This window comes from Streptomyces sp. NRRL F-5122, from assembly GCF_001507435.1.
GTDB classification, from domain to species: domain Bacteria; phylum Actinomycetota; class Actinomycetes; order Streptomycetales; family Streptomycetaceae; genus Streptomyces; species Streptomyces lannensis.
Genome location: NZ_LMWH01000229.1, coordinates 55,122 through 105,272 on the forward strand (window position 1 = coordinate 55,122; position 50,151 = coordinate 105,272).

41 protein-coding genes and 1 pseudogene (1 of these 42 cut by a window edge) are annotated in these 50,151 nt (G+C 70.3%); 23 read left to right on the plus strand and 19 right to left on the minus strand.

The window, feature by feature from the left end; translation table 11 throughout:
- Positions 1–1,628, plus strand: the 3' portion of a protein-coding gene (locus ADL25_RS23150) for a complex I subunit 5 family protein (protein WP_059129717.1). Its footprint begins 133 nt before the window's first position; 1,628 of the gene's 1,761 nt are visible here — the last part of the coding sequence; its start codon lies beyond the left edge, outside the window; its stop codon occupies positions 1,626–1,628.
- Positions 1,629–1,646: 18 nt separating this feature from the next.
- Here the strand turns inward: ADL25_RS23150 and ADL25_RS23155 are convergent, their stop codons facing one another.
- Positions 1,647–2,327 carry a DUF4230 domain-containing protein gene (locus ADL25_RS23155; RefSeq protein ID WP_059129718.1) on the minus strand — a complete coding sequence of 227 codons (681 nt, stop codon included), beginning with the start codon at positions 2,325–2,327 and terminating at the stop codon, positions 1,647–1,649.
- A 318-nt stretch (positions 2,328–2,645) separates the two neighbouring features.
- On the opposite strand from ADL25_RS23155, the gene ADL25_RS23160 reads away from it, so the two are divergent.
- A complete protein-coding gene (locus ADL25_RS23160) occupies positions 2,646–3,599 on the plus strand; it encodes a ribose-phosphate diphosphokinase (RefSeq protein ID WP_059129758.1) in 954 nt (317 codons plus the stop codon).
- Positions 3,600–3,928: 329 nt separating this feature from the next.
- Positions 3,929–6,007 carry a DUF1996 domain-containing protein gene (locus ADL25_RS23165; RefSeq protein ID WP_059129719.1) on the plus strand — a complete coding sequence of 693 codons (2,079 nt, stop codon included), beginning with the start codon at positions 3,929–3,931 and terminating at the stop codon, positions 6,005–6,007.
- Positions 6,008–6,121: 114 nt separating this feature from the next.
- Here ADL25_RS23165 and ADL25_RS23170 read toward each other — a convergent pair whose 3' ends face one another.
- Together ADL25_RS23170 and ADL25_RS23175 are read right to left on the minus strand one after the other, a co-directional pair.
- Complete coding sequence (locus ADL25_RS23170; protein ID WP_234381005.1) at positions 6,122–6,508, minus strand: STAS domain-containing protein; 387 nt, start codon at positions 6,506–6,508, stop codon at positions 6,122–6,124.
- Between the two features lie 193 nt (positions 6,509–6,701).
- Positions 6,702–7,652 carry an NADP-dependent oxidoreductase gene (locus ADL25_RS23175; RefSeq protein ID WP_059129721.1) on the minus strand — a complete coding sequence of 317 codons (951 nt, stop codon included), beginning with the start codon at positions 7,650–7,652 and terminating at the stop codon, positions 6,702–6,704.
- 71 nt (positions 7,653–7,723) lie between these two features.
- Between ADL25_RS23175 and ADL25_RS23180 the strand changes: the two genes are divergently transcribed.
- Positions 7,724–8,671 carry a GlxA family transcriptional regulator gene (locus tag ADL25_RS23180; protein ID WP_059129722.1) on the plus strand — a complete coding sequence of 316 codons (948 nt, stop codon included), beginning with the start codon at positions 7,724–7,726 and terminating at the stop codon, positions 8,669–8,671.
- A gap of 10 nt (positions 8,672–8,681) precedes the next feature.
- On the opposite strand, the gene ADL25_RS23185 is transcribed toward ADL25_RS23180, so the two are convergent.
- Together ADL25_RS23185 and ADL25_RS23190 are read right to left on the minus strand one after the other, a co-directional pair.
- Complete coding sequence (locus tag ADL25_RS23185) at positions 8,682–9,245, minus strand: TetR/AcrR family transcriptional regulator (RefSeq protein WP_059129723.1); 564 nt, start codon at positions 9,243–9,245, stop codon at positions 8,682–8,684.
- Positions 9,242–9,604, minus strand: coding sequence for a DUF1304 domain-containing protein (locus tag ADL25_RS23190; RefSeq protein WP_059129724.1), 363 nt, complete (start codon positions 9,602–9,604; stop codon positions 9,242–9,244). The genes ADL25_RS23185 and ADL25_RS23190 overlap by 4 nt, the downstream gene beginning before the upstream one ends.
- A gap of 171 nt (positions 9,605–9,775) precedes the next feature.
- On the opposite strand from ADL25_RS23190, the gene ADL25_RS23195 reads away from it, so the two are divergent.
- Positions 9,776–10,237, plus strand: coding sequence for a pyridoxamine 5'-phosphate oxidase family protein (locus ADL25_RS23195; protein WP_059129725.1), 462 nt, complete (start codon positions 9,776–9,778; stop codon positions 10,235–10,237).
- Between the two features lie 75 nt (positions 10,238–10,312).
- Positions 10,313–10,705 carry a VOC family protein gene (locus ADL25_RS23200; RefSeq protein WP_059129726.1) on the plus strand — a complete coding sequence of 131 codons (393 nt, stop codon included), beginning with the start codon at positions 10,313–10,315 and terminating at the stop codon, positions 10,703–10,705.
- Positions 10,706–10,907: 202 nt separating this feature from the next.
- Here the strand turns inward: ADL25_RS23200 and ADL25_RS23205 are convergent, their stop codons facing one another.
- Positions 10,908–11,216, minus strand: a complete 309-nt coding sequence (locus tag ADL25_RS23205) for a DUF4235 domain-containing protein (protein ID WP_059129727.1) — start codon at positions 11,214–11,216, stop codon at positions 10,908–10,910.
- A gap of 167 nt (positions 11,217–11,383) precedes the next feature.
- Between ADL25_RS23205 and ADL25_RS23210 the strand changes: the two genes are divergently transcribed.
- Positions 11,384–12,460 carry a cation diffusion facilitator family transporter gene (locus ADL25_RS23210; RefSeq protein ID WP_079050531.1) on the plus strand — a complete coding sequence of 359 codons (1,077 nt, stop codon included), beginning with the start codon at positions 11,384–11,386 and terminating at the stop codon, positions 12,458–12,460.
- Positions 12,461–12,570: 110 nt separating this feature from the next.
- On the opposite strand, the gene ADL25_RS23215 is transcribed toward ADL25_RS23210, so the two are convergent.
- Positions 12,571–13,146, minus strand: a complete 576-nt coding sequence (locus tag ADL25_RS23215; protein ID WP_059129729.1) for a TetR/AcrR family transcriptional regulator — start codon at positions 13,144–13,146, stop codon at positions 12,571–12,573.
- 123 nt (positions 13,147–13,269) lie between these two features.
- Between ADL25_RS23215 and ADL25_RS23220 the strand changes: the two genes are divergently transcribed.
- Both ADL25_RS23220 and ADL25_RS23225 read left to right on the plus strand, forming a co-directional pair.
- Entirely contained in the window at positions 13,270–14,319 is a 1,050-nt protein-coding gene (locus ADL25_RS23220) for an NAD-dependent epimerase/dehydratase family protein (protein WP_059129730.1), read from the plus strand.
- 48 nt (positions 14,320–14,367) lie between these two features.
- Positions 14,368–16,707 (plus strand): SpoIIE family protein phosphatase, encoded by a 2,340-nt coding sequence (locus tag ADL25_RS23225; protein WP_059129731.1) that lies wholly within the window; start codon positions 14,368–14,370, stop codon positions 16,705–16,707.
- 63 nt (positions 16,708–16,770) lie between these two features.
- On the opposite strand, the gene ADL25_RS23230 is transcribed toward ADL25_RS23225, so the two are convergent.
- A complete protein-coding gene (locus ADL25_RS23230; RefSeq protein ID WP_059129759.1) occupies positions 16,771–17,217 on the minus strand; it encodes a nitroreductase family deazaflavin-dependent oxidoreductase in 447 nt (148 codons plus the stop codon).
- A gap of 191 nt (positions 17,218–17,408) precedes the next feature.
- Complete coding sequence (locus ADL25_RS23235) at positions 17,409–18,041, minus strand: LysE family transporter (protein ID WP_059129732.1); 633 nt, start codon at positions 18,039–18,041, stop codon at positions 17,409–17,411.
- 332 nt (positions 18,042–18,373) lie between these two features.
- Between ADL25_RS23235 and ADL25_RS23240 the strand changes: the two genes are divergently transcribed.
- From ADL25_RS23240 to ADL25_RS49080, 3 genes are all read left to right on the plus strand, one after another.
- Positions 18,374–19,582: a cytochrome P450 gene (locus ADL25_RS23240; RefSeq protein ID WP_107116679.1), complete on the plus strand. Its 1,209-nt coding sequence runs from the start codon at positions 18,374–18,376 to the stop codon at positions 19,580–19,582.
- Between the two features lie 13 nt (positions 19,583–19,595).
- A complete protein-coding gene (locus tag ADL25_RS23245) occupies positions 19,596–19,826 on the plus strand; it encodes a ferredoxin (RefSeq protein WP_252125051.1) in 231 nt (76 codons plus the stop codon).
- A 99-nt stretch (positions 19,827–19,925) separates the two neighbouring features.
- Positions 19,926–20,192, plus strand: coding sequence for a hypothetical protein (locus ADL25_RS49080; RefSeq protein ID WP_159044978.1), 267 nt, complete (start codon positions 19,926–19,928; stop codon positions 20,190–20,192).
- Here ADL25_RS49080 and ADL25_RS23255 read toward each other — a convergent pair.
- The gene (locus ADL25_RS23255; protein WP_059129734.1) at positions 20,183–20,737 is read right to left on the minus strand and encodes a TetR/AcrR family transcriptional regulator; all 555 of its coding nucleotides are present in this window, start codon (positions 20,735–20,737) and stop codon (positions 20,183–20,185) included. The genes ADL25_RS49080 and ADL25_RS23255 overlap by 10 nt on opposite strands.
- Positions 20,738–20,856: 119 nt before the next feature.
- Between ADL25_RS23255 and ADL25_RS23260 the strand changes: the two genes are divergently transcribed.
- Together ADL25_RS23260 and ADL25_RS23265 are read left to right on the plus strand one after the other, a co-directional pair.
- Positions 20,857–21,405 carry a flavoprotein gene (locus ADL25_RS23260; RefSeq protein ID WP_059129735.1) on the plus strand — a complete coding sequence of 183 codons (549 nt, stop codon included), beginning with the start codon at positions 20,857–20,859 and terminating at the stop codon, positions 21,403–21,405.
- A gap of 115 nt (positions 21,406–21,520) precedes the next feature.
- Entirely contained in the window at positions 21,521–22,408 is an 888-nt protein-coding gene (locus tag ADL25_RS23265) for an alpha/beta fold hydrolase (protein ID WP_059129736.1), read from the plus strand.
- Positions 22,409–22,414: 6 nt separating this feature from the next.
- Here the strand turns inward: ADL25_RS23265 and ADL25_RS23270 are convergent.
- A pseudogene (locus tag ADL25_RS23270) lies at positions 22,415–22,678 on the minus strand (phytanoyl-CoA dioxygenase family protein); the annotation flags it as partial.
- 646 nt (positions 22,679–23,324) lie between these two features.
- Here ADL25_RS23270 and ADL25_RS23275 point away from each other — a divergent pair.
- Positions 23,325–25,280 (plus strand): ricin-type beta-trefoil lectin domain protein, encoded by a 1,956-nt coding sequence (locus ADL25_RS23275; protein ID WP_159044979.1) that lies wholly within the window; start codon positions 23,325–23,327, stop codon positions 25,278–25,280.
- Between the two features lie 18 nt (positions 25,281–25,298).
- On the opposite strand, the gene ADL25_RS23280 is transcribed toward ADL25_RS23275, so the two are convergent.
- On the minus strand, positions 25,299–27,701 hold the full coding sequence (locus tag ADL25_RS23280) for a SpoIIE family protein phosphatase (RefSeq protein WP_059129739.1): 2,403 nt from the start codon (positions 27,699–27,701) through the stop codon (positions 25,299–25,301).
- 212 nt (positions 27,702–27,913) lie between these two features.
- On the opposite strand from ADL25_RS23280, the gene ADL25_RS23285 reads away from it, so the two are divergent.
- Entirely contained in the window at positions 27,914–31,006 is a 3,093-nt protein-coding gene (locus ADL25_RS23285; protein ID WP_059129740.1) for a glycoside hydrolase family 2 TIM barrel-domain containing protein, read from the plus strand.
- On the opposite strand, the gene ADL25_RS23290 is transcribed toward ADL25_RS23285, so the two are convergent.
- The gene (locus tag ADL25_RS23290; protein WP_079050533.1) at positions 30,917–32,464 is read right to left on the minus strand and encodes a cytochrome b; all 1,548 of its coding nucleotides are present in this window, start codon (positions 32,462–32,464) and stop codon (positions 30,917–30,919) included. The genes ADL25_RS23285 and ADL25_RS23290 overlap by 90 nt on opposite strands.
- On the minus strand, positions 32,461–33,417 hold the full coding sequence (sigJ, locus tag ADL25_RS23295; RefSeq protein ID WP_059129741.1) for an RNA polymerase sigma factor SigJ: 957 nt from the start codon (positions 33,415–33,417) through the stop codon (positions 32,461–32,463). Before sigJ ends, ADL25_RS23290 begins: the two co-directional genes overlap by 4 nt.
- Positions 33,418–34,173: 756 nt before the next feature.
- Between sigJ and ADL25_RS23300 the strand changes: the two genes are divergently transcribed.
- Positions 34,174–35,727, plus strand: a complete 1,554-nt coding sequence (locus tag ADL25_RS23300) for an RICIN domain-containing protein (protein ID WP_420711357.1) — start codon at positions 34,174–34,176, stop codon at positions 35,725–35,727.
- Between the two features lie 363 nt (positions 35,728–36,090).
- On the opposite strand, the gene ADL25_RS23305 is transcribed toward ADL25_RS23300, so the two are convergent.
- The gene (locus ADL25_RS23305) at positions 36,091–37,113 is read right to left on the minus strand and encodes a LacI family DNA-binding transcriptional regulator (RefSeq protein WP_079050536.1); all 1,023 of its coding nucleotides are present in this window, start codon (positions 37,111–37,113) and stop codon (positions 36,091–36,093) included.
- A gap of 138 nt (positions 37,114–37,251) precedes the next feature.
- Between ADL25_RS23305 and ADL25_RS23310 the strand changes: the two genes are divergently transcribed.
- From ADL25_RS23310 to ADL25_RS23325, 4 genes are read left to right on the plus strand one after another with little or no spacing between them, the layout of a single operon-like run.
- Positions 37,252–38,556: an ABC transporter substrate-binding protein gene (locus ADL25_RS23310; protein ID WP_059129744.1), complete on the plus strand. Its 1,305-nt coding sequence runs from the start codon at positions 37,252–37,254 to the stop codon at positions 38,554–38,556.
- A 7-nt stretch (positions 38,557–38,563) separates the two neighbouring features.
- Positions 38,564–39,517, plus strand: a complete 954-nt coding sequence (locus ADL25_RS23315) for a carbohydrate ABC transporter permease (RefSeq protein ID WP_059129745.1) — start codon at positions 38,564–38,566, stop codon at positions 39,515–39,517.
- Positions 39,517–40,335 carry a carbohydrate ABC transporter permease gene (locus tag ADL25_RS23320; RefSeq protein ID WP_059129746.1) on the plus strand — a complete coding sequence of 273 codons (819 nt, stop codon included), beginning with the start codon at positions 39,517–39,519 and terminating at the stop codon, positions 40,333–40,335. Before ADL25_RS23315 ends, ADL25_RS23320 begins: the two co-directional genes overlap by 1 nt.
- Complete coding sequence (locus ADL25_RS23325; protein WP_107116681.1) at positions 40,332–42,713, plus strand: glycoside hydrolase family 3 N-terminal domain-containing protein; 2,382 nt, start codon at positions 40,332–40,334, stop codon at positions 42,711–42,713. The genes ADL25_RS23320 and ADL25_RS23325 overlap by 4 nt, the downstream gene beginning before the upstream one ends.
- A gap of 67 nt (positions 42,714–42,780) precedes the next feature.
- Here ADL25_RS23325 and ADL25_RS23330 read toward each other — a convergent pair whose 3' ends face one another.
- Together ADL25_RS23330 and ADL25_RS23335 are read right to left on the minus strand one after the other, a co-directional pair.
- Positions 42,781–43,755, minus strand: a complete 975-nt coding sequence (locus tag ADL25_RS23330; RefSeq protein WP_059129747.1) for a 2-hydroxyacid dehydrogenase — start codon at positions 43,753–43,755, stop codon at positions 42,781–42,783.
- Positions 43,752–44,921: a lactate 2-monooxygenase gene (locus ADL25_RS23335; protein ID WP_059129748.1), complete on the minus strand. Its 1,170-nt coding sequence runs from the start codon at positions 44,919–44,921 to the stop codon at positions 43,752–43,754. Before ADL25_RS23335 ends, ADL25_RS23330 begins: the two co-directional genes overlap by 4 nt.
- Before the next feature lie 113 nt (positions 44,922–45,034).
- On the opposite strand from ADL25_RS23335, the gene ADL25_RS23340 reads away from it, so the two are divergent.
- A complete protein-coding gene (locus ADL25_RS23340; protein WP_059129749.1) occupies positions 45,035–46,204 on the plus strand; it encodes a PucR family transcriptional regulator in 1,170 nt (389 codons plus the stop codon).
- 112 nt (positions 46,205–46,316) lie between these two features.
- Here the strand turns inward: ADL25_RS23340 and ADL25_RS23345 are convergent, their stop codons facing one another.
- The gene (locus ADL25_RS23345; protein ID WP_059129750.1) at positions 46,317–46,997 is read right to left on the minus strand and encodes a cyclase family protein; all 681 of its coding nucleotides are present in this window, start codon (positions 46,995–46,997) and stop codon (positions 46,317–46,319) included.
- Complete coding sequence (locus ADL25_RS23350; RefSeq protein ID WP_059129751.1) at positions 46,997–48,583, minus strand: purine-cytosine permease family protein; 1,587 nt, start codon at positions 48,581–48,583, stop codon at positions 46,997–46,999. The genes ADL25_RS23345 and ADL25_RS23350 overlap by 1 nt, the downstream gene beginning before the upstream one ends.
- Positions 48,584–49,007: 424 nt before the next feature.
- On the opposite strand from ADL25_RS23350, the gene dnaK reads away from it, so the two are divergent.
- On the plus strand, positions 49,008–50,151 hold a 1,144-nt coding region (gene dnaK, locus ADL25_RS23355), incomplete at its 3' end, for a molecular chaperone DnaK (RefSeq protein ID WP_079050534.1).

A 50,151-nucleotide genomic window follows, 5' to 3' on the forward strand; every position in this document is an offset into this window, starting at 1 on the left:
TGGCCGTATGGCTGTGCTTCGACTCCTCGCCGCCTCTGATCGAATGGCTCGGCGCCTGGACGCCGGTCAACGGCCGCAGCGTCGGCATCGTCCTCGTCGGGGACGGACCGGGGCTCGGACTGGCCGCGCTCGCGTCCCTGCTCACGGTGGCCGCGCTCGCGTACTCCTGGCACTACTTCGACGTGTCGCCACGACGGCACGCGGGCTCCTTCCCCGCTCTCATGCTGCTGTTCCAGGGCGGTATGTGCGGCTTCGCGATCACGGGCGACCTGTTCAACGCCTTCGTCTTCTTCGAGTTGATGAGTGCCGTCGCCTACGCCCTGACCGGTACCCGCGTCGAGGAGGCCAAGGCGGTTCAGGGCGCGCTGACCTTCGGCGTGGTCAACTCCCTCGGCGCGTACGCCATGCTCATGGGCATCGCGCTGCTGTACGCGCGCACCGGCGAACTCACGATGACGCAGATCGGCCGCGGGCTCGACGCCCACCGCGGCCCCGACGCACTGACCCTCGCCGCCTTCGTCCTCGTACTGACGGGACTGCTGGTCAAGGCCGCGGCCGTGCCCTTCCACTTCTGGCTGCCCGACGCGCACGCCGTCGCCCCCACCCCGGTGTGCATGCTGCTGTCCGGTGTCATGGTCGAACTCGGCGTCTACGGGGTCTGGCGCGTGTACGGGACCATCTTCTCGGGACCCGGCGGTGTCCCGGTCCCCGACCTGGAACGGGCACTCGTCGTGCTCGGCGTCCTGACGGGGGTCGTCGGCGCCGTCATGTGCTGGTACCAACGGCATGTCAAACGCATGCTCGCCTGCTCGACCGTCGCGCACACCGGCCTCTTCCTCATCGCCGTGGGCACCCTGCGACCCGAGTCCGACGACGGGGCGGCTCTGTACGTGCTCGGCCATGCGGGCGTGAAGGCCGCCCTGTTCGCCTGCACCGGCGTACTCCTCGACCGGTTCGGCTCGGTCGACGAGCTCGCCCTGCACGGCCGCGCCCGGCCGCTGCGCGGGGTGGCGGTGATGTACGTGGTCGGCGGACTGGCGCTCGCGGGACTCCCGCCGTTCGGCACGTCCCTGGGCAAGTCCGTCATCGAGGAGGCGGTGGGAGTGCCACTGACCGTGCTGTACGTCCTGGTGTCCGCGGTGACGGCCGGCGCCGTGCTGAGGGTGGCCGCGCGGGTCTTCTACGGGCTCGGGCCCAAGCCGCACGGCGGGAACTCCTACGAGACCACGGGGACCGGTGAGGAGCCCGAGACCCGGCACCGGCTGAGCCGGATCCCGGACACCATGACCGCCGTTCCCGCCCTGCTGCTGGCCGCGTCCCTCGCGGTGGGCGTGGTCCCGGGCTTCGCCGGGTCCGTGGCGCACGCCGTGAACGAGACGGGGTCCGGCGGTGCGCCCGCCGCACCCCACTGGGGCGTGCCGGGCGTCCTGCTGGGAGTGCTCTCCACGGCCCTCGCGGTCGGGCTGGCCGCGCTCGCCGTCACCCGCCCGGAACCGCTGGGCGAGCGGCGGTGGACGCTGCCCCTGCGCCGAATGCAGTCCGGGCACATCGGGGACTACGTGGCGTGGGTGCTGGCGGGCGCGGCACTGCTCGGGGCGCTCGTCCTGCCGGGACTCCCGGCGGGCTGACGGCGCCCCGTGCGTCGCTCAGGTGCCGTAGGACACCTTCACCTCCTTGAAGCCCAGGGACTTCAGCAGTCCCTCCAGCATGCTGGTGGTGTTCGTCTCGGCGCGGTCGGTCAGCTCGCTGTCCTTGGCGGCCTCGCCGATGTGCTGGACGGCCAGCTTCTGCACGGCGCGTTCGCTGTTGGGGTTGTCCGAGAAGAGGTCGCCGAGGCGGTTCAGCAGACCGCGCTGCTTGGAGACGGCGTAGGAGCGGTCGGCGTCGAGGGCGGGTTTGCCCAGCGCCGCGTGGGGGAGCCGGAGCGTGGCGGACGTCCGGTCGTCGTTGACCGACACGTCCTTCTCGCCGACCTTGCCGAGGTCGACGTAGGCGTCCACGGTTCCCGCACCCACGTAGAGCGTGCGGGTACCACGGATCGCCGACGGCAGGAACCTGGAATCCTTCTCCAGGTCCACGACCACCTGGAAGTTCCCGGACGCGGCCTCGTAGCGGCTCATGTCCTGTATGGACCTCAGAAGCGTGGGGCCCGACCGGTCGTGCGTCTCCGTGCCGAACAGGTCACGCAGCCCCGGCAGCACGCTCAGCCGCAGCCCGGCGAACAGCACCGCGAGTACCGCGACGATGGCGATGACCGCCTTGGTCCACCCGGACATCGGGCGTTTCACGGACGTCGGTTCGGGGGCCTGCTTCGTGGACGTCGTCATGTCGACAGTCCTCCTTTCTGTATTCCGGGTGCCCGCCATGTCCCTTGCAGGAACACGGTGTTGGGGCTCGCAGAGGTCGACGGTAAGGGTGCGATGATCAGACGAGGACACCGCCGCCACGGTTCCCCCGAAGCCCCGGACGACCTGCGGTGTCCGGTGCGTCGAAGGGTGCGGTGGGCGATCTCCGGAGGCGGCCTCGGGAGGTGGTCAGTAGCATGTGGCGGCAGACCCATTTCCGATCATGGTCACGCCGAAACGTGCCGGGATCGGGTTGTGACAGGACCGGATCACGAGGACCGATCGTGCGAGGAGCGGATCGTGCGTGACATCGCCGTCTTCAGCGGCAGTGCCCATCCCCGGCTGGCGGCGGATGTCTGCACGCACCTCGGCGTGCCGCTCAGTCCGGTGCGGGTCAGCCGGTTCGCCAACGACTGCCTGGAGGTGCAGCTCCAGGCCAACTGCCGTGAACGCGACGTCTTTCTGGTGCAGCCGCTGGTCACTCCGGTGCAGGAACACCTCGTCGAACTGTTGCTGATGTGTGACGCGGCGCGTGGCGCCTCCGCGGGGAGGATCACCGTGGTCATGCCGCACTATTCCTACGCCCGCTCGGACAAGAAGGACGCCCCGCGGATCTCGATCGGCGGACGGCTGGTGGCCGATCTGATGGTCGCCGCAGGAGCCGGCCGGATCCTCGCCATGACGCTGCACTCACCGCAGGTGCACGGCTTCTTCTCGGTGCCGGTCGACCATCTGCACGCCCGGCGCGAGCTGGCCGCGCACTTCCGCAAGTACGACCTCTCCCGGGCGACCGTCGTGTCCCCGGACCTCGGCAACGCCAAGGAGGCGGCGGCCTTCGCCAGGATGATCGGGGCACAGGTGGCGGCCGGCGCGAAGCAGCGCTATGCGGACGACCGGGTGAGCATCAGCGCCGTCATAGGCGATGTCGCCGGGCGGGATGTGATCGTGCTGGACGACGAGATCGCCAAGGGCAGTACGGTGCTCGAACTCCTCGAGCGGCTGCGTGAGTCGGGGCCGCGATCGATCCGCGTCGCGTGCACCCACGGCCTGTTCGCGGCCGGTGCCCTGAAGCGGTTGAGCGAGCAGCCGGACGTCCTGGAGATCGTGTGCACGGACACCGTCCCCGTCCCGGTCGAGGAGCGCACCGGGAAGCTGAAGATCCTGTCCATCGCGCCCGCCCTGGCCGAAGCGGTGCGCCGCATCCACAACGGCGAGTCCGTCAGTGCCCTGTTCGGCGAGCCACGGATCGACTAGCGCTGTGACCGCCCCGCAGCCCGGGCGCACTTGGCTCAGTGCCGGGGACGGCTCGGAAGCGGTGGACCGAGCGGCACCATGAGAATCCCGAGGCATCCGAAGCCATCGACGCGGCAACACGGCGAATCCGGGTCTTCACGAGCCCCGCAGCGTGGGGGAGTTGTCAAGATTCTGAAGTGGTGTGTGTGACCCGTGAACTGGGGTGATGGGCAGTATCGCCTTTGAGGCGGCTGTGAATTGGCGATGTGTTTGAACACGGCCGCACGCGTCTGCGTACAGGGAAGGGGATGTTTCATGCCCGGACCGCCATGACGTGTAGGAGTACTCCCGTGGGACGCAACTCGCGCAGACGCCCGACAGGCGCACGGCGCGCGACCTTTGCAGCGGTCGCGCTGATCTTGGGCGGAGGGGGACTGGTAGCGGCGAACGTCTACGCCTCGGCGAGCGAAAGCTGGGGCGGGGGAGCGAACCAGAACGGCACCGACCAGGTGAAGTCGGGCACCGTCACGATCGACTGCCCGGACGTCGGCCAGAAGCTGACCGACGTGCCGAACGCCGCGAAGCAGAACGTCGACACGGAGCTGTCGACCCTCGACAAGCAGATCACCGAGGCCTACGAGCGGCTGGCCTCGACGCGTCAGGCGCAGGCCGACGACGCGAACTACGTGCAGAACGAGATTCTCGGCCCGCTCAAGGACAACCGCTCCGCGGTGATCGACCGCATCAAGGCCGACTACCAGAAGGCCGGCGCGACCGCACCGGGCGCCGTCGACGGCATGGCGGCCTGTACGGGAATGGCGGCAGACCAGGGCCAGCCCCCCGCCGATGGCCAGAACGGCGAGGGGGGAGGCGAGCAGCAGAACGGCAACGGCGGCCAGGACGCCGGCCAGCAGCAGGGTGACGGCGGTCAGGCCGTGAGCGGACCCGTCGCCTCCGACTTCGTGGACGTCACGACCGTGCAGCCCAACGTGCGCAAGCCCGCACCGCAGGCCGGGGCGTCGACCGGTGAGTTCGTCACCAAGTGCGGTGTAAACGAGAACGGCAAGCACAACACCGACAACGTCATCGTGGCTCCCGGCGTGAAGAACGGCGCGCACCACCTGCACGACTACGTCGGCAACCAGTCCAACGACGCCTTCGCCACCAACGACACCTTCGCCGCCGCCGAGACGAGCTGCGACAACCAGGGCGACAAGTCGTCGTACTACTGGCCGGTGCTGCGTGTGCAGGACGGGACCCAGGACTTCGACCAGGATGCCGACGGCGGCGGCAAGGAAGGCAACGTCGGCCGGATCCTGGTGGCCAAGCAGGCCGAGATCAAGTTCGTCGGCAGCCCGACCGGTGAGGTCGTCGGTATGCCGCGGTTCCTGCGGATCATCACCGGTGACGCCAAGGCGTTCACCAACGGTCCGGCGAACGCCAACGCGCACTGGAGCTGCACCGGCTTCGAGGACAAGGTGCAGCTGACCGACAAGTACCCGATCTGCCCGCAGGGCAGCCAGGTGGTGCGGTCGTTCGCGTTCCAGAGCTGCTGGGACGGCCAGAACATCGACAGCGCCAACCACCGTACGCATGTGGCCTTCGCCGACGCGGGCGGCAACTGCCAGAACGGCTTCAAGGCGATCCCTCAGCTGACGATGCGTCTGGTGTACGACGCACCGCAGCCGAGCATCGACAACGGCCAGGTCAAGAACGCCTACGCGGTGGACGGCTTCCCGGAGCAGCTGCACAAGCCGATCACCGACCACGACGACTTCATCAACGTCATGACCGACGATCTGATGAACCAAGTGGTCGGCTGCATCAACGACGGCCGGCAGTGCGGCGGCGGCGCCGACGACCAGCCGCCGGCCACGTCCGCACCGTCCGAGGAGCCCTCCTCCGGCGGGGACAACGGAAGCGCCCCCGGCAACGGCGGCGGTACCGGCGACGACAACGGTGCCGGCGGTAACGGCGGCGGAACCGGCAACGACAACGGTGGCGGCGGGAACAACAACGGCGGCGGCAACCAGACCGAGCAGCCCCCGGCGGACACCCCCGGCAACGCACCTGACGCCACCCCGGGCGGCGAAGGCGCGGGCGGCGGCTCGCACGTCGACCACGGCGGCGCCACCCCCAAGGTCGACACGACCCCCAAGTCCGCGCCGAACGACGAGTCCGCAGCGCCCCAGAGCGCCGCGGGCGACGACAACACGGGGCAGGCTCCGGTCACGGGTGACAACACCGCGGCGGCCGCGGCACCGGCCGGCGGCGGGGACACGTCCGTTCCTCCGGCACAGACCGAGCCTCAGGCGGTCACGGGCGGACTGGCCGAGACCGGCGCGCAGCTGTGGCCGGCGGCGATCGGCGGAGTCCTGGTGATCATGGGCCTGCTGCTCCTGCGCCGCATCGGACGCCGTTCCGTCTGACGCCGTCCTGGTACGGCACGAACGAAGGCGACGGGCCTGCCGACAGGCCCGTCGCCTTCGTTCGTGTGCGGGTGTGTGCGCCTCTGCCGCGCCCGCGAGCCTGCTCCCGCAGGCTCAGCCCGTTTCCACGGAACCCGCGGCCTCCGGCCGGCTGAGGGCCTCCGCCACCGACGCCGACGGCGGCAGCACCTGGGCCAGTCCCGTGATCCGCAGGATCCGCAGGGTCAGCGGCTCGGTGCAGACCAGGTGCAGCGTGCCGCCCTGTGCGAGCACACGGCGCCGCGCCCGGAAGAGCAGACGTAACCCGGAGCAGTCGAAGAACTCCACCGGGCGGAGATCGATGACGACCCGCGGTGTGGGACGGCCGGTCGCGGAGTCGAGGAAGGGTGTGATCTCGGACGCCGCGGCGACGTCGATCTCACCGTGGAACTCGAGCACCAGATGACCGCCGTCCCGATGGATGCGCAGGTGCCGGGTGAGCGGTGCAGGGTCGTGATGCACGTCGACATCGCCTCCAACCGACTCCTCGCCCCCCTGCAAGTTACCCTCGCTAGAGTGAATTTCAGCATGTTCGATTGACATATGTCTTCGAAATGCGGGCGGGGCGTCCGATGAAGTGCGTGGCGGGACTACGACGCTCGACGGACGCCGAGGACACACCGACGTTGGCGACGTGCCCTCGGCACCCCGGTCGTCAGTCCATCAGCAGCACCAACTTGCCCGTCGTCCGGCCGGTGTCGCCCAGCTCATGCGCCTTGGCGGCCTCGGCCAGCGGGAAGGTCCCGGCGATCGTGGCGTGCAGCTTCCCGGCCTCGACGAGTTCCGCGACCGTCCTCATGCCGTGGCGGTCGGCGTCGACCAGCATCTCGGTGGCGCGCACGCCGAGTGCCTCCGCCTGCCCGGCCAGCTCCTTCGATCCCCGCGGCAGGATCGTGACCAGGATTCCGCCCTTGCGCAGTGTCCGCAGCGAACGCTGGACGTAGTCGCCGCCGACCGTGTCCAGGACCACGTCGACGTCCCGTACCGCTTCGGCGAAGTCGGTGTCGTGATAGTCGATCAGCTCGTCCGCGCCCAGTCCGCGCACAAAATCGTGCTTGCCGGCGCTCGCCGTGCCGATCACATGGGCGCCGCGTGCCTTGGCGATCTGCACGGCCACGTGCCCCACTCCGCCGGCGGCCGCATGGATCAGCACCTTCTGCCCGCGCTGCAGGCCCGCCGTCTCGACTAGGGCCTGCCAGGCGGTCAGGGAGACCAGGGGCAGGGCGCCCGCCTGGGCGTGGTCGATCGACGACGGCTTGTGCGTGAAGGCGCGGGCCGGGGCGGACACGTACTCGGCGTGCGCGCCGTGCCCGAAGGGATAGGACAGCAGGCCGAAGACCTCGTCGCCGGGCTTGAAGGTGGCGACACCGATTCCGGTCTCCTCGACCACGCCCGAGACGTCCCAGCCGAGGACGAACGGAGGCTTGCCGAGAAATCCGCCGGTGGCGCGGTGCTTCCAGTCGGTGGGGTTGAGTCCGGCGGCGCGCACCCGGATCAGCACCTCGTTGGGGCGCGGTGCGGGGCGCTCCACCTCCACCACCTTCAGGACCTCGGGACCGCCGAGGACGTCCTGGCTGACGGCTCGCATGATGTTCACAGTGCTCATGGTGTCCCAGCGTGCCCGTGCCCGCCCTCCGGAGAAATGGCACAATTGCCAAGCTTCGATAAGATCGTGCCATGCAGCGAGCAGAGCGAGTCGTGGTCCTGGCGCTTGACGGCGTGTACCCCTTCGAGCTGGGCATCCCCAGCCGGATCTTCGGTGCCGCCGACGACCGGTACGAGGTGCTGACCTGCTCGGTGGACGGGCGGCCCGTCCGTACGAACGCGGACTTCACGATCGCGGTCGAGCACGGACCCGAGGTGCTCGCCACGGCCGACACCGTGGTGGTCGCGGCCATAGCGCCACCCCACATCACCGCGGAGCTCCCTGCCGAGGTCCTCGCCGCCCTGGCGCACATCCGTCCCGAGGCGCGAGTCGTCTCCGTGTGCACCGGAGCCTTCGTTCTCGCCGCCGCGGGGTTCCTGGACGGCCGGAAGGCGACCACGCACTGGCAGCTCGCCGAGGACTTCCGGCGCATTTTCCCGCACATCGCCCTGGACCCGGACGTGCTCTTCGTCGACGACGGCAGGGTCCTCACCTCCGCTGGAGCCGCCTCCGGTGTCGATGTCTGCCTGCACGTCATCCGCAAGGACCACGGCAGCGAACTGGCCAACAAGGTGGCCAGGCGCTGCGTGGTACCGCCGTGGCGGGACGGCGGCCAGGCCCAGTACATCGAGCGGCCCGTGCCGGAGTCCACGGCCGCCGGCACGGCCGCCACCCGGGAGTGGGCTCTGGAGCGCCTCGGAGAGCCGCTCGCACTGGCTGACCTCGCCGGTCATGCCCGGATGAGCCGGCGCACCTTCGCCCGCCGCTTCGGCGAGGAGGTCGGCATGAGCCCCGGCCGCTGGCTCATCCAGCAGCGCGTGACCAGGGCCCGCCATCTGCTGGAGTCCACCGATCTGCCGGTCGACCAGATCGCGGGCGAGGTCGGCTTCGCGACGGGAGCCTCCCTGCGCCAGCATCTGCATGCGGCCATCGGCGTGTCACCGCAGGCCTACCGGCGCACCTTCCAGGCGGCCCGCTGACGACCGCCGCTCACCTGCTGCGGTGCAGGGCGACCAGCAACTGCCAGGAGTGGTCGGCGATCCGATCCGGGGTCGCCTCGACGAGCCCGTGCAGCCAGTCGGCCAGCACGCCCGTGAAGGCGGCGGCCACGGCGGACGCGACCAGGGGCGCGTCGACCGCTCCCGCCCGTTCACGCTCGGTGAGGCTGCGGGCGCGCAGATCCCGGTGCAGGACGCGGCCGAGCGGACCGCCGCCACCCGGGGCGAGGAGGGCGCGGTAGAGGGCTCTGTGCGAGGTGAGTCCGGCGAAGAAGGCATGGAGCGCCGGCGGGGCGTGCACCGGATCGGGGCGGCCGCTCCAGGCGTGCAGTGCGTCCACGGCCTCCCGCACGACGTCGGCGCAGGCGTCGACCGCCAGCGCCTCCAGGTCCGCGTAGTGCAGGTAGAACGTGGCACGGCCGACTCCCGCCCGCCGTACTACGGCGGCCACCCCGACCTTCTCCAGGGGACGCTCGGAGCATTCGAGCAGCAGTGCCTCCCGCAGCCGTGTGCGGGTGCGGGCCGCTCGAGGATCCTGTGCCGGAACCACGCTCATCCCGCGGCGAGCACGGCCGCCAGGGCCAGGGCGCCGGGCAGCGCCTGGGCGAACAGGATCCGGCGGTTGGCCGTCACGGCACCGAACACGCCGGCGATCACCACGCACACCAGGAAGAAGACCTGCGCTCGGAAGCCCGTCGGATCACCGGCGATCAGCCCCCACACCAGACCCGCCGCCAGGAAGCCGTTGTAGAGACCCTGGTTGGCGGCCATCGGCGCGGTGGCGCGGGCCAACTCCGGTTCGAAACCGTGCAGTCCGCGTCCGGGCTTCTTCTCCCAGAGGAACATCTCCATCACCAGGATGTACATGTGCAGGGCGGCCACCAATCCGACCAGCACGTTCGCCAGGATCTCCATGTGTCGACGTCCCCACCCGAGGTTCACTGATTTCCTGGACAGGTGTCCAGGATGATGACCGGAGGACTATAGCGGGGCAGCGTTCAGGGGTTTTCGCCCGGGCCGGGTGTCACACGGGCAGGCTCCCGTACGTCGTTCCCGTGACGACCGCGATGAGGAGGCCGCATCGAGATGAACCCGCCCGCCCGTACCGCCCGGCAGCGCACGCACGACACCCTGCACCGGCTGGAGCACGACGTCGACGCCTGGATCGCCACCGCCGACACTGCCGGGGGCAGCCCCTACCTCGTCCCGCTCTCCTACCTCTGGGACGGCGGCACCCTGCTGGTCGCCACCCCGGCGGAGAGCCCCACCGGACGCAACCTGCTCAAGACCGGCACCGTACGCCTGGGGATCGGGCCCACCCGGGACGTGGTGATGATCGACGGCGCGGTGCAGGCGCTGGAACCCGCCGAACTGACCGAGGGGGTCGGTGACTCCTTCGCGGCGAAGACGGGGTTCGATCCCCGCCGACTCGGCACGGTCTACCGGTACTTCAGGATCACGCCGCGCCGCGTCCAGGCGTGGCGCGAGGCGAACGAACTGCCCGGACGCGATCTGATGCGGGACGGCGAGTGGCTCGTCCTCGACTGAATCGGGGGGACCGGGATACCCGGGGAACGTATGCGGGCGGGGCCCCCCCCGCCCCGGATTCCCAACGGAGGAAGCATGACAGTGGTGGTGGCGTCCGTCGTGGTCCTTGACTGCGCCGAACCCGAGAAACTCGCGGTCTTCTACAGGGAGTTGCTCGACGCGGAGGAGGTCGACGCGACCGCGAACCGAGTGGAGATACGGGCCGCCGACGGGATGCGGTTGGCGTTCCGCCGGGATGTGAACGCCACCCCGCCGAGTTGGCCCCGCCCGGAGAACTCCCTCCAGGCCCACCTGGACTTCCTCGTCGAGGACCTCGACGAGGCCGAGCGCAAGGTGGTCGCCCTGGGGGGCCGGCCGCTGGAGGCCAAGGACGCGGCGGGGCCGTACGAGGAGCGTGGCTGCTGCGACCCAGCCGGGCACTCCTTCACCCTGCGCCTCAGGCGGGCCACGGCGCCGAAGCAGGGCTAGGTGCGCTGTCCCGGGACGTGGCACACGCGTCCGCCGCGTCGTCGACGGTGGCCGACGCTCCGCGTCGCCGCCCTCCCACGCCCAGGCGCCGCTCCTGGCGGCTGAAAAACGCAGTCTCTCTCAGCCGACCCGAGCGGGGCGACAGGCCCCAGGCGGCCCGTCGTTGTGTAGCGGCGGGCCGCCTGGGGCCCCGAAGGGGGTGTCAGTCCCGGCCGCCCTTCCCCACGGTCGGCCACACACCGGTCGACCGCTCGATCGCCTTCGCGCCCGTCCGGTCCGCGGCACTGCGGGCCACGGCGAAGAGTGCGCCCTGGATCGCCGCGGCGATCAGCACCTCGCCCCAGCCGCGGTCCTTGTCCAGGGCGTCGGGCGCATCGTCCTCATGGCGTATCGCCTTCCAGGTCCTGCGGAAGGCCATTCCCGCGAGGGTTCCGCCGACCCAGCCGAGCGCGAACCCGACGGGCCGGTAGACGAGCGGAAGCTTCGCCTTGGTCTTCTTGTTCCTCGCCACGTATCTCTCCTCTGCCGACTGCGGTTCTCGCCGCGCCCCCTACAGGTGCCCCCGATACGGTCGAAGCCGACGGTGTCACCAAACACGTACCGGCTCCGCGCCGATCGGTTCCCCCGCCGGTGTGTTGAGCACCGTGTGAGACGCGCGAAGAGGGGCAATCGGGCGAAGTGAGTGGTACTTCCTCGGACGCGAAACGGCTGGACACAACTTCCCCCGGGCGCGAGCCCCGGCGTGGCGACGAGCCCCGGCCCGGGCCTCCCGCGCGCCACGGCTCCTCGGACCGAAAGACACGGGTCACGGTGCTCGTGGCCCTCGGCGCGAATCTGCTGATCGCCGTCGCCAAGGCCGTCGGCGGCCTGTTCGCCGGGTCGCCCGCCCTGCTGTCGGAGGCGGCGCACTCCGTGGCCGACAGCGTGAACGAGGTCTTCCTGCTGGCCGCCCTGCGCCGCAGCCGCCGTCCGGCCGACCGGCGACATCCCTTCGGCTACGGCAAGGAGCGGTTCTTCTGGTCACTGCTGGCTGCCGTCGGCATCTTCGTGATGGGTGGCTGCTTCTCCTTCTTCCAGGGCTTCGAGGCACTGCAGGGCGGCGCGAAGGAGTCGCACGAGGGTTATGTCGCGGGCCTCGTCGTCCTGGCGGTCGCGCTGGTGTCGGAGGGCGTCTCCCTGGTGCGGGCCCTCCATCAGGTGCACCGGCAGGGCGGTACGGTCGCGCAGGGGCTGCGCGACCCGGCGCTTCGCACGGTGGTCGCGGAGGACAGCACGGCGGTGCTGGGTGTGGTGCTGGCGATGGTCGGCATGGCGCTGCACATGGTCACCGGGAACGTGGTGTGGGAGGCATCCGCCTCGCTCGCGATCGGCGCCCTTCTGGTGTACGTCGCCTACCGCCTCGGGCGGGACGCACGCGACCAGTTGATCGGACAGGCCGCCGATCCGGAGCTGAGCGACCGCATCCGGCAGCTGCTTCGGGTGCAGCCGGAGATCGACAGCGTGGAGGAACTGCTCACCATGCAGCTGGGCCTCGACTCCATCCTGGTGGCCGCCCGCGTCGATGTGGTGCCCGGCCTCGACAGCGAGGAGGTCGAGGAGATCTCGATGCGCATCCGGCACTCCCTCATGCACGCCGTGCCGGAGGCGGACCAGATCTTCCTCGACATCACGGACGCATCCATCCATGCGGCGGGCCGTCGCACGGACGGCGACACGACGGACCCCGCCGCGACGGGGGAGCGCGGCGGGGCCTGACGGACGGTTGCCCCGGCGGGGGCGGATCATGCCCCGGTCGTCCGTGATTCCGGCTCGTTCCTCACCCGGCCGGCCACCGGCGCGGTGGCCGCGTGGAACCGCGCGAGGGGTCAGCCGGACGCCGGGGGCGCGGCCCGCAGGCCGTCGATGATGAGGCCGAGCACGCGTGCGGCTCTCGCCTCGCCGTCCCGTGCCGGATCGATGCGCCACAGAACACTGAGCTGCAGCAGGACGTCCTCCGGGTCGAGGCCGGGCTTGAGCGAGCCCTCGGCGGCCCCCGCGTCGACCAGTACGCCGATGGCGGCGACGAAGGGCCCGTAGTACTCGTCGTCCACTCCGGCGTTGGTGGCGGCGTGGATGACCTCGGCGACGCCGTACTTGAGCCGTCCGTACCGGGCCACTTCGTCGAACCAGAGCCGGAGGGCGGTGAGGGGCGGGTTCTCCGCGAGGAGTGCTGGGGCGAGGTCGATGAGCTGCTGGATGTCGTGCCGGTACAGCTCGAGGATCAGCGCTTCCCGGGTGGGGAAGTGGCGGTAGAGCGTGCCGATTCCGACGCCGGCCTTCTTCGCGATCCCCGTGAGCGAGGCGGCGGTAGAGGCGGCGAACGCCTCCCGGGCGACGGTCAGGATCCGGTCCCGGTTGTCCACGGCGTCCTTGCGGGTCGGTTTCGAAGGCAGCGAGTTCACAGGTGTCAGTCGTCCGTCCGGTGCGAATTGCTAAGCGGAGGGGCCTCCGGTACGTTGATGGGCATAGCGGAGGGGCCTCCGCTTCATTTTGGCACATCCCACCCAGACCGTGGAGGAACAGTCATGCCCGAATTGGTTCTGGTCACCGGGGGAAGCGGCTACATCGCCGGTTGGTGCGTCGCCGAACTCCTGCGGCGCGGTTACGAGGTACGGACCACGGTGCGCGGCCGGGACCGGGAGCAGGCCGTCACCGACGCGGTCTCGACCGTCGTCGACCCGGCCGGCAGGCTGAGCTTCGCCGTCGCCGACCTCACACACGACGACGGCTGGGACGCCGCGCTCAACGACGTCGACCGAGTGCTCCACGTCGCCTCCCCGCTCGGGACGGCCTCCAACGAACCGGGCACCATCGTGGCCACCGCCCGCGGCGGCACACTGCGGGTCCTGCGCGCCGCGACCGCGGCCGGGGTGAAGCGTGTGGTGATGACGTCGGCGGCGAACGCCTCGAGCCCCTCGTCCTATGCCACGCAGGGCGTGACCGACGAGACGCTGTGGACCGACCCCGACGACCCGACCCTGATCCCCTACCGCCGCTCGAAGACCGTCGCCGAGCGAGCGGCCTGGGACTTCATGCAGGAGCACGACGGCCCCACCGAACTGACCACGGTGCTTCCGGGCGCGGTTTTCGGACCCGTTCTCACGACGGGCAACATCGGGTCCGTCGGCATCGTCGGCCGGATGCTGTCCGGGGAGATGCGCGGCATTCCGAGGATCGGCCTGGAGATCGTGGACGTCCGGGACCTCGTCGACGTCCATGTCCGGGCGATGACCGCACCGCAGGCCGCGGGGGAGCGCTTCCTCGCCACGGGTGAGTTCCTGTGGATGTCGGAGATGGCGCACGCCCTGCGCGACGGCCTCGGGGCCGAGGGCCGTCAGGTGTCCACCCGGCAGGTGCCGGACGTGGTCGTACGGCTCCTGGCCAGGTTCCGGGACCCGTCACCGCGGGAGATCACGCCCTCCCTCGGCCGGCGCAACCGCCACACCACCGAGAAGGCACACCGGGTCCTCGGCTGGCAGCCCCGTCCCGCGCGGCAGACGGTGCTGGACTGCGCCGAGAGCCTGATCGAACACGGCGCCGTCCGGATCCCGCCCCGGGCGGGCAGCGGCCGGTAGGCGGGGGCCAGGTTGAGGTAACGCATCCGAGGGATCATTCTGGACCATATGGAGGAAGTCGCCGCAGCGGCGATCGTCGACGCCCGGGGCACGGTGACGGGATGGAGCGAAGGTGCCCAGCGGCTGACGGGATATCCGCCCGAGGAGGTCGTGGGACGCGCGGCGCAGGATCTCCTCGCAGAGGGCACGGTACCTCCGGCGCTGACCGCTCTGACCGGCACGGTCGTGGTGCGGCGTCGGGACGGGCAGCCCCTGCCGCTGCACCTGAGCGCCGTCCCCATGACCGGCCCGGACGGCGACCCGGTCGGTTTCGTGGTGGTCACCGCTTCCGAGTCCGAGGAGAACCTGCTGGTGGCCCAGGCGTTCCAGCAGGCGCCGGTGGCGCTGTCCGTCTTCGACACGGCGCAGCGCTTCCTCAGGGCCAACGACAGGGCCGGGGAGCTCATGGAGGTCGATCCGGACGGCCTCGCCGGACAGTACTTCCCGGACACCGCGGACCGCCGCGACGATCACGACCAGCAGTTCCTGAGCCATCTGCGCCACGTCGCGGAGAGCGGCCTCCCGGTGCACTACGAGAGTTTTCGCGACCGCCCCTCGCACCACCGCAAGCGTGCCTGGACCATCGACATGTGGCCGGTGTACACCACCTCGGACCAGGTGACCGCCGTCGCCATCTCGGCCTGGGACAACAGCGAGCAGCACTGGGCGCGCCAACGGCTGATGCTGCTGAACGAGGCCGCCACCGCGATCGGCACCACGCTGGACGTGGTGCGGACCGCCGAGGAACTGCTGGAGGTGGCCATTCCCCGGTTCGCCGACTTCGCCAGCGTGGACCTGATCGACTGGGTCCTCGACAAGGACGAACCCCCGAAGTCGGCCGGCGACAACATCGTGCTCCGCCGTATCGCCCACCTCTCGGTCACCGAGGGCATCCCCGAAGCGGCGGTCAGGCTGGGGGACGCGGACACCTATCACCCGCTCTCCCCGCCCGTCAGAGCGCTGCGCGAGGGACTGGCGGTGCTGCGCAGGGCCGGGGAACCCGACTTCGACCGCTGGGTGCAGCAGCGCAACGCACAGGACATCGGCGATCCCGCCTTTCGCAGGGGCGCCCATTCCATGGTGACCGTGCCGTTGCGGGCCCGCGGCACCACCCTCGGTGTGGTGGTGTTCGTGCGCATCGCCAACCCGGACCCCTACGCGGCCGACGACGCCGTCCTCGCCGAGGAGCTGGCGAGCCGGGCCGCCGTCAGCTTCGACAACGCCCGCCGCTTCACCCGTGAACGGTCGACCGCGCTGGCCCTGCAGCACAGCCTGCTGCCGCGCGGGCTGGCCGAACAGGCCGCGCTCGAAGTCGCCCACCGCTACCTTCCCTCCGGATCGCAGGCCGGGATCGGGGGCGATTGGTTCGATGTGATCCCGCTGTCCGGGGGGCGGGTCGCCCTCGTCGTCGGCGACGTGGTGGGACACGGCATCCGCTCCTCGGCCACCATGGGCCGGCTGCGCACGGCCGTACGGACCCTCGCCGACGTCGACCTGCCGCCGGACGAGCTCCTCACCCACCTCGACGACCTCGTCACGCACCTGGCGGCCGACGAGAGCGGTGAGGAGGAGGTGGGCGAGCTGGGCGCCACCTGCCTGTACGCGGTCTACGACCCCGTCTCGCGGCGCCTCGCGCTGGCGGCCGCAGGGCATCCGGCGCCGGTCGTCCTGCAGCCCGACGGCGATGCACGGCTCGTCGCGATGGCCGCCGGGCCGCCGCTCGGCGTCGGCGGACTGCCCTTCGAGGAGACGGAACTGGAGCTGCCGGAGGGCTCCTTGATCGCCCTGTACACCAACGGGCTGATCGAGGGGCGCGACCGCGATCTCGACCGCGGCGCCACCGAGCTGTGCCGCGCCTTGCAGACCTCGCGCGGCTCCCTGGACGACCTGTGCGACAAGGTCGTGAAGTCGGTGCTGTCCGACGAGCCGGGCGACGACGTCGCGTTGCTGCTGGCCCGTACCCGGGCTCTGGGTGCCGACCAGGTGGCGACCTGGGACGTGCCCCCGGACCCGGCCCAGGTCGCCATCACACGTCAGTGCGCAATCGAGCAACTGGCCGAATGGGGCCTCGGCGAGGTCGCCTTCGTCACCGAACTGGTCGTCAGCGAGCTGGTGACCAACGCGATCCGCTACGGCGGCGCGCCCATCCAGCTGCGGCTGATCCGCGACCGCTCGCTGATCTGCGAGGTGACCGACGGCAGTTCCACCTCACCCCATCTGCGCCGTGCGCACGCCTTCGACGAAGGGGGCCGCGGTCTGCTGCTGGTCGCCCAGCTCACCCAGCGATGGGGGAGCCGGCAGACCAACGAGGGAAAGACGATCTGGGCCGAACAGCCCTTGCCCGCCTGACCTTTCCGGCGACCGCGAAGGGCCGCAAGGGGGCAGCCGTGCGGCCCTTCGCAGTGGGTGCGCTCACTTCCCGGCCGGCTCCAGCACGAAGACGGGGATCTCACGGTCGGTCTTCTTCTGGTAGTCGGCGTACGGCGGGTAGGCCGCGACCGCCCGCTCCCACCACGCCGCCTTCTCCTCGCCCGTGACCTCACGGGCCGTCATCTCCCGGCGCTCGGGACCGTCCTGGAGCATCACGGTGGGGTGGTCCGTGACGTTGTAGTACCAGACGGGGTGCTTGGGCGCGCCGCCCAGCGAGGCGACCGCGGCGTACCGGCCCTCGTGCTCGACGCGCATGAGCGGAGTCTTCCGGATCTTGCCGCTCTTGGCTCCCAGGGTCGTGAGGATGATCACCGGCAAGCCCGTGTCCTGGAGCGTCGTCCCCCGGGTGCCGCCCGAGCTCTCGTACAACTCGACCTGATCGCGCACCCACTGAGTCGGGCTGGGTTCGTACTCGCCCTCAAGAGGCATGGCATCCGTCCCATCGTCGTGTACGACTGCTGTCACGTCCGTGGTGTCCTGGTAGGGGAGTTCCATACCTGGGACCACGCGTGTCGAAATTCAACACCAGCCGCTCACGGTTTCATCCGCACCGCGTGTTCGACACGGCAGCCCCGACAGGGATCGGCCAGGCGTTCCCCCATGCCGGGGAGTGATTCCGGTCAACTCGGCGCCACCAGCATCCGCACCGCGAGCGCCGCCATCACCGCGCTGGAGGCGAAAGCCGTCATCAGCCGTCCGCGCGGCCCGGTCAGCGCCCTGCCGAGCAGCGCGCCGCTCCCGGCCAGCGTCAGCTGCCAACTGGCGGACGCTGCGAAGGCCGCGAGGACGAAGAGCCCCTGCTCCAGCGGCCCTGCCGAATCGGTCGAACGACTTCCGAGGACCAGCGCGGCGAAGTAGATCACGGTGGTCGGATTGAGCAGCGTGACGCCCAGCAGCCCCAGATAGGCGCGCGCGGGTCCCGGAGGTGCCGCGGGGACCGCGGCGGCGTCTCCCGCGGAGCGGTACCTGCGCAGACCGGTCACGGCCGCTTGCAGGGCGAGGGCGGCCAGTACCAGGGCCGAGACCCAGCGCAGGGGCTCCAGCACCGGTTGCAGGGCTGCGGCGAGCGCGGCGCCGCCGGCGGTCGCGACCAGGGCGTAGATCCCGTCGGCGCTGGCGACGCCGAGCGCGGCGCACGCACCGGTCCGCAGGGACGTACGGGCCGTGAGGGAGACGAGGTAGGCGCCCACGGCTCCGACGGGCACGGCGATGCCGTAGCCCGCGACCAGCCCGGCGACGAGCGCGCCGGTCATGACGGTGAGAGCGAGTGCCTCCGCTGACGGCCGGGCTGCTGTCGGCGTCCCACCGGGCAGACGGCGGCGGAGCTCGGCGGCAGAAGGGCTTCGAACGTCGGCATGCGCAGATCTTGGCGAACGACGAAGGCCCCGGCAAGCGGTTTACGATGGCACTTGCGCAAGCACGCGGCGCGTCCCGGCGCCGCGGCGCCACGAGCCGGCCGACCGAAGACACGTTTCGGCCCCCAGGGCATCCGGCGGCATTCGACCGAACTTCGGGTGGCCCTGTAGGTGCCTTGGGCATCTAATGGAGCTCGGCAAGAGGTGAATCTTCGCGTGCGAGGTCATTCATGATGAAACCCGCTACAACCGCGTCAGAACCGGTCACTTTCCCCCAGGACCGCACCTGCCCCTACCACCCGCCGACCGCCTACGATCCGTTGCGCGAGGGAAGGCCCCTGAGCCGGGTCACCCTGTACGACGGACGGGACGTGTGGGTGGTCACCGGGCATTCGGCCGCCCGTCAGCTCCTCGCCGACCCCCGGCTGTCCTCCGACCGGACCCGAGCCGCGTTCCCGATGACCAACGAGCGCTTCGCCCGCTCCCGCGACCGCAGGCTCACACTGCTCGGAGTCGACGACCCCGAGCACCACGACCAGCGCCGCATGCTGGTGCCCAGCTTCACCGTCAAGAGGGTCACCGCGATGCGCCCGCGCATCCAGGAGACGGTCGACCGGCTGCTGTCGGACATGGTGACCGCGAGGCCGCCGGCCGAGCTGGTGCGCGCGTTCGCGCTGCCCCTGCCGTCGATGGTGATCTGTGACCTGCTCGGCGTCCCCTACGCCGACCACGAGTTCTTCGAGGAGCAGTCCCGCCGTGTGCTGCGCGGCCCGTCCGCGGCCGACACCCAGGACGCCCGCGACCAGCTCGACCGATATCTCGGGGACCTGATCGACAAAAAGCGCGCCGAGCCGGGGGACGGGCTGTTGGACGAGCTGATCCAGGAGCAGTTGCGCGACGGCGCGCTGGACCGGGCCCAGCTGGTCTCCCTGGCCACGCTGCTGCTGGTCGCCGGGCACGAGACGACCGCCAACATGATCTCGCTGGGCACGTTCACCCTGCTCCGCCATCCGGAGCAGCTCGCCGAACTGCGTGCCGAGCCGGAACTGATCTCGGGCGCGGTGGAGGAACTGCTGCGCTTCCTGTCCATCGCCGACGGGCTGCTGCGGGTGGCCACCGAGGACATCGAGTTCGCGGGTGCGACCATCCGGGCCGACGAGGGCGTGCTCTTCTCCACGTCCGTCATCAACCGGGACACCGCGGCTTTTGCCCAGCCGGACACGCTGGACTGGCATCGCCCGGCCCGCCACCACGTCGCCTTCGGGTTCGGGATCCACCAGTGCCTCGGTCAGAACCTGGCCCGGGCCGAGCTGGAGATCGCCCTGCACACCCTCTTCGAGACGCTGCCCGGCCTGCGGCTCGCGGCCCCGGCGGAGCAGATCCCCTTCAAACCCGGCGACACGATCCAGGGGATGCTGGAACTCCCCGTGACCTGGTAAGAGGCTTGACTCCATGACCGGCGACATCTCCATCACGATCGACAGGGACGTCTGCATCGGCGCGGGCCAGTGTGCCCTCGCCGCGCCCGGCGTCTTCACCCAGGACGACGACGGCTACAGCGAACTGCTGCCCGGCAAGGAGGACGGCGGCGGTGACCCGCTGGTGCGGGAGGCCGCGCGCGCCTGCCCGGTGAGCGCCATCACCGTCACCGAGAAGGGGGCCGAGACCTCTCCCGCACACTGAGTCGAGTTCGCTCACGCGTCGAGGACGGCCAGGGAGAGCCACCGCAGTCGTACGGGATCACCGATCGCCTCGTACGAGGTGACGCTGCCGTCCTCGACCGTGAACCCTGAGCATCAGGAGCAACCGCCCGCGAGGGCCACGACAACGCCCACGACCCCGTCCACGAGCGCCACCCGGGCGAATCGGGCCCTCGCGCGCAACAGCACCGTCTGCTCGGCCACGCTCCCGGCCCCACGCGGCTCCTGTCTCGCCGGGATCGTTCCCGCACTGGCCCCGTTCCGTGAGTCGGCGGAGGCCTCGTTCGCGGCGGCACGGGACCGGGTGACCGAACTGGCGGGCCGTGCACCGGTCCCGCTCTACCGGTAGGCCTCCAGCAGGAGACCGGCCGCCAGCCCCGCCTGCACGGCGGGTTCCGCGCTGCCCTCTATGCCGGCCGTCACCATGGCACCCTCGGCCAGCAGATACAGCTGGCCGCCCAGCGGCTCGGGCAGTTCCGCGTCGGCCACCAGGCCGGCCACATAGGCCCTGAACGCCTGCTTGTGGGCGCGCACCTGGGCGAGCACCCGAGGGGACGTGGCACCCAGCTCCCCGTACGAGTTGATCCACGCGCAGCCGCGGAAGTCGGGCTCCAGGAACCACAGCCGAAGCCAGTCGAACACCGACAGGATCCGCTCACGGGGGTCCGTGCATCGGTCCACATGGGCGGCCAGCCGCTGCCGCCAGGCCACGTCGCGCCGCTCCAGGTAGGCCTCGACCAACTGCTCCTTGGCCGGGAACAGCTGGTACAGCCGCTTCAGCGACAACCCGGACGTGCTGCGGATGTCGTCCATCCCGACGCTGTGTATGCCTCGGCCGTAGAACAGCTTCTCCGCGGCGTCCAGGGCGCGGTCCCGGGCGACTTCGCTGTCCATGTACGAGCCCTCCTGGGCGCCCTCGGGGAGAACCGGCGTTCTCTACCGTAGCAGTCATTCCGGACCCGAGGTCGTTCGGGGCCCGGCGGGAAGGGGTCGGCACCCCCTAGAGTGCTCAGGTGACCGAAGTCGCTTCGAAGCCCTTTCTGTACGTCGTCGTCTGCGCCTCGGGCATCGCCGAGGACATCAGCAAACTGATCACGGCCGCACAGGAGCGGGGCTGGGAGGTCGGCGTCGTCGCCACCCCCCTCGCGCTCCGCTTCTTCGACACCGGCACGGTCGAGACACTGACGGGCCGCCCGATCCGGTCCGCCTGGCGCACGCCGGGCGAAACACGGCCGTTCCCGGCTCCGGACGCGATCGTCGTCGCTCCGGCCACCTTCAACACGGTCAACAAGTGGGCCGCCGGCCTGGCGGACACCCTCGCGCTGGGCACCTTGTGCGAGGCATACGGCCTCGGCGTCCCGATCGCGGCGCTGCCCTGTGTGAGCGAGGCGCTCGCGGCCCATCCCGCCTACCGTGCCAGCCTCGAACGGCTGGGCGGCATGGGGGTCCGGTTCGGCGAGCCCTACGCCGGGGGCACGGACAAGAAGGGCGGGCGCCCGGACTTCGAGTGGGAGCGTGCCTTCGATCTGCTCACGCCGGTGAGGTTGCCTAAGGGGACCTGAGGGGCGGTGGGCGTCCCACCGGCGCCGCCGCGGCATACGGCTGCCGCAGCGGCGCCGTGGAACCTCTTGCCCCGTATGTCCAATCTGTCAGGAGTGGACGCTTTAGTGTCGTTCCATGACCGGAGACCGTATCGAGCTGGCCATTCACGATCACGGGGGCGAGGGTCCGCCGCTGCTGCTCCTGCACGGCGCCGGACGCACGCTCGCCGACTGGGCCGCCGTCGCACCCCTGCTGCTGAAGCGCCACCGCGTGCTGGCCGTCGATCTGCGTGGCCACGGCCGCTCCCCGTCCGGGCCATGGCGTCTGCCCGCGGTGCTGGGGGACCTCGAGCGGGCACTGGCGGCGCACGGGATCCCCGCAGCCCTCCCCGTCGGGCACTCGCTGGGCGGCGTGCTCGCCGTGCTCTACGCGCTGGAGCACCCGGAGGTGACGCCCGGGGCCGTGAACCTCGACGGATTCGGCTGGGGGCGCCCCGACCAGTACATGGGTCTTGATCCGGACTACGTCCTGCGGCATCTGGGCCTGGTCCGGGCACTGAACGCCGAGGGACTGGGCAGGGAGCTGTCCGCGGACGGGCTGAAGGAGCTTCTCGCCGAGCAGCGTGCGATGTCCGACCGGCTGGGCGTTCCCTACGAACTGCTGGAGGCGGGCGTTCTGCGCTCCGTGCACGAACGCGAGGACGGGGTTCTGGAGGTACGGCCCGGCCGGGGCGAGGCCGTGCAGATGCTCGCGGAGATCGACTCCCTCGACCTCTTCGCCCTGTTCCGCGCGATGCCCGCACCGCTGCTGCTGGTCCGCGCCCAGCGGGTGGAGCCGGCCGTGTCCGGCCTCGGCTGGTTCGAACCGATGATGGCCGCCTACGCCAAGGGGCTGGCACGGGACCTCGATGCGCTGGCCGAGGAGCGGCACCGGGTGACCGTGGCCGCTGTCGACGCCACGCATGCCATGCTGCTGGAGAACCCCAGGGCGGTCGCGGAGACCGTCCTCGGCTTCACCGCCTGAGGGGCGTCAGTGCGGCTCCGCGGCCGTGAACTGAGAGCCGCACGGGTCCGCGCCCTCGCTCTCGGGCGGTACGACGGGTGTGCCGTCCATCGTCAGGTTCCGGTAGCAGCGGCCGATGCGGAGGTTGGAACGGCCCGCGTAGTGGCCGATGAAGGAGCGCCGGAAGCGTTCGGTGCTCCGGCTCGGCTGTGAGCGGTGTACCAGGCTGCCGTTGAAGAACAGGTAGCCGCCGGGGTCCATCTCCACGGGCACCGCGGCCGGACCGGGCGGGTGCCGAGGCGCTGATCGCGGCCGACCCGGGTGCGCCGCACACGGTGCGATCGCTCGCCGCAGGCGTCTCGCTCTCCCCGTCGCGTTTTTGCGCACCTTTTCACCGAACAGTTCGGTGCTCACCGATGAACGTGTTGCGCGGGGCCCGACTGCGGCATGCGGCACGGCTGTTGGAGGAGACCGGTCGACCGCGTGGCCGGTGCCTCGGGATTCGCCGGCCCGTTCCACTTCGGCCGGCTCTTCCGCCAGCGCTTCGGAACCCCGCCCGGTGCGTACCGTTCCCGCGCCGAGGCGCCGGCAGGTGAATTCCCGGGAGTAAGCGGCCGGACGGTCCCGGAATTCAGGGGACCGGTTCCTGTTTGACTGACTTTTTGTCAAGTAGGTGCCGGGGGGGGATGGGAATGGGAAAGAGAGGGGGTCTCTTGTTGGGGCACGGCGGTCTGTGAAAAGGTGTCACCGTCGGCGCGTGGACCTCGACCATTTCCGCTGCGCATACGGGCGTTGTCGTTCGCCGCCCCCTTCGAGGCAACTCTGCGGGGCGGATGTTCGAAATGCTGATGACCTCATGGGCACTTCCCGCATGGGCGGTCGGGCCGTGCCTGTTCAGGTCTGTACCGAAGAACTTCCGCGTGGGCTTTGGAGGATCGTGGACGTGCACGTGGGGGTCCAGGAAAATTCCCCCGGCCCCATTCCTTCGTACGGCCCGACCGACGAACAGCTTGCCGCCGAGCTGAAGAAGTCGGCCGGGAAGAGACCCGTGCACCATCCCGTCGGTGAACTGCTCGACCGCCACTGGGAGTCCGCCTACATCTACGCCCGGTTGTGCACGGACGGCGCCCATCCCGCCGGAATGCTCACCACGGCGGCGTTCACCCGGCTGTTCGAGGACTCGGCGGGCCAGGGCGGGCCCACGGCCGCATGGCGGCCCCAACTGCTCGTGACGGTACGGCGACTGGCCGGCCAATGGGACGCCGACCACCGCCGCTCGCTTCTCCACCCGGAGCTGCGGTCCCGGCCCGGCAGCGCCGAGCGCGCCGCGTTGCGCCTGCTGCCATCCGAGAACCGGCGGCTGGTGTCCCGCGCCTTTCAGCGGCTTCCCGAGCCCGCGCGCTGTCTGCTGTGGCACGTCGAGGTCGAGTGCGAGGAACCGGCCGTGCCCGCGGCCCTGTTGGGGATCGATCCGCTCGACGCGGTGATGAGGCTCGAGCGGGCGCGTGAACTGCTGCGCGAGGTCTGTCTGGACATCCACCGTGAGTCCGCCTCCGACGAGGGCTGCCGCCGCTACGCCCGGCTGCTGGACGTCTCGCTGCGCCGGAACGGCACCCCTCTCGATCCCGATCTGCGGCTGCACATGGACGGCTGCGCGCACTGCCACAACGCCGCCGAACAACTGGACGGCTTCCACAAGCGGCTCGCGCTCCTGCTTGCCGAGGGTGTGCTGGGCTGGGGTGCACAGGCCTACCTGGAGGCCAAGAGCGCTCAGGCCCGGGCGGCGACTGCGTCCGCACCCGGGCCGGTGGGGGGAGAGCCGCTGATCGACCCAGTCCACGCGACCTCGGTCCCCGAGCCCCCCGCACCCGCGGTCGTGGCACCCGACGCCCCGGGCGGAGGACTTCGGCGCTTCTTCGGTGCCGCTGCCGTTCTGCGCGCCCGTTCCGCGGCCGCGCACAAGGCTTCCCGTCCCTCGCCGCACCGCCGGCAGATCGCACTCGCCGTGGCCGCTGTCAGCGCCCTCGTCCTCATACCGCTCGCGGTGTGGTCCGGCTCGAGAGCGGACGGGCAGGCCGCGACGGGCGCGGGCGCACCGTCCGGCGACCCGGGTGGCTCGCCCGAAGGCGCCTCGGCTTCACCCTCCTGGGTCGGTGCCGCCGCAGATGTGCCCACGGGTGCCTTCACCGGCCGGCTCCGCCACCAGGACAGCGGCCTGTGCATCGGCCTCGACCAGCAGGGAGCGGTTGTCGGCGCGGAGGCCGTGCTGGTCTCCTGCACCTCGCCCGCGGCCCAGCAGTGGTCGTACGAGGCCGACGGTCTGCTGCGCAGCGCCACCGACCCCGGCCTGTGTCTGGACTCGCACCTCGGCTATGCGGTCCAACTCGCCGCGTGCGCGGACGAGTCGCAGGCCGAGGCGAAGAACGTGCGCTACGACTTCACCCTCCAGGGCGTCATCGTGCCACGCTGGAACCAGGGCCTCGCCCTGGCCCCCGCGGCGCCCACGGCCGACGTGGGGCTGGTGGCCAAGGCGCGCACGCAGGACGGCACCCAGCGGTGGGCGGTCGACACCCCGAAGGCGCAGCAGATGCAGTCGCTCGACCCGGCCGCCTCCGCCGCCGTGAGCGGTGACCCCTTTGCCGCGCCCTCCGACGCGACCAGGATCGCGGCGGAGCCGACCGCCCCACCCGGGTCCGCCGCGGGGGTGGATCCGTCCTCCGACCCGGGACGGGACACGTGCCCCGCTGGGGACTGTGCGCCGGGCGACCAAGGCGACCAGGGCGACCAGGGCAACCAAGGTGACCAGGACGGTCAGGGGGACCAAGGCGGTCACGGGGAGTGGGGAGACCACGACGGCCGGGGGTCGCACCGGGGCTGGGGCCGTCACCACTGAGGCGCGCGTCCCGCGACGTCACTCCTCGAGCAGGTTCAGCTCTGCCCAGATCGTCTTGCCCTCCGTGGTGTGGCGGCTGCCCCAGCGCTGGGTGAGCTGGGCGACCAGCAGCAGACCGCGGCCGCCCTCGTCGTAGGTCCTGGCCCTTCGCAGATGTGGGGCGGTGTGGCTGCCGTCCGAGACCTCGCAGATCAGCGTGGCGGTGTCATGGATCAGCCGGAGCCGGATCGGCTGCTCGCCGTACCGGACGGCGTTGGTGACCAGTTCGCTGACCACCAGCTCGGCCGTGAACAGGGCCTCGCTCAGCCCCCATGCCGCGAGCCGGCCGACCACCTCCTTGCGGATCGCCGCGATGCGTGACGGCTGTGAGGGCACGGCCCAGGTCGCGACCCGTGCGGCGGGCAGCTCCCGGGTGCGGGCGACCAGCAGCGCCACATCGTCGGCCGTCCCGTCGACGGGCAGCAGGGCGCGCAGGATCCGGTCGCAGGCGTCGTCCAGCGAGTCCGCGGCCGACGCGGTTCCCTGGTCCGCCGGGGCCCCGGAGAGCGCCCCGTACAGCAGCAGGCGCCCGGCGTCGACGTCATGATCGCGGGTCTCGATCAGCCCGTCGGTGTACAGGCCGAGCACGGTGCCCTCGGGCAAGACGATCTCGGCCGACTCGAACGGCTGCCCGCCGAGGCCCAGCGGGGGGCCGCCGGGCAGCTTGATGTCCCGGGGCGACTGGCCCGGCGCCATCATCACCGGCGAGGGGTGGCCCGCACGTGCGAGGGTGCACCGGCGTGAGACCGGGTCGTACACCGCATACAGGCAGGTGGCACCCACTTCGCCGGTCGTACTGTCCTGTCCCGCCTCCTTGGAGAGCTGCACCACGAGGTCGTCGAGATGCGTGAGCAGCTCGTCCGGCGCCAGGTCGATGTCGGCGAGCGTCCGCACCGCGGTGCGCAGCCGTCCCATCGTCGCCGAGGCCTGGATGCCGTGGCCGACGACGTCACCCACGACCATGGCGACCCGCATCCCGGACAGCGGGATCAGATCGAACCAGTCGCCCCCCACTCCGGCGCGTGCGGCCGGCAGATAGCGGGAGGCGGCCTCCAGCGCGGCGGTCCGCGGCAGGGTGCGCGGCAACAGGCTGCGCTGAAGAGCGAGCGCCGTTCTGCGTTCGCGCGAGAAGCGGCGGGCGTTGTCGATGCAGATGGCGGCCCGAGCAGTGATCTCCTCGGCGAGGAGCACGTCGTCGGCGGTGAAGGGGTCCAGCCGCCGGTAGCGCGTGAGCACGGCCACGCCGAGCGTCCCGCCACGGGCGAGGACCGGCACCGACATGGTCGAGTGCACGCCGAACTCACGCACCCATCGGCGACGGGCCGGGTCCCAGTCGAGCCACTTGGTGAGCATGGTGGCCGCGTCGGCCACGACCGTCGTCCGACGGGCCATCAGTGACTCCGTCTGCGGTGAGCCCTCGGGGTAGAGGCCGATCCCGCCCGGCTCGACCAGTACCTCGGGAGAGCCGGCGGTCACGGACTGGTGGGCGGTCCGGCGCAGTGCGATCGGTGCGGTGAGCGAACTCGGATAGGTCTCGGACCCGTCGGTCGGCGGATCCAGCAGATCCACGGCCACGAAGTCCGCGAGAGCGGGCACACAGACGTCGGCGAGCTCCTGAGCCGTGCGGGTCACGTCGAGTGTGGTGCCGATGCGCACGCTCGCCTCGTTGACCAGCTGGAGTCGCTCCCGTGCGAGGTAGTGCTCGGTGAAGTCGTGTGAGGCGATGCACACACCGAGCACCCGGCCGTCACCGTCCGTCAGAGGGGCGTACCGCACCAGCCAGGCGTGCGCGCTTTCCTCGCCGCTCGAGCGCAGGTAGGTCTGCACATCGCGTCCCTGCCCGCTCTCCAGGACCTCGCGCGCCTGGTCCTCCAGGGACTCGATCTCGGGCGTGGGACTGACCTCGGAGATCCGAAGACCGCGGATGCGCTCCGAGGGCAGCCCGATCACACCGGACATCGCCTCGTTGACGCCGCACAGCCGCAGGTCGTGGTCACAGACCGCGATGGCACACGGCAGGTACGTCATCGCGCTCCGGACCAGCGCGTCCTGCGCGCGACGCGCCCCGTCGTCCAGCGGTGCGACCACGAGCCAGCCGCCGCCTCGCTCGGGTGGGCGGTGATTGGCGAGCAGCCACACCGAAAAGCTGTGGCCGTCCCGATGCCGCAGCTCGACCGTGCCGCTCCACCGGACTCCGCCCGGTGGGTGCGGCGGCACGGGGCTGCCCGGGACGAGCAGCTCGGCGGCGGGACGGCCCACAGGCTCGTCCTGCTCATAGCCGAGCAGCCGGCGGGCGTGCTCGTTCCACTGAGCCAGGATGCCGTTGTCGTCGACGACCGCCCGAGCCGTGGCCGCCTCGCCTGAGGGATGGACCGGGCTCATCGACCCCACTCCCTTGAGCGAACTCCCAGTGACCAAGCGCATCACTCGTGTTTCCAGCGTAGTGCGTGGCCGGATTTCGTACCGAGCGGATGTGACCCGCGCGCCAAAAGTGTGGGGACGGACCCTTGACGCACGACTGTGGCCCACCGTCAGAATCTGTTTGGTCACGATCAGTTGTGAGTACTTCTGGGCCCTGATGAGGGAGAGCCGCCATGACGGTCACTCGCAGATCGATATTGATCGCCGGTACGGCAGCCCCGGCAGCCGGCGCACTTCTAGGAGCCGCCGTCGAGGCGGCCTCGGCGGCCACGGGCACACCGGGCCGCCGGATCGTCGCGCTGCGCGACGGCTGGCGGTTCGCGCTGGTGGACCCGGGCGGTGTCACCGACCCGACGGGCGCGTACGCGGACGCCGCCGCGCCCGGCTACGACGACTCGGGGTGGCGCCAGGTCGCCGTGCCGCACGACTGGAGCATCGAGCAGACACCCACCACGGAACACGGCACCACCAGCGGCACGGGCTTCTTTCCAGGCGGCCTCGGCTGGTACCGCATCGCCTTCACCCTGCCGCCCGGCTCGGCCGGCAAACGGATCTCGGTGGAGTTCGACGGCGTCTACATGGACTCGTACGTCTACTGCAACGGCACCGAGGTCGGCAGGCACCCCTACGGCTACACGGGCTTCGCCCTCGACCTGACCGATCTGGTGCACACCGACGGCACCACCGAGAACGTCATCGCGGTCAAGGTCCAGAACCAGCTGCCCAGCAGCCGCTGGTACTCGGGCAGCGGCATCTACCGCGAGGCCCGTCTCGTGATCACCGAGCCCGTGCACGTCGCGCGCTGGGGCACCTATGTGACGACGCCGGAGATCACCACGTCGCGGGCGTTCGTGCGGGTGCAGACCTCGGTGGTCAACGACTCGGGCGCCGTCGAGGAGGTGGAGGTCCGATCAAGGATCACGGACCCCGACGGCCGTACGGTCGCCCATACGTCGTCCACGGTCTCCGTCACCGACACGACGACCGAGACCCATGAACTGACCGTCCCGAAGCCCCGGTTGTGGGACTTCTCGACCCCGCGGCGCTACACCCTGGAGACCGAGCTTCGGGTGGGCCGCACGAGCACGGACACCTACCGCACCACCTTCGGCATCCGCTCCTACCGCTTCGACCCCGACGAGGGCTTCCACCTCAACGGAGCCCACGCCAAGATCAAGGGCGTCGACCTCCACCACGACCTGGGCGCCCTCGGCGCCGCGATCAGCATCGACGCCGTACGCCGGCAGATGACCATCATGAAGTCGATGGGCGTCAACGCCTTCCGCACCTCGCACAACCCGCCCTCACCGGAGATGATCCAGGTCTGCGAGGAGCTGGGCATCGTCATGATGGTGGAGGCCTTCGACTGCTGGCACACCGGCAAGACGACCTACGACTACCACCGTTTCTTCGACGACTGGTGCGAGAGGGACGCCACCGAGATGGTGCTGGCGGCCCGCAATTCCCCGGCCGTGGTGCTGTGGTCGATCGGCAACGAGGTCCCCGATTCCACCTCCACCGCCGGGCTCGCCATGGCCGACCGGATCATCACCGCCATCCGGGCGGCGGACGACACCCGGCCCCTTGTCATCGGTTCGGACAAATACCGGAACCTTCCGGCCAAGGGCTCGGCAGCCGATCTGATGCTCGCCAAGCTCGACGGGCTCGGCCTGAACTACAACACCGCCAAGTCCGTGGACGCACTGCACGCCGTCTATCCGCACCTGTTCCTCTTCGAGTCGGAGTCGTCGTCGGAGACCTCGACCCGGGGTGCCTACCAGGAGCCCGAGCACCTCAACACCGGTGAGAACCACACGCCCGGCAGACGTGCGACCTCCTCCTACGACAACAACCTCGCCTCCTGGACGATGAGCGGTGAGTACGGGCACAAGAAGGACCGGGACCGCAAGTGGTTCGCCGGCCAGTTCCTGTGGTCGGGCATCGACTACATCGGCGAGCCCACGCCGTACAACGTCTTCCCGGTCAAGGCCTCCTTCTTCGGTGCCGTCGACACGGCGGGATTCCCCAAGGACATGTACCACCTGTTCCGGAGCCAGTGGACGAGTGAGCCCATGGTCCATCTGGTGCCGATGAGCTGGAACCACGAGGACGGCGACACCGTCGAGGTGTGGGCGTACGCGAACGTCGACACCGTCGAACTGTTCCTGAACGGAAAGTCACTGGGGACGCGGACGTTCGACACGAAGACGACCACGGACGGGCGTACGTACCTGGAGACCACCGAGGAGACCGGCGACGACAAGACCTTCACGGACGGTCCCCACCCCGGCAGCTACACGAGCCCAAACGGCAGTGCGGGCAAGCTCCACCTGACCTGGAAAGTGCCCTACAGGCCCGGCGAGTTGAAGGCCGTGGGGCGACGCATGGGCAAGGTCGTCGCCACCGACGTCCTGCGAACCGCGGGTGCCGCGCACGCCCTTCGCCTCACGCCCGACCGTTCGTCGCTCGCCGCCGACGGCCGCTCGCTCCTCTTCGTTACCGCCGAAGTCGTCGACGCCCATGGCGTGGTGGTGCCCGACGCCGAGCACCTGATGAGCTTCCAGGTCAACGGCGGATCTCTTGCGGGCCTGGACAACGGCCGGGAGGAGAGCGCCGAGCGGTACCAGGCGAGTACCCGAACCGCCTTCCACGGCAAGGCGCTTGCCATCGTGCGGAGCGGTACCGAGGAGGGCCGGCTGAAGGTGACGGCCCGTGCCGACGGGCTGCGTACGGCCACCACCACCGTTCGCACCACCAGCGCCTCCTCGAGGGCGACCACCCCGGCGCCCGTGTTCGAGCCCGACCACCCGGCGGCCGCCATCTACCCCCTGGCGGACGCCGGTTACTCGGGCCGCACCGACACGCTGCCCGCCGCCATGCTCGACGGCAACCCGGCCACCGGCTGGTCCAACGCCTTCGCCAAGTCGGCCACCGCCCTGCTGCCCGCGTTCAACGGTGCCCGGGCGAAGGACTGGGTCTCGGTGGACTGGGGCCGGACCCGGCGCTTCGACCGCGTCGAGGTGTCCTTCACGCTCGACGCGACCCACAGCCTTCCCGCCTCGGTCGAGGTGTCGGTCTGGGACGGCAGGCGGTACACACCCGTCGAGGGTGCGGTCGTGGACTGGGCGACGGCGTCCGACTCGCCCACCGTGATCACTTTCGACGCGGTCCGCGGTTCACGCGTCCGTCTCCTCCTCACCAGCGCCCACCCTGGTGCCTCCGACGGCGCGGTGCGCATCAGCAGGCTGGAGGTGCCCGTCGGCTGACGCGCCGTCACGACTGTGCGCGGTGAGCATGTACCGCCGGGCAGGGGAGAGCGGTTGCCGTACTTCGACGTACTCGCCGTGCGGCAGCCGCTTGACCATGCCGGTCTCGCGTCCGTGCTCCACCAGTTCGCGGTCCGCGGCCTGGAGTGCCAGACAGATACGCCGGGTCACGACGAAGACCAGGACCGGGACGACCAGCACCGCGATCCTGATGGTCCACGTCAGCGCATTGATGGACAGATGCAGATGCGTGGCCAGGATGTCGTTGCCACCACCCGCGAGAAGGATCAGATAGATGCTGAGCCATGCGGCGCCGAGCGCCGTGCGAAGGGGCCGGTTGCGCGGCCGGTCCAGCAGATGGTGTTCGCGTGTGTCCTTGGTGACCCATGCCTCCACGAACGGGTAGACCCCGATGAGGACCAGCAGCAGGGGGAACACCACCACCGGGATCAGTACGCCGAGGATCAGCGTGTGTCCGCCCACGGTGATCTCCCAGCCGGGCATGATGCGGACCAGTCCCTCGGCGAAGCCCAGATACCAGTCCGGCTGGGCCCCCGTGGACACCTGGTCGGTGCGGAAGGGCCCGTAGGTCCAGACGGGATTGATCGTGGCCACCGCGGAGACGAGCGCGATCACCCCGAAGACCAGGAAGAAGAAGCCGCCCGCCTTCGCCAGGTAGACCGGGAAGAAGGGGGCGCCCACGACGTTGCGTTCCGTCTTCCCAGGACCGGCGAACTGCGTGTGCTTGTGGTAGACGACCAGCAGCACGTGGGTGACGACGAGTGCCGCCATGATCCCCGGGACCAGCAGCACATGGAGGGAGTAGAAGCGGGAGACGATGTCGTGGCCGGGGAACTGCCCGCCGAAGACGAACATCGACAGATACGTGCCCACGATCGGCACCGACAGCAGGGCGCCGTTCACGAACCGCAGTCCGGATCCCGACAGAGCGTCGTCGGGCAGGGAGTAGCCGAACAGCCCCTCGAAGATGCCGAGGACGAGCAGCAGCCAGCCGAACAGCCAGTTCACCTCACGCGGCTTGCGGAACGAGCCGGTGAAGAAGTGACGCATCATGTGCGTCAGCATCGCCGCCACGAAGATCAGTGCCGCCCAGTGGTGGATCTGCCGGATCAGCAGACCGCCGCGCACGTCGAAGCTGATGTGGAGCGTCGAGGCGTACGCGTCGGACATGCGGATGCCGTTCAGCGGCACATAACCGCCGTGGTAGGTCACCTCGGTGGTCGACGGGTGGAAGAAGAGCGTGAGATAGATGCCGGTGAGCACCAGCACCACGAAGCTGTAGAGGCATATCTCGCCGAGCAGGAACGACCAGTGGTCGGGGAAGACCTTGCGCAGGTACTTCCGGCCCAGCGAGTGGATGCCGAGCCGCCCGTCGAACCAGTCCGCGACGCGCTGCCCGGAGGAGGCAGGTGCGGCCGTTCGTCCGTCTGTCGTCATGCCGACACCTCCTCGGCCGCGGTCCCCGCGCCCCGTCGTACGTGCGTGAGCTTGTCGGGGTTGGTGACGATGAAGACGTCCGAGATCTGTTCGCCGTCGGGTGTCAGATCCATGACCATCACCGCGTACGGGGCGTCTCCGTCGAACACCACCGCGGAGTCGTCGCCGTTGACCCGGCGGTAGCGGATGTCGAGGCCCGACCCGCGCCGGGTGGCGTACCCCGCCAGCAGACGTGCGGCCTTGTCGCGGCCGCGCACGGGCCGCAGGCCGGCCGCCGCCTTACCGCCGCCGTCCGCCCATACGGTGACGTCCGGTGCCAGGATCTCCATCAGCGCGGCGATGTCCCCGCCGAGCGAGGCCCGGACGAAGCGCTCGGTTGCCTCCTGACGCACTCGTGGATGCGCCCGGTAGCGCGGGCGCCGGGCGCGGACGTGTGCGCGGGCGCGGTGTGCGAGCTGGCGAACGGCCGCAGGACTGCGGTCCAGGACGTTCGCGATCTCCGTATGGGCGTACCCGAACACCTCGTGGAGGACGAACACCGCCCGTTCCAAGGGGGTCAGGGACTCCAGCACCACGAGCAGCGCCATCGAGACCGACTCCGAGCGCACCGCACGCTCGGCCGATTCGTCGGGTGCCGCCTCGTCGAGCAGGGGCTCGGGGAGCCAGGGGCCCACATAGGTCTCGCGGCGGCGGGCGATGGCGGCACGTCGCGCGAGCGCGTGGTTGACCGCGATGCGGACCAGGTAGGCGCGTGGGTTGTCGATGCGGTCGGCTTGGGCGTGGGCCGTGCGGCCGGTCCACGACAGCCAGGTTTCCTGAAGAACGTCTTCGGTGTCGGCGACGCTGCCGAGCATGTTGTAGACGATCGCGAAGACCAGTTCGCGATGGTCGACGAACACCTGGGTCGCGGTGCCGGCCTGGTCGCCTGCCGGGTGATCGGTCCTTTCGGGCATGACAGTCCTCCCTGTGGTGCGCTCCTCCAGTGCGACTCCCGGAAGGGGGCCGAATGTGACACGACACGGCCCGACGTGACGCAGATCTCACCCGCCGGTTGCTTCCGTGGGTTCTGGCGCCGGGTGCCGGCCACTGGGGCGGCTCCTGCTCCGGGGGCCGCGGCGACACCGGCGGTACCGCTTTCACCCGACGGAGAAGTCGGTGACCACGGACTGGTCGGGCAGCTCGGCCAACGCGCGATTCGCCCGCGCCGTCGCCGTCGCGTACATGTTCGGATGTACGCGAGCGGCGCCTGAGCGCGCAGGCCGGACACGCGGCGCGGGAAATTTCGAATGCCGGTGCGAAGGACCGTAGTTGACGTGGTGTCTAACCGATTTTCCCTTGGGGACCGATGTTGTCCAAGTGCCTTGTTGGTCGTGAGTGACGTGTGCAAGGGTGAGCCTCCCCAGGCATGGGCAATGGCCGGGTCCGATCCGCTGCTCGTCATTACGGATCGTCGGCGGGCTCAAAAGGCTCACGCTCCGACGGTCGTCACGCGGCCCTCGCACGCGGCTCTTTCCCGCGCCTGCCAAAAAGGTCCGCACCAATCCCGCTCCCTTTTGGCGAACGCAGAACTCCGTGTGCCACCTTGCGCCTTGGAAGGAAACCGCTCAGTGCACACCCCCCACCCGCCACGTCCGCTTCATCCTCCCCGTCCCGGGATGCCACCCGGGGAGTCCGACGAGACCCTGGCCACTCGGCTCAGGGGCCGTCCCGTGGGCGAGGACACCCAGCCCGTCGCACTGCTGATGGCGCGGCACTGGCAGGCGGCGCACGACTACGCAGCCATCTGCCTCGCCTCCACGTCGGATGCCGCCTCGATGGTCACCGCCACCGCCTTCCACCGCATACTCGGCCATCTCCAGCGCTCCGGTTCCGCGGCCGCGCTGCGTCCCCAACTCCTCGTGGCGGTACGGGACACCGTCCGGGAATGGTCGGCGGAGGACCGGATATCCGGCGCGGTGCCCGCGTTGAGAAAACCCGCGGGGGGCCGCGGGATGCGCACCGCGAAGTCGCTGACACGGGAAAATCGGGCCCTCGCCGAACGCTCTTTCCAATCGCTGCCCGGACTTGCCCGGTGCCTGTTGTGGCACGGGGAGGTCGAGGCCGAGCACATATCCGTTCCAGCCGTCCTGCTGGGCATGGACTCCGAGAGTGCGGCAGCCGCGCTGGAACAGGCGCGCGAGCAATTCCGGGCGGCCTGTGTGCGCTCGCACCGTGAACTCGCCCCAACCGACGAATGCCGGTATCACAACCGGCTGCTCGACGTCCCCATGCGCCGCGGCAGCGCCCTGCTTCCGGAAGTCCAACAGCACGTTCTGGAGTGCCGCTACTGTCGTTCCGCCGCCGAGCAACTGAGCCATTTCGAAGGCGGACTCGGTGGACTTCTCGCCGAGGCGGTTCTCGGTTGGGGCGCACACCGCTACCTCGACTCCCGTCCCGGACGCGCCTCGTCCTTTCCCCGTGGTGGCGGCGGTTCCGGCCTCGGCGGCAGACGCACGGGCGGTGGCGGGCGCCACCGACTGCTTCCGGGGGTCCCCACGCGGCTCGGCCGCGGCATCCTGGCGGGGGAGCCCCAGACCCGCGCGCTGCTGACCGGTGCGGGCATCGCCGCGGCCGTCGCGATCGCCACGCTGCTGGCCGGCGGCATCTGGTCGGACGACGGCGGCGCCGACCCCGTGGCCACCAGCGCGAGCGGCGGGCTCACACCCGACGCGGACCCGGACGCACTGCCCGACGTGCCCTCGCCGCCCGACTCGGCCGGTCTGTCCACGCAGCCGCAGCAGACCAGGCTGCGTTATGCCGCGGGCGACCTCTGTCTCGACATCCGCGGCACGGTGCAGTCGGGCGCGGGCACCCGGCTCACGGCTTGCTCCTCGGCATGGACACAGCAGTGGTCGTACGAGAGCGACGGCCTTCTGCGCAGCGTCGCCGACCTGGGGCTGTGTCTGGACTCCCACGCCACCGACGGGGTCGTCACGCTGGCCCGGTGCGACACGGACGAGGCGCGCGCGAACGACGTCCGCTACGACCTCACCGTCCGGGGCGAACTGCTGCCGCGCTGGAGCGAGGGCCTCGCCGTCACCCCCGCGAACGACGAGCCGAACGCAGACGTCGTCGTCAGGAACCGGGACGGCTCGGGCATCCGGCAGTGGGCGACCGACCGGCAGCCGGAGCAGTCCCCGTCCCTGTCGATCGCCGGCACGGGCGGTCCGCCGACCGCGCAGGACCCTCGGCTGCCGTCCCAGGCGCAGGGTCTCGGCCTCTGACCACCGCCGGGTGAGCGGGCGGCGTCGGCCGAGTCGGCCCTGAGTCGGCCGGTGGGCGTCCCGCCCCAGGGTGTGGCCGCCGTCGCGGCGACCGGCGCGGCGGCCGACGTGGGACCGGGGCCGAAAGTTTCGCCACGTTTGCGGTGCTCTGCCGCACCGGTCCGGGACGCGGGTGGCCGCGGGGAAGGGGACGCGCCGACACGGCCGGCGCGTCCCATTGCGGACGGTCGGTGTTCACGAACGGCGTGGCCCGGCGGACTGCGCCTGGCCGCCGCCGAAGTCCTTTGCGCACACGGTCTTTTGACGGGGCGCGGAGGGCGGCGGCCCGCTGCCGGAAAGGGCCGTCGCCGCCGCGCGGAGCGCTCAGCTGTTCTTCGGGGGCGCAGTGCTCTGCCGTACCACCAGGTGGGTCGCGAGCTCGATGCGCAGCGCGGACTTACCCGCATCGTGCGGGCGCAACAGCATCCGCGCCGCCTCCTCGGCCATCTGCCGCAGCGGCTGGTGGACCGTGGTCAGGGAGGGGCTCGACCACTGCGCGAGCGGAACGTCGTCGTAGCCGACCACCGACAGATCGTCCGGCACGCTCAGGCCCTTCAGCCGTGCCGCCTCCAGCACACCGAGCGCCTGCAGATCGCTGCCGGCGAAGATGGCGGTCGGCCGGTCCGGGCGCTCGAGCAGGTCCATGGCCTGTTCGAAGCCACCCTGCACATGGAAGTCGCCGAAGCGCACGAGGGACGGGTCGACCTCCAGGCCCGCCATCGTCATGGCCGAGCGGTAGCCGTCGAGCCGCGCGAGGGAGCACATCATGTCCTCAGGGCCGGTGATGATGGCGATGCGCTCGTGCTGGAAGTCGGTGAGGTGGCGCGTTGCCGCCAGACCGCCGGCCCAGTTGGCGGAGCCGACGGAGGGCACGTCCGGATCGGGATCGCCGGCCGGATCGACGATGACGAACGGGATCGCCCGCGACCGCAGTTGCTTCTTCACCTTGTCCGGGAGCGCGGAGAAGACCAGGACCACACCCAGGGGCCGGCGGCGCAGCACCCCCTCGATCCAGTCGGATCCGGGAGCATGCCGCGTGCCGCTCTCCGTGAGTACGACGCTCGCCTTGTTCTGCTTGGCGACGTTCTCCACGCCCCGGATGAGTTCCATGGCCCAGACGCTCTCCAACTCGTGGAAGACGAGCTCGATGAGCGGGGCCTGGGGCGGGGCCTGGGACCGGCGGCGGTAACCGTGCATGTCGAGGAGTTGTTCGACCTTGGTGCGGGTCGCCTCGGAGACATCGGAGCGACCGTTGAGGACTTTCGAAACCGTCGACAGCGACACACCGGCCTGCTCGGCCACCTCGGCCAGGGTCACTCGGCCGTCCACCTCGTCGTTATCACGCATGTCCGAAGGATAGGCCACGAGCGGCCGATAACGGTTTGGTCGCGCGTGTGCACCCCCGTTGACCGTGTGGGGTGCCTCCCATACTGTCCGACAGCAGCGACTTTCGGCGACGTTGCCGAAACTTTCGAAAGGCAGACGATGAAGATACGCGCACGGTTGCCCCGTCTAGTCGCCGGTGGCGCGACGCTTGCCCTGGCGCTGAGCCTCTCGGCCTGCGGGAGCGGAACCGGCGGGGGCTCGTCGGACGACGGGAAGATCCACGTTCTTGTCTATGGAGACGCCAGCAACAAGGTCGAGAAGCAGATTGTTGCGACGTTCAACAAGACTTCTGACGTCAAGGCCGTCCTCGACACCATCCCCGGCGCCGACTACCAGCAGAAGCTGCAGACGATCATCAACACGCCGCAGGCGCCCGACGTCTTCTTCAACTGGGGCGGCGGCAGCATCCAGCCGTTCGTCAAGGCCGACCTGCTGATGCCGCTGGACGACTTCATCAAGGACGACCCCGCTCTGAAGTCCAACTTCCTGCCGTCGGTCTTCAACAGCGCCGTCGTCGACGGCAAGGCCTACGGCATCCCGATGCGCGGTACCCAGCCCGTCCTGCTCTTCAACAACGGCAATGTGCTGGACGACGCCGGAGTGCAGCCGCCCAAGACCTGGGACGAGCTGCTGAGCACGGTCAAGACACTCAAGGGCAAGGGAGTCACCCCGATCGCCCTCGGCGGCGGCGACCAGTGGCCCACGCTGATGTGGTTCGAGTACGTCTACGACCGCGTCGCGGGGCCGGAGCTGTTCGAGAAGGCGCTCGGCGGTGAAAAGAGCGCCTGGGAGAGCCCCGAGAGCAAGAAGGCGCTGAGCATGCTCAAGGAGCTGGTGGACGCCGGCGCCTTCGGCACCAACTTCGACTCCGTGAAGTACACGAACGGCGCGTCGCCGGCCCTGGTGGCCAAGGGCAAGGCGGCCTTCGAGCTGATGGGCTCGTGGTACTACGCCCAACAGCAGCAGGACGCCAAGGACTTCGCGGCCAAGGGCCTGGGCTACACCACCTTCCCGGCCGTGTCGGGCGGCAAGGGCGACCAGGCGGACGTCGTCGGCAACACCAACAACTTCTACTCGGTGCTGAAGAAGACGAAGCACCCCGAGGCCGTCGAGAAGTTCCTGAAGCTCATGTACTCCGACGAGTTCGTCAAGGCGCAGATGGCGATCGGCAACCTGCCGACCACCACCAACACGGAGAAGTTCCTCGACACCTCCGCGAGCCCGGCGTACTCGCACTTCCAGTACGACCTGGTCAAGAAGGCACCGTCGTTCCAGCTGTCGTGGGACCAGGCGTACCCGCCGTCGGCCATCACGCCGATCCACCAGGCCGTGCAGCAGTTCTTCAACGGCCAGATCGACGCCGACGGATTCATCAAGGCCATGCAGGCCCTCCCCACTGAATGAACCGCTCATGACCACTGAAACGACGAGCGCTCCTCCTGCCGCCGGATCCCGTACCCCGGCCCGGCGGCGGTCGGAGGGCTCCTACACCGCCCACGTGGGACGCCCGGGCTTCGCCTGGGCGGTCCCCGCCACCCTCTTCTTCCTGATCTTCGCCATCGCACCGCTGGTCATGGTGGCGGTGCTGTCCTTCATGAGCTGGAACGGCCTCGGGTCGCCCCGGTTCGTCGGCATGGACAACTGGTCCCGGGTGCTGGACGACCCGGTGATGATCAAGAGCATCTGGCTGACTCTGCTGGTCACCGTGCTCGGCGTGGCCATCCAGACACCGTTGAGCATCCTGCTCGGCGTCTGGGCCGCGGGACAGCAGCGCAACCGCGCGGTGCTGTCGGTGATCTACTTCATTCCGCTGCTGCTGTCCTCCACCGCCGTCTCGGTGCTGTGGCGGGCGCTGCTCGACCCGAACTTCGGTATCCCGGCGCAGGCCACCTGGCTGTTCGGTGACGGCAACCTGTTCGGCAAGCAGGCCAGCGCGATCGGTGTGCTCGCGTTCGTGAGCACCTGGCAGTTCACCCCGTTCCACACGCTGATCTACCAGGGTGCCGCCCGCGCGATCCCGCAGGTCCTGTACCAGGCGGCGGAGATCGACGGTGCGGGGCGCTACCGGCAGTTCTTCCACATCACCCTGCCGCAACTGCGCAACTCCGTCGTGACCTCGATGATCCTGATGATCGTCGGCGGACTCACCACGTTCGAGACGGTCCTCATCCTGACCCAGGGCGGGCCCGGGACCGACACCACCATCAGCGCCTACTACATGTACCAAAAGGCCTTCAAGAGCTTCGACTTCGGCGCCGGCGCCGCCATCGCCCTCGTCCTGGTCGTCGCCGCGACGATCATCTCGCTGATCGTCGTGCGCGTGTCCGGCTACGACAAGATGCGCAGTTCCATGGAGGGTCTGTGATGAGGCGACGCCCCAACCATCTGGCCGGCGTGGGCTCGGTGGTCTGGCTGTTCCTGGTAGGCCTGCCGCTCTACGTGATGCTCGTCGCGACGGTGCAGCCCCAGTCCGAGTACACCCGGAACGGTCCGCTGTCCTTCCCGCACAGCTTCACATTCGACAACTACACCGGGGCCTTCGACTCCGGCTTCGGCCAGTACTTCCTCAACACGGTGATCGTCACGGCGTGTGTGGTCGGACTGGTGCTGCTGCTCGTCCCGCCGCTCGCCTACGCGATCGTGCGCAGCCGCAGCAGGGTCACCTCGCAGGTCTTCCGGCTGTTCCTGCTGGGGCTCGCCATCCCGGCGCAGGCCGTGATCGTTCCGATGTTCTACCTGATCAGCAAGGCCGGTCTGTACGACAACCTCCTCGGTGTCATCCTGCCGACCGCCGCCTTCTGCCTGCCGATGTCGGCCCTGATCCTCAGCGGCGCCATGCGTGACATCTCCCCGGAGCTGTTCGAGGCCATGGCCATGGACGGGGCCACTCCGCGGCGCATGTTCTTCCAGCTCGTGGTTCCGCTCTCCGGGGGCGGACTGTCCACGATCGTGGTGTTCTCCGCGCTCCAGGCATGGAACGGCTTCCTGTTCCCCCTCGTCCTGACCCAGTCCGACTCCACCAAGCTGGTCACCCTGGGTCTCTACAACTTCCAAACCGAACACGGCATCAACATCCCCGGGCTGCTGGCAGCCGTGGTGTTGTCCATGGTTCCCGTCCTGCTCGTCTACCTGTTCGCCCGTCGCGCCCTGGTCCAGGGGCTCATGGGCGTCGGAGGAAAGTGACCGCCAACGTGGCAGTTGAGACCACCCCCGAAATCCCCGTCTGGAACGATCCGGCCCACGACGTCAACACTCGGGTGACCGCCCTGATCGGCGCCATGACCCTCGAGGAGAAGATCGCACAGCTCTACGGTGTGTGGGTCGGCGCGTCCGACGAGGGGGGTGAAGTGGCCCCCCATCAGCACGACATGGAGGAGGCCGTCGACCTCGACACCCTCCTGCCGAACGGCCTGGGCCAGCTGACCCGTCCCTTCGGCACCGCTCCCGTCGACCCCGCTCTCGGCGCGCTCTCCCTGCTGCGCACGCAGGCGCGCATCACCTCGGCGAACCGTTTCGGCATCCCCGCCGTCGCGCACGAGGAGTGCCTGGCCGGCTTTGCGACCTGGAAGGCCACCGCCTATCCCGTCCCGTTGTCCTGGGGCGCCACCTTCGACCCGGACCTGATCCACCGCATGGCCGCGGCCATCGGCCGCGACATGCGGTCCGTCGGCGTGCACCAGGGCCTCGCGCCGGTGCTCGACGTGGTCCGCGACGCCCGCTGGGGCCGCGTCGAGGAGACCATCGGGGAGGACCCCTACCTGGTGGCCACCGTCGGCACGGCCTATGTGCGGGGACTTCAGTCCTCCGGCGTCGTCGCCACGCTCAAGCACTTCGTCGGCTACTCCGCCTCGCGGGCCGGGCGCAACCTCGCCCCGGTCGGCATGGGTTCACGCGAATGCGCCGACATCCTGCTTCCGCCCTTCGAGATGGCGGTCGGCGAGGGCGGAGCCCGGTCCGTCATGAGTGCCTACAACGACACCGACGGCGTGCCCGCGGCGGCCGACGAGAATCTGCTCACCGGGCTGCTGCGCGATGTCTGGGGATTCGACGGCACGGTCGTGGCCGACTACTTCGGCATCGCCTTCCTGCGGACACTGCACGGGATCGCCGGCGACTGGAGCGAGGCGGCCGGCACCGCCCTGCGCGCCGGAGTCGACGTCGAACTGCCCACCGTGAAGACGTTCGGCGCACCGCTCGTCGAGGCCGTGACCGCCGGACGGGTACCGGAGAGCATCGTCGACCGTGCCCTGTACCGGGTGCTTTCCGAGAAGGCCCGGCTGGGACTCCTCGACGCGGACTGGAGCCCGGTGCCTGCCGCCCTCGCCGGCGCCGACCTCGACGACCCGGACGCACTGCGCGGCACGGTGGACCTCGACACGCCCGAGAACCGGGACCTGGCCCGGGAGGTGGCCGAACGGGCGGTGGTGCTGCTCGCCAACGACGGCACACTGCCGCTAGACCGGCCCCGCCGCATCGCGCTGGTCGGCCCCAACGCCCAGGAGCCGACGGCCGTGCTGGGCTGCTACTCCTTCCCTCTGCACGTCGGCGTGCACCATCCCGAGGTCGCGGACGGGATCGCCCTGCCCACCCTGCGCGAGGCCGTGGAGCGCGAGTTCCCCGGCGCGGACGTGACGGTGGCCCACGGGACGGGAATCGACGACGGAGACACCGCCGGCATCGACGAGGCCGTCCGTGTGGCGCGTGAGGCCGATGTCGTCATCGCGGTACTGGGCGACCGCGCGGGACTCTTCGGCCGCGGCACCAGCGGCGAGGGCTGCGACGCCGAGTCGCTGGCTCTGCCCGGAGCCCAGCAGCAACTGCTCGACGCGCTCCTGGACGCTGGTACCCCGGTGGTGACGGTGCTGCTCGCCGGGCGGCCCTACGCGCTCGGCCGTGCTGTCGACGGCGCCGCCGCGATCGTGCAGTCCTTCTTCCCGGGAGTGGAAGGGACCAACGCTCTTGCCGGCGTGCTCAGCGGCCGTACCGACCCGGGCGGGCGGCTTCCCGTGAGTGTGCCGCGGGGCCCGGGCGCCCAGCCCGCCACCTACCTCGGTGCGCGGCTCGCCCAGTCCAGCGAGGTGTCCAACATCGACCCGACACCGGCCTTCGCGTTCGGGCACGGACTGTCGTACACGGCCTTCGACTGGAGCGACCTCGCGATCGAGGAGAAGGAGACGGGCACGGACGGCGCCTTCCGTCTGGCGTTCACCGTGCGCAACACGGGGGAGCGGGAGGGCACCGAGGTCGTGCAGCTCTACCTGCACGATCCGGTCGCCTCGGTCGTCCAGCCGGTACAGCGACTCATCGGATACACCCGGGTGCCGCTGGCGGCCGGCCAGGCGCGGCGGCTGCGGGTGACGGTTCCGGCCGACCTCGCCTCCTTCACCGGCCGCGGCGGACGGCGCGTCGTCGAACCGGGGGATCTCGAGCTGCGTCTGGCCGCGTCCAGCGCCGACCCGCGTCTGACGGCGACGGTCACGCTCACCGGCCCGGAGCGGTCCGTGGACCACACCAGGAGGCTCCACGCCGTCTTCGGTCAGGAGGCCGAGACGGCCGAGTGACACGACGGCGGCCTGGACCGGTCTCGGACGGTCCGGGCCGCCGCACCGCCCGAGCGCGGTGCCGGTCTCAGGAGACGATGTCCCGCGGCTCCTTGCCGGACAGGAAGTCGGCCGCGTTCTGCACCGCCGCCAGGGCGATCCGTACAAGGGTCTCCCGGGTGACGCCGGCGACGTGCGGGGAGAGCACCACGTTCGGCGCCTTGAGCAACCTCAAGGCGGACGTGGGCGGTTCGGGGTCGAAGACATCGATTCCCGCGCCGGCCGGAGTGCCCTTCTCCAGCGCGTCCGCGAGCGCGTCCTGGTCGATCAGCGCGCCCCGCGCCGTGTTGATCACGAACGCGGTGGGCTTCATCAGCGCGAGGCGCTCGGCGTCGAGCAGATGCCGGGTCGCGTCGGTGAGCGGCGCGTGCAGCGTCACATAGTCCGAGATGCGCAGCAGTTCGTCGAGCTCGACGTGGCGGGCGCCGAGCCGCGCCTCGATGTCCGCGTCCACGCGCTGGGGGCCCGCGTACACGATGGCCATGTCGAAGGCGACCGCACGGCGTGCGACCTCCTCACCGATATGACCGAGCCCGATGACGCCGAGGGTCTTGCCGGACAGCTCGGTGATCGACCGCTGCAGCCGCGGCAGCGCCCAGTCGGCTTCGACGAGCGCCGTGTGCGCCGGCACCAGCTGCTTGGCGAGGGCGAGCATGAGCGCGAAGGTCTGCTCGGCGACGTTCTGCTTCTCCGCGCCGCTGGAGCCGATGTTGCACACGGGCACGTTGCGGGCGCGGGCGGCTTGCAGGTCGACGTAGTCGAAGCCGTGGCTCGCGCACTGGATGAGCTCCAACTCCGGTGCGTCGGCAATGTGTTCGGCGGTCACGGGGGCCAGCCCCGTGACGATGACATGTGCCGCGCGCAACGCCGCCGGGTCCTCGTCGGGCCGCTCCACCACGGTGACATGGGCCTCGCCGGGGAAGACGGAGGCGAGTCCGGCGCCGGTCGAGCGCCCGCCGACGTGCGGCGAGACCACGGCCAGGACGTTCTTGACGGCGGTCATGCGGATTCCTCGATCAGGTCGTCGATGCCGAGCGTGCCGGGACCGGCGTGCCCGGACAGGGCGAGGGTGAGGTCGAACTCGGCGAGCAGACACCGGATGACGTGCTCGACGCCCGCCTGTCCGTCGAGCCCGAGCCCGTAGGCGTACGGCCGCCCCAGAAGTACCGCCCGCGCGCCCAGCGCGAGGGCCTTGAACATGTCGTCGCCGGTGCGGATGCCGCTGTCGAACAGCACGGCGAGCCGGTCCCCGACGGCCTCCGCCACCCGCGGCAGGGCGTCCGCGGCCGCCACGGAACCGGCCACCTGCCGGCCGCCGTGGTTGGAGACCACCACGCCGTCCATCCCCGCGTCGACGGCCCGGCGGGCGTCGTCCGGGTGCAGGATGCCCTTCAGCACGATCGGGCCGTCCCAGTTCTCCCGCAGGAACGCCAGGTCGGGCCAGGTCTTGCCGGGGTCCGCGAACATGCCGACGAAGTGCATCACGGCCGCGTCGGGGTCCTCGTGCACCGGCTTCGCCAGGCCCGCCTGGAAGGCCGGGTCGGAGAAGTAGTTGGCGGTGCCGACACCGTGCAGGAACGGCAGATACGCCTGGTCGAGGTCCCGGGGCCGCCAGGCCAGCAGCGGCGTGTCGAGCGTGACGAGCAGCGCGGTGAACCCGGCCGACTTCGCCCGGGTCAGGAAGCTGCGCGTGACCTCGCGGTCCTTGGCCCAGTACAGCTGGAACCAGCGCTCTCCGTCGCCCGAGGCCTCCGCCACCTGCTCCATCGGAGTGCTGGAGGCCGAGGACAGGACGAACGGCACGCCCTGCGCGGCGGCGGCCCGCGCCGCCGCGGGCTCGGCGTCCGGATGCATGATCGACAGGACGCCGATCGGCGCCAGGGCGAGCGGAGCGGGCAGCGAACGTCCCAGCACCTCGACGGACAGATCGCGCTCATGCACGTCCCGCAGCATCCGCGGCACGATCCGGCGCCGCTCCAGCGCGGCCCGGTTCGCCCGCGCCGTGCTGCCGGTGCCCGCGCTGCCCGCCACATATCCGACCGGGCCGGGTCCGAGTCGCTGCTCGGTGAGCTGCTCCAGTCGGGTCAGATCGGTGGGCAGCCGTGGTACGGCGCCCGTCATGCCGTTCAGATATATCTCGTACTGGAAGTCCGCCCAGTGCCTTGTCATCCGTACGTCCCGCCTTTCGTCCCTGGGACCGAGCCCTGTGCCCACGATCCTTGCGACTGTGACAAGGCCCGTCCAGCGTGGTGCACACAACGCGCGGCTGGGATCATCACCATGTGATAAACCAACCCCTCGAGGCCCGCATCCGCGTCCGGGACGAGATCGTGGCGGATCCCCGGGTCGTGGAGGCGGTTGTCGAGGCGGTCAACACCCAGGTGCCGGTGTACGCCGCGCTCGACGACAGCCGGCTGCCCGAGGTGCGGGCCATTGCCGCCTGGGGCGTGGACCGGCTGCTCGACCTCTGGGCGAGCGACGGCACGCTCGGGCCTGCGGACCTGCGCAGATTCCGTGGCATCGCGGCGGCGCGCGCGGCCGACGGCCGGCCGGTGCAGGCGGTGCTGCGCGCCTACCGAGTGGCGGCGGCCGTCGTCACCGACGAGGTCGCCGCCCGTGCGCACCGCCTCACGGCGACGGACGGCCTGTCACTTGCCCGGTTGCTGCTGACGGCGCTGGACACACTGTCGGAGGAGATGGCCACGGCCTACGCGGCGACCACCGAGGACCTCGCCGGGGACACCGACCGAGCGCTGCGGTTGCTGCTCGACGACCTCGTCGCAGGCAGGCACGCCTCGGTCGGCGCGCTCACGGACCGTTCGGCCCGGCTGGGCGTCCGTCTCCCGGATCCCTACTGCCTCCTGGTGGCCGAGCCGGTGACGGGCGAGGGCCCTGACATGCCGTACGAGGCCGCCGCGGGACTGGTCGGTGCGCTCGGCGACGGCGGTACGGCACTGTCGACGGTCCGGGGCTCGCGCGCCGTCGTGCTCTTTCCCGCGACGGCCCTCCACCGGGCGCCGGCGCTGCTCGTCGAGCGGCGCTGGCGGGGCTGTGCGATCACCGGCGAAGGCATGGACCGGGTGGCCGTCGCCCACCGGCTCGCCGCCGACGCGCTCGACACGGCGCCCGACCACGCCCATCGGCCCGGCCGCCTTCTCACCGACGCCGACGCACATGTGCTCGCACTGCTCGCCGGGCATCCGGCCGCCACCGCGGACCACATCGCCCGTCTCGTTCTCGGCCCGCTGACCGAACCCGAACAGCGCCATCTGCTGGAGGCACTGAGCGCGTACATCGACGCGGGGTCGGCGACGGCGGCCGCCCGGGCACTGCATCTGCACCCGCAGTCGCTGCGCTACCGCCTGCGGCGCGTCCAGGTGCTGACGGCCCGGGACCCACGCGACCCCTGGCAGCGTCTGACCCTGGACATCGCCCGCACGATCAGGCCCTGACCGGTGCCACGGGCCGGACCCCGGCGTCGAAGACGACGAGGGTCCGGTGAGGGCACCGGTCCGGCGCAGGGTCGGCCGCCCGCCCCGGTGACCCGCGCAACGGCACGGCGTACTACGCCTGCCCCGTCGGCCCCCCGACCCGCGCCACGGCTCGGACCGGGCCGCCGTCCGAGCCGGGCAGGTGCAGAGGGAACAGGAACACGTCCACCGGGCGGCCGGACTCCTGTGCGGCGAGGACTCGGTCGAGGCCGGTGAGGTTCTCGGCGATCACACCGGCCGAGCCGCACAGCACGCGGTGGGCGGGCAGGTCCCCGTTTCCCGTGGGGTCCACGCTCAGCGCGTCGACCCCGATCGTGCGGACGCCCGCGTTGACGATCGCCTGCGCGGCCTCCGAGGTCAGCCACGGATGTTCCAGATAAGCGTCGGTGCCCCAGTACGCCGACCAGCCGGTGGCGAGCAGCAGGATCGCGCCCGGCTGGAGACGCAGCAGGCTCAGTGCGGGCGCGAGCACTTGAGGGGTGATGGCCGCCCGGGCCCGCAGACCCCGTACGTCCGCCACCACCGCCGGGCCCGCGAACCGCTCCAGCGGCAGCGCGTCCAGCGTGGCCCAGGCGGAGTTCACGTGATACGGCGCGTCGACATGGGTGCCCGACTGGGAACCCATGTGCAGGGCGAGGACGTTGACGCCGTCCGTGGCCACGCGCAGCGCCCGTTCCACCTCGACCTGCGGGTCACCGGGATACACGGGCATTCCGGTGACCACGGGCACCGACAGGTCGAGCCAGGTGTCCATCAGCCGCCCTCGACTGCGAGCGCCGGGGCGTTCTCGTCCCGGGCACCGGGGCCGGTGATCGGCGGCACCGGCGACTCGACCGTGCGGGCCAGTCGGGCGCCGTGCGGTCCGTAGGCCGCCCGGGGCTCGGGGAAGAGCCTCAGGAGCGCCAGGAACAGGACCGCGGCGACGGCCAGGGACAGCGGCAGGCTGATGTCGACACCGTTCGCCAGGTCGCCCAGGGGGCCGACGAACTGGCCGGGAATGTCGGTGAACAGCACACCGATCACGGCGGAGACCCACCAGGCGGTCATGCCCCGCCAGTTCCAGCCGTGCGAGAACCAGTAACGGCCGCCGCGCTGGCGGCGGTTGAAGACCTGAAGCGCGTCAGGGTCGTACCAGCCGCGCCGAGTGTAGAAGCCGAGCATCATCACGACCATCCACGGAGTGGTACAGGTGATGATCATCGTTGCAAAAGTGGAGATCGACTGCACGAGGTTCAGCCCGAATCGGCCGATGAAGATGAACGCGATCGACAGCACACCGACGACCAGCGTCGCCTGCACCCGCGAGAGGCGGGGGAAGACCGACGAGAAGTCCAGCCCGGTCCCGTACAGCGACGTCGTGCCCGTCGACATGCCGCCGATGAGTGCCAGCAGGCACACCGGAAGGAAGAACCAGGTCGGGGAGATGGCGAGCAGTCCCCCGACGAAGTCCGGGGCTGCCGGGTCGACGTACTTCGGCGCCTGCTTGGCGATGATGCTGGCGGTCGCCAGACCGAACACGAACGGCAGCAGCGTCGCGATCTGCGACAGGAACGCGGCGGTGACCACCTTGCGGCGCGGGGTGTGTGCGGGGATGTAGCGCGACCAGTCGCCGAGGAAGGCTCCGAAGGACACCGGGTTGGACAGCACGATCAGCGCGGCGCCGATGAACGACGGCCAGAACAGCGCCTTTGTCGCGGGATCGGCCGAGGCGGTGAAGGTGCCCGCGTACGACGGGTCGAAGTCACCGCCGAAGGCGATCGCCCCGAGCAGGAAGAGCACGGTCGCCGAGGTGACCGCGATCTTGTTGACGAACAGCATGAACCGGAAGCCGTACACGCACACCGCGAGCACCAGCCCGGCGAAGAGCGCGTAGGCGACGACGTACGACAGATTCCCGCGATCGAGGCCGAAGAGCCGGTGTGCGCCGCCGACCAGGGCGTCGCCCGAACTCCACACCGAGATCGAGAAGAAGGCGACGGCCGTGAGCAGGGAGAGGAAGGAGCCGACCACACGCCCGTGCACACCGAGGTGGGCGGAGGAGGAGACCGCGTTGTTCGTGCCGTTGACCGGGCCGAACACCGCCATCGGGCAGAGGATCAGGGCGCCGACGACCACGCCGAGGAGGGTCGCGGCGAGTCCCTGCCAGAAGGAGAGGCCGAACAGGATCGGGAAGGCGCCCAGAACGCACGTGGAGAAGGTGTTCGCGCCGCCGAAGGCGACTCGAAAGAGATCGAACGGCGTCGCGGTGCGGTCCGCGTCGGGGATGCGCTCGACGCCGTAGGTCTCGACCTCGGTGAGGGACGGGGGCGCGGCGGCGGGGGAGGCGGGGTTCTCGGGCAACGGAGCTCCTGCTGGGGAAGGGCGGCGGAGCGCGTTCGTGGCGCGGAGGGCCGGTCCGGCCCGTGCCGTCGCGAGGGTGTGCGGGGCGTGGTGGGCCGTCCGTAAGGGTTTCGCAGACTTTAGGCTCGCACACAGGCACCGCACCAGTGGACGATCCATCCAGCCTCCGTTCCTTCGCTGGATGGTTCATCCACACCGGCAGGCGAGGCGGGGAGGCCTGGGGCGCCCGGCCTTGAACAGGGTGTTCCCCTGGCTGCGCGTGGAGCCATGGTCAAACTTGACAAGAGGGAACTCAAGTTTTATTCAGGCTGTAGAGGCAGTTCGCGGAACACGGGACAGGCTCCACTGCCTTGCAGTGAAGTCGTCGGCGCGGGTACTCGCGGAGCGGACCTCTACAGGAACGATGCGAGGAGGCAAGAGCCCCATGGCACGTCCGGTCGGTATCGACCTCGGCACCACGAACTCCGTGGTCTCGGTCCTCGAGGGCGGTGAGCCCACTGTGATCACCAACACCGAAGGCGCCCGGACCACACCGTCGGTCGTGGCCTTCGCCAAGAGCGGCGAGGTGCTGGTCGGCGAGGTCGCCAAGCGGCAGGCGGTCACCAACATCGAGCGCACCGCGCGCTCCGTCAAGCGGCACGTCGGCGACTCGACCTGGCGTTTTCCGGAGAGCGGCACCGTCGACGGCAAGCAGTACACCGCACAGGAGATCTCCGCGCGGGTGCTGCAGAAGCTGAAACGGGACGCGGAGGCGTATCTGGGCGAAGACGTCACCGACGCCGTGATCACCGTGCCGGCGTATTTCGACGACGCCCAGCGGCAGGCCACCAAGGAGGCCGGTGAGATCGCCGGTCTGAACGTGCTGCGGATCATCAACGAGCCCACCGCGGCGGCCCTGGCCTACGGTCTCGACAAGGAGAACGACCAGACGGTCCTCGTCTTCGACCTCGGCGGCGGCACGTTCGACGTGTCCCTGCTGGAGATGGGCGAGGGCGTCATCGAGGTCAAAGCCACCAACGGCGACACGCGGCTCGGCGGTGACGACTGGGACCAGCGCGTCGTCGACCATTTGGTACAGCAGTTCAAGAACGCGTACGGCGTCGACCTCTCGAAGGACAAGATGGCGGTGCAGCGTCTGCGCGAGGCCGCCGAGAAGGCGAAGATCGAGCTGTCCTCGTCCACCGAGTCCTCGATCAACCTGCCCTACATCACCGCGTCCGCCGAGGGCCCGCTGCATCTGGAGGAGAAGCTCACCCGGGCGCAGTTCCAACAGCTCACGGCGGATCTGCTGGATCGCACCAAGGGACCGTTCCACCAGGCGATCAAGGATGCCGGGATCAAGCTGCCGGACATCGACCACGTGATCCTCGTGGGCGGTTCGACCCGGATGCCGGCGGTGACTGAACTGGTGCGGGAGTTGACCGGCAAGGAGCCGCACAAGGGTGTGAACCCGGACGAGGTCGTCGCCGTCGGCGCCTCGCTCCAGGCCGGTGTCCTCAAGGGTGAGGTCAAGGACGTCCTGCTCCTCGACGTGACCCCGCTGTCCCTCGGTATCGAGACCAAGGGCG

Coding starts and splice junctions, on each gene's coding strand:
- ADL25_RS23200 (WP_059129726.1), top strand. CDS start 10,313: ATGACAGTGGTGGTGGCGTCCGTCGTGGTCCTTGACTGCGCCGAACCC.
- ADL25_RS23220 (WP_059129730.1), top strand. CDS start 13,270: ATGCCCGAATTGGTTCTGGTCACCGGGGGAAGCGGCTACATCGCCGGT.
- ADL25_RS23280 (WP_059129739.1), bottom strand. CDS start 27,701: ATGAGCCCGGTCCATCCCTCAGGCGAGGCGGCCACGGCTCGGGCGGTC.
- ADL25_RS23315 (WP_059129745.1), top strand. CDS start 38,564: ATGACCACTGAAACGACGAGCGCTCCTCCTGCCGCCGGATCCCGTACC.
- ADL25_RS23235 (WP_059129732.1), bottom strand. CDS start 18,041: ATGACCGGCGCGCTCGTCGCCGGGCTGGTCGCGGGCTACGGCATCGCC.
- ADL25_RS23195 (WP_059129725.1), top strand. CDS start 9,776: ATGAACCCGCCCGCCCGTACCGCCCGGCAGCGCACGCACGACACCCTG.
- ADL25_RS23240 (WP_107116679.1), top strand. CDS start 18,374: ATGATGAAACCCGCTACAACCGCGTCAGAACCGGTCACTTTCCCCCAG.
- ADL25_RS23180 (WP_059129722.1), top strand. CDS start 7,724: ATGCAGCGAGCAGAGCGAGTCGTGGTCCTGGCGCTTGACGGCGTGTAC.
- ADL25_RS23225 (WP_059129731.1), top strand. CDS start 14,368: ATGGAGGAAGTCGCCGCAGCGGCGATCGTCGACGCCCGGGGCACGGTG.
- ADL25_RS23290 (WP_079050533.1), bottom strand. CDS start 32,464: ATGACGACAGACGGACGAACGGCCGCACCTGCCTCCTCCGGGCAGCGC.
- ADL25_RS23155 (WP_059129718.1), bottom strand. CDS start 2,327: ATGACGACGTCCACGAAGCAGGCCCCCGAACCGACGTCCGTGAAACGC.
- sigJ (WP_059129741.1), bottom strand. CDS start 33,417: ATGCCCGAAAGGACCGATCACCCGGCAGGCGACCAGGCCGGCACCGCG.
- ADL25_RS23175 (WP_059129721.1), bottom strand. CDS start 7,652: ATGAGCACTGTGAACATCATGCGAGCCGTCAGCCAGGACGTCCTCGGC.
- ADL25_RS23255 (WP_059129734.1), bottom strand. CDS start 20,737: ATGGACAGCGAAGTCGCCCGGGACCGCGCCCTGGACGCCGCGGAGAAG.
- ADL25_RS23335 (WP_059129748.1), bottom strand. CDS start 44,921: ATGACAAGGCACTGGGCGGACTTCCAGTACGAGATATATCTGAACGGC.
- ADL25_RS23230 (WP_059129759.1), bottom strand. CDS start 17,217: ATGCCTCTTGAGGGCGAGTACGAACCCAGCCCGACTCAGTGGGTGCGC.
- ADL25_RS23265 (WP_059129736.1), top strand. CDS start 21,521: ATGACCGGAGACCGTATCGAGCTGGCCATTCACGATCACGGGGGCGAG.
- ADL25_RS23305 (WP_079050536.1), bottom strand. CDS start 37,113: ATGCGTGATAACGACGAGGTGGACGGCCGAGTGACCCTGGCCGAGGTG.
- ADL25_RS23190 (WP_059129724.1), bottom strand. CDS start 9,604: ATGGAGATCCTGGCGAACGTGCTGGTCGGATTGGTGGCCGCCCTGCAC.
- ADL25_RS23285 (WP_059129740.1), top strand. CDS start 27,914: ATGACGGTCACTCGCAGATCGATATTGATCGCCGGTACGGCAGCCCCG.
- ADL25_RS23245 (WP_252125051.1), top strand. CDS start 19,596: ATGACCGGCGACATCTCCATCACGATCGACAGGGACGTCTGCATCGGC.
- ADL25_RS23330 (WP_059129747.1), bottom strand. CDS start 43,755: ATGACCGCCGTCAAGAACGTCCTGGCCGTGGTCTCGCCGCACGTCGGC.
- ADL25_RS23185 (WP_059129723.1), bottom strand. CDS start 9,245: ATGAGCGTGGTTCCGGCACAGGATCCTCGAGCGGCCCGCACCCGCACA.
- ADL25_RS23310 (WP_059129744.1), top strand. CDS start 37,252: ATGAAGATACGCGCACGGTTGCCCCGTCTAGTCGCCGGTGGCGCGACG.
- ADL25_RS23320 (WP_059129746.1), top strand. CDS start 39,517: ATGAGGCGACGCCCCAACCATCTGGCCGGCGTGGGCTCGGTGGTCTGG.
- ADL25_RS23345 (WP_059129750.1), bottom strand. CDS start 46,997: ATGGACACCTGGCTCGACCTGTCGGTGCCCGTGGTCACCGGAATGCCC.